Here is a 56300-nt window from a genome sequence, read left to right on the forward strand (position 1 = left end):
CGAGCAAGCCCGCTCCCACAGTGTTGGGTGTCGGACATGATTTCTGTGTACACCACCGCCCCCCTGTGGAAGCGAGCTTGCTCGCGAAAGCGGTGTGTCAGCCAATACAAATGGCGACTGACCCACCGAATTCGCGAGCAGGCTCGCTCCCACAGTTGTTGGGTGTCGGACATGATTTCTGTGTACACCACCGCCCCTCTGTGGGAGCGGGCTTGCTCGCGAAAGCGGTGGGTCAGTCACCTTGATGTTGGATGTGCCGTCGTCATCGCGAGCAAGCTCGCTCCTACACTGGATCTTCAGTGTTCTCGGGCTCAGCCAAAAAACGGCCGTATGCCGTGATCCCGGAAATACCGCTCGATCACCTTCGGATCGGCGCTGTTATCGGCAATCGCCACATAGGTATCCGGCCTTAACAGGTAAAACCCGTTACGCGCCAACCCCGCCGCGTCAAACGCCGGCCGCCAGTCGAACACGTGCAGCGGTAAATGATGCTCGATGCACCAGGCGATCATTTCGTCGCTGGTGTCGCCGTACACATGCACCTGCCACGTCGGGATTTTCAGTGATTCGTAATTGTCACCTTCGCCATCGTGAGCCCAGGGCAAGCGGTCGCCACCGTGGACGTGGCCGGTAACGCCTTCGCTTAACGGCATGCCGCGATAGTTGACGGTGATCTGCGACACCGTGCGGAACAGAAATTCCCGGCTCGCCCCGAATGACGTCAGTTTTGGGATCAGGAACGGTGCCAGCCGCGTGCGCAGCAGGTCGGCGACTTTGCCCTCGGCGGTGACGAAGCTGAACACCCGGTCGGTGGTAGACACCAGACGCCGGGCGAAGGCGATGCGTTCGGTTTCGTAGCTGTCGAGCAGTTTGGCGGTGGCGCCGCCGCTCAGGACCGCGGCCAGTTTCCAGGCCAGGTTGATTGCGTCGCCGATCCCGGTGTTCATGCCCTGGCCGCCGGCGGGGCTGTGGACATGGGCCGCGTCGCCGAGCAGAAACGCGCGATCGCGGCGAAAGAACTCCGCGACCCGGTGATGCACGCGGTAGGTCGAGAACCAGTTCACCTGTTCGATCTTGACCTTCAAATGCTCTATGGCCCGGCTGCTGACGTCTTCGAATTGCAAGGTTTCGGCATGCTCGGCGCGCTCATCGCGCACCGTACCGATCAACCGCGCGTGGCCTTCGCTGGCCAGTGGAAACACCGCAAGGAAGTCCGCTTCGTCGAGGTCCACGTGCAGTTCGCCGTTGAACGCCGGGCCGCTGGCCTGCACGTCGGCCACGTAGAAAATCTGCTGGTAGGTGCCGCCGGGAAATCCGCTGTCGAGGGTTTTGCGCACGATCGACCGGGCGCCGTCGCAACCGGCGATATAACAGGCCTGGCAGGTTTCCTCCTGACCATCGGGCAGACGCAGTTGTGCAGTGATGCCGTCGCCGGTTTCCGTGAAACTTTCCAGCTCGGTATGGCGTTCCACGCGGATGCCGAAGGTTTCAAGGCGTTCGATCAGCAGTTGTTCGTGCTCGTCCTGGGGGAAGATTTCCAGGAACGCGTAGGGCGTTAGCCCCTCGCCGATCCGGGTCAAAGGCAAACGTGCCACGGCTTCGCCCTTGACCCAGAAATTCGCCGCTGCCACCCGATGGCCGTTTTGCACGATGTCGTCGGCGAGGTCGAGTTGACGGTACAACTCAAGGGTTCGGGCTTGCACCGCCAAGGCCCGGGAGGTGGTGCCGGGACCTGAAGTCTTGTCGATGATGCGCACCTGGATGCCGAGCTTGCTCAGCCACAACGCCAGCACCAGGCCAGTCGGGCCGGCGCCGATGATCAGCACGTCACTTCGGTTCATGGGGGCACTCTCCGAGAGTTGTGTCGGACAAGTATGGTTCAGACCAGACAATCGAGCGTTGTGAATACAAACCCCAGTGGGAGCGAGCATGCTCGCGATGGCGTCGGTACAGTCATATAGATGCTGGATGTGCTGAAGCCATCGCGAGCAAGCTCGCTCCCACAAGGTTCTGTGTTGTTAAGAACAATGGGTGGAACAGCCGCCCATGACCACAGTCATAGCCTGCACCCGGCCATTGGTCGTATGGTTAACCCGGCTAAACGGACTTCTTGGAGCAACATGCACGCCCACCGATTGATCATGAGCCTCGCGGCCCTGCTGATCCTGGCCGGTTGCGGTACCCGGCAGGCGCAGGAAGCACCGGCCCGCAAGCCTGCCGAGGTCAAGGCGCAGATCGTGCGCCTATTGCCGGCGAAAACCGTCGACCGTGAGGGTTGGGCGACGGATATCTATGCGGCGTTTGCCGCCCAGGACATTTCCCCGACCACGCAAAACCTCTGTGCGGTACTGGCCGTCACCGAGCAGGAATCGACTTTTCAGGTCGATCCAACCGTGCCGGGCCTGGGCAAGATCGCCCGGGACGAGATTGACCGCCGCGCCGCCAAGGCGCATATCCCTAGCCTGTTGGTGAGCGGTGCGTTGCAGGTCAGTTCGCCCAACGGCAAAAGTTACAGCGACCGGCTCAACGCCGCCCGCAGCGAAAAAGAACTGAGCGCGATTTTCGATGACTTCATCGGCATGGTGCCCATGGGCCGGACGCTGTTTGGTGGATTCAATCCGGTGCATACCGCCGGGCCAATGCAGGTCAGCATCGAGTTCGCCGAGCAGGAAACACGCAATTATCCGTACCCGATTAAGGGCACGATTCGCCATGAGGTGTTCAGTCGTCGTGGCGGACTGTACTTCGGCATTGCCCATTTGCTCGGTTACCCGGTGAGCTACACCCAGCCGCTGTATCGCTTTGCCGATTTCAATGCCGGGTGGTACGCCAGTCGTAATGCGGCGTTTCAGAACGCCGTCAGCCGTGCGTCGGGCATCCCGCTGGCGCTGGACGGTGATTTGATCCGCTACGACTCGATCATGCCCGGCACCACGGAGCTGGCGGTACGCACCCTCGGCAAGCAACTGGGCATGCGTAATCCGACGATTCACGATCAATTGGAAACGGGTAAAAGCCTGGAATTCGAGGAGACGAGGCTCTATCAGAAGGTCTTCGCCATGGCGGAGAAGGCTGAAGGGCGGCAATTACCTCGGGCGATGTTGCCGGGGATTGTGCTGGAAAGCCCGAAGATCACCCGCAAACTCACCACGGCGTGGTTTGCCAAACGCGTTGATGAGCGGTATCAGCGGTGCATGGCGAAGGGGCGTTGAAGATCAAAAGATCGCAGCCTTCGGCAGCTCCTACACGGGCATTGCGTACACCCGTAGCTGCCGAAGGCTGCGATCTTGGCGATTGACCAGACACCCCATGGATAACGCCGAATCGCAGGCATAAAAAAACCCGGCTGATGAGGCCGGGTTTTTCGTTGAGTACCGCTGTAAACCCTTCATTCAGGCAACGCGGTTCTGGATCAGACGGTCGGAACCACCTTCAGCAACGCGGTTCTGGATCAGACGGTCGGAACCACCTTCGGCAACGCGGTTCTGGATCAGACGATCGGAGCCACCTTCGGCGACGCGGTTCTGGATCAGACGATCGGAGCCACCTTCGGCGACGCGGTTCTGGATCAGACGGTCGGAGCCACCTTCGGCGACGCGGTTCTGGATCAGACGGTCGGAGCCACCTTCAGCAACGCGGTTCTGGATCAGACGATCGGAACCACCTTCGGCAACGCGGTTCTGGATCAGGCGGTCGGAGCCACCTTCGGCGACGCGGTTCTGTTGCAGACGATCCGAACCACTCTCAGCCACACGGCTTTCAATCAGACGATCCGAGCCGCCTTCAGCGATCATTGTGCGAGAAGGCGCGGCAAAAGCGTTAACTGCGAAGACCGAGAAAGCGATGCTGAGAAGGATTTGGCGTTTCATGATCGTGTGCTCCGGGTGTTGTTAGTTGGGTATGGAGCGGATGTTACGCCGGGGATTTTTTATGAGAACTTCATTGACGTGATGGTGACCATCGACGGCAATGATGGTTGCAGCGATGCACCTCTCGCGGGGTTGATGATGCGGTCGTCGGCTGGGTTCGATGGGGTCAGTGGAGGCTTCTACACTGGATAGCTGGCGCATGCCTTTGTCCCTGAGGAGTCGATCATGAATGCCGGTTCTTACGTTCCCGCCCACACCGGTTTGTTGCTGGTGGATCCTTACAACGACTTCCTCAGCGAAGGCGGAAAACTCCACGGTCGAGCCAAACCGGTGGCCGACAGCATCGGCACCCTGGCCAACCTGAAAGCCGTAGTGGCGGCTGTGCGCAAGGCCGGCATTCAGGTTTTCTACGTACCGCATCACCGCGCCGAACCCAACGACATGGCGAGCTGGAAATACCCCGGCCCCTCTCAACTGCGCGCCAGTCACGCCCAAGTGTTTGCCGCCGGAGAATGGGGTGGAGAATGGCATCCGGACTTCCAGCCTGAGGCCGGTGATGTCATCGCCAAAGAACACTGGGCCAGCAGTGGTTTTGCCAACACCGATCTGGATTTCCTGCTCAAACAGCACGGTATCGACAAAGTGATCATCGTGGGAATGCTCGCCAACACCTGCATCGAAACCACCGGCAAGTTCGCCGCTGAACTGGGCTATCACGTCACCCTGGTACGTGATGCCACTGCTGCGTTCAGCGCCGAAGCCATGCACGCCGCCCATGAGATCAACGGGCCGACGTTCGCGCATTCGATTGTCACAACGCAGGAGTTGATTACACTGCTCGGCTGAGTGGTGTGGTCCCCTGTGGGAGCGGGCTTGCTCGCGAAGGCGGCGGCCCATTTAACATGGATGCTGGCTGACACACCGCTTTCGCGAGCGAGCCCGCTCCCACAGGGGTCAGGTGATGGACATTGCCGCCGGTCTCGTTGAGTCTGGCCGCTTGAGGCCCGAGGCGGCGAGCAACTCCTGGGTATATGGGTGCTGCGGCGCCGAAAAAATCTCCCGCGATGACCCTTGCTCCACCACCTTGCCATCCTTGATCACAATCAAGTCATGGGCCAGCGCGTGCACCACCGCTAGGTCATGGCTGATAAACAAATACGTCAACCCATGGAGTATCTGCAATTCCCTGAGCAATGCCACCACCTGCTTTTGCACGGTGCGATCAAGCGCCGAGGTCGGTTCATCCAGCAGGATCAGCGCCGGTTCCAGCACCAGCGCCCGGGCGATGGAGATGCGTTGGCGCTGGCCGCCAGAGAATTCATGGGGATAGCGATGACGGCTTTGCGGATCGAGGCCGACTTCTTTCAGTACTCGTATTACTGCTGCCTCACGCTCCGCCGGCGTGCCGATGCCGTGGGTCAGCAACCCTTCGGCGATGATCTGTTCCACTGACATCCTCGGGCTCAGGCTGCCAAATGGGTCCTGAAACACCACCTGCATTTGCCGTCGCAATGGCCGCATCAAGCGCTGATTGAGAATGCTCAATTCCTTGTTGCCAAAGCGGATGCCGCCCTCGGATTCCACGAGCCGCAAAATTGCCTGGCCGAGGGTCGATTTGCCCGAACCGGACTCCCCCACAATGCCCAACGTCTTGCCGCGATGCAGGCTCAAACTGACCCCGTCCACGGCTTTGATGTAGTCCTGCGTGCGACTGAACAGCGCTTTGGGTAACGCGAACCAGACCTTGAGGTTGTCCACTTCCAGCAGGTTATGGCTGTACTCGCTGGGCACTGGCGCCCCGGTCGGCTCGGCTTCGATCAGCAAGCGGCTGTAGGGATGCTGCGGGGCCTGAAACAACGTCTCGCAATCCGCCTGCTCGACGATTTCGCCTTCGCGCATCACGCACACCCGCTGGGCAATCCGCCGGACCAGATTCAAGTCATGGCTGATCAGCAACAACGACATGCCCAGGCGTTGCTGTAACTCGATCAGCAGCTCCAAAATCTTCTGCTGCACCGTCACGTCCAGTGCGGTGGTGGGTTCATCGGCGATCAACAGTTGCGGTTCGTTGGCCAGGGCCATGGCGATCATCACCCGTTGCCGTTGGCCACCGGACAACTGATGCGGATACGCCTTGAGCCGTTTGTGCGGCTCACGAATACCCACCAGTTCCAGCAGCTCCAAAGTCCGTGCTTTGGCGGCGCGACCCTTCAAACCTTTGTGGATTTCCAGCACTTCGCTGATTTGTTTCTCCACGGTGTGCAGCGGGTTCAGCGAGGTCATCGGCTCCTGGAAAATCATCGCGATCCGGTTGCCGCGCAAACCGCGCAATCGGGCTTCGCTGGCGTGCACCAAATCCACGCCGTTGTAACAAATACTGCCCGAGGTCGAGACGGATTTACCCGGCAGCAGCCGCAGGATCGAGTGCGCCGTTACCGACTTGCCCGAGCCCGACTCACCCACCAGTGCCAGGCACTCGCCGCGACGGATATCCAGGTCCAGCCCATGCACCACTTCCTGGCCACCGAAGGCGACGCGCAGGTTACGAATTTCAATCAGGTTGTCGTTCATGTCAGCTCCGGGTCAAGATCGTGGATCAAACGCATCGCGGCAGGCCTCGCCAATAAACACCAGCAACGAAAGAATCAGCGCCAGGGCAAAGAACGCCGTCAGCCCCAGCCAGGGTGCTTGCAGGTTGCGCTTGGCCTGGCCGATCAACTCGCCCAGCGACGCCGTGCCGGCGGGCATGCCGAAGCCGAGAAAATCCAGGGCGGTGAGGGTGGCGATGGCGCCGGTCAAAATGAACGGCAGGTAGGTCAGGGTCGAAGTCATCGCGTTCGGCAGGATATGCCGACACATCAGCTCGCTGTCGGTCAGGCCCAGGGCTCGCGCGGCTTTCACATACTCCAGGCTGCGGCCGCGCAGGAACTCGGCGCGCACCACGTCCACCAGCGCCAGCCACGAGAACAGCGCCATAATCCCCAATAGCCACCAGAAACTCGGCGAGACGAAGCCCGACAAAATGATCAGCAGGTACAACACCGGCAGCCCTGACCAGATCTCCAACAGGCGCTGACCGATCAGATCCACCCAGCCGCCGTAATACCCCTGCAAGGCTCCGGCGACGATGCCCACCACCGCGCTGATCGCGGTCAGGACCAAGGCGAACAGGATCGAGATTCGCGTGCCGAAAATCACCCGCGCCAACACATCCCGGGCCTGGTCATCGGTGCCCAGCCAATTGCTGGCTGACGGCGGACTGGGGGCCGGTTCTGTCAGGTCATAGTTGACCGTGTCGTAGCTGAACGGGATCGGTGGAAACAGCATCCAGCCACCCTGGCCTTCGATCAGGTTGTGCACGTAGGCGCTGGCATAATCCGGCTGGAACGGCAGTTCGCCGCCGAAGGTGATTTCGTCGTAGTCCTCGATGATCGGGAAGTACCAGGCGCCGTGGTAATGCACGATCAGCGGCTTGTCGTTGGCGATCAGTTCGCCGCCCAGGCACAACAGGCACAGGCCGATGAAGATCCATAATGACCAGCGTCCGCGACGGTTGGCCTTGAAGTGCGCGATGCGCCGTTTGCCCAATGGCGACAGTGTGAACATCAGGCAGTCCTCGCCGAGAAATCAATGCGCGGGTCGAGCAGGGTGTAGCAGAGGTCACCAATCAACTTGATCAACAGGCCGAACAGGGTGAACAGAAACAGCGCGCCGAACACCACGGGATAGTCGCGGGACACGGCGGCTTCGTAGCTCATGCGTCCGAGGCCATCAAGGTTGAAGATGGTTTCGATCAATAACGAACCGGCGAAAAACACCTCGATCAATGCCTGGGGAATTCCGGCCACCACCAACAGCATTGCGTTGCGAAACACGTGGCCGTACAGCACGCGACGCTCGGTCAAGCCCTTGGCCCGAGCGGTAATCACGTACTGACGGCTGATCTCGTTGAGGAAGCTGTTTTTGGTGAGGATCGTCAGTGTCGCGAAACCGCCGATCACCAGCGCCGTCACCGGCAATACCAGGTGCCAGAGGTAGTCGCCGACCTTGCCCAGGGGGCTGAGGCTGTCGAAGTTGTCCGACACCAACCCTTGCACCGGGAACCAGTTGACGTAGCTGCCGCCGGCGAACACCACGATCAGCAGGATCGCAAACAGGAACGCCGGCATCGCGTAACCGACAATGATCGCGGTGCTGGTCCAGACGTCGAACGCGCTGCCGTTGCTGATCGCTTTACGCACGCCCAATGGAATCGAGATCAGGTACGTGATCAAGGTTGCCCAGAGCCCGAGGGAGATCGACGTCGGCAGTTTTTGCAGGATCAGGTCGGTGACTTTGGCACCGCGAAAGAAGCTGTTGCCCAGGTCCAGTTGTGCATAGTTCTTGAGCATCAGCCACAGCCGTTCATGCATCGGTTTGTCGAAACCGTAGTGATGCTTGATCTCCTCGATCAGCGCCGGGTCGAGGCCACGACTGCTGCGCCCGGCACCGCCGACGGCGGACACCTCGCCACCGCTGCCACCCATGACGTTGCCGCCAAAACCTTGCAGGCGCGCGATGGCCTGTTCCACCGGACCGCCCGGGGCGGCCTGCACGATCAAGAAGTTGACCACCAGAATGCACAGCAATGTCGGGATGATCAGCAGCAAGCGACGACTCATATAACGCCACATGTCACTGCACCCCCGCGAGTTTGCGCAAGGCGCTCATCTGCTGGTTGTCCAGCGGCTTGGCGGCGACTTCCCACCAGGTGTTCAGGCCTTCGTCGTAGGCCGGTTGGGTCGCCGGCATGCCGAAGCGGTTCTGATACACCGTCGGCGTGCCTTTGGAGTAGTAGTTGGGAATCATGTAGTAACCCCATTGCAGCACCCGATCGAGGGCGCGGGCGTAATGCACCATGTCGTCGCGGGAGTTGGACTGGACCAGGCCATCGATCAGGCGATCCACCGCCGGATTGGCCAGCACCATCGAATTGGAGCTGCCGACCTGTGTGGCGCTTTGCGAGGCATAGAGGCTGTAAAGCTCGCGACCGGGGGAGACGATGGGGTCGCCGCTGCGTGGAAAACTGGTGACGATCATGTCGTAGTCCCGGGCGTTGAGACGGTTGACGTACTGCGCCGAATCGATCCGACGCAGATTGAGGGTGATGCCGATTTGCGCCAGGGTTCGCTTGAACGGCAGCAGCATGCGGTCGAAACCGCCCTGGCCGTCGAGGAACGTGAACGCCAGCGGCTCACCGGCGGCGTTCACCAGGTGATTGTTTTTCGGGGTCCAGCCGGCCTCGGCCAATAACTGAAGGGCCTGCAATTGCTTGTCGCGGATGTAGCCGCTGCCATCGGTTTTCGGCGCCTGGTACACCTGGGTGAAGACTTCGTCCGGGACCTGCCCGCGCAGGGGTTCGAGGATCTCCAACTCACGTGCATCCGGCAGTTCGGTGGCAGCCATTTCACTCTTCGGCCAGTAGCTGTTCTGGCGTACGTAGAAGCCGCGCATCATCTGCTTGTTGGTCCACTCGAAATCCCACAGCAGGGTCAAGGCCTGGCGCACGCGACGGTCCTGGAAGATCGGGTTTTGCAGGTTGAACACAAAGCCTTGGGCTGCGGTGGGTTTGGCCGGGGCGAGGATCGACTGCTGCAAGCGGCCGTCACGCAGCGCCGGGCTGTCGTAGCCGACCACATAACCCGACGAGGAAAACTCGCGGTTGTAATCGAACGCGCCAGCCTGCAATAGCTGACGTGCGACGTCGGTGTCGCCGTAGAAATTCACGGTCAGGCTGTCGAAGTTGTAGAGGCCACGGCTGACCGGCAAGTCCTTGCCCCACCAGTTCGGATCGCGGGCAAAACTGATGCTGCGCCCGGCATCGACCTTGCTGACGATGTAGGGGCCGCTGCCCAGCGGTGGCTCGAAACCGCCGCCGTTGGCGAAGTCGCGGGTTTTCCACCAGTGTTCAGGCACCACGCGCATCGTCGCCAGGTCCAGCGCCAAGGTGCGGTTAAGGTTGTTCTTGAAGTTGAAACGCACCTGGTTCGGCGCTTCGACCTCCACGTCCTGGACGTCAGCGTATTGCTGGCGATAACTCAGGCTGCCCTTGGTCATCAGCAGCTCGAAGGTGTAGCGCACGTCTTCGGCGGTGATCGGCGTGTCGTCGGCGAAACGCGCCTTGGGGTTGAGGGTGAAACGCACCCACAGGCCTTCAGGGTCGCGTTCCATTTGCTGGGCGATCAGGCCATAGACTGTGTAAGGCTCGTCCAGTGAGCGGAAGGCCAGGGGTGCATAGACCCAATCGTTGACCTGCACCACCGAGATGCCTTGGTCGGCATACGGCGTGATGTAGTTGTACTGGCCGATCTCCATGGACGCGCGGCTGAGCGATCCGCCCTTGGGCGCCTTGGGATCGACGAAGTCGAAATGCTGGAAATTGGCCGGGTACTTCGGCGCCTCGCCGTACACCGTCATCGCGTAGCTGCCGCCGGCCAGCGCGGACGCAGCGTTGCAGAGCAGGGCAGCACCGAGCAGCAGACCCGCCACGTTGCGCTTGAATGTCATGAAGTCTTTCCTCTAAATCCGAAAAGCCCACGGCGGCAGGCGGGCCACCGAGGGGTGCGAATTCGCAATGAGGTCGGTGAAATCACAATGCCGGTCAGTCGAGCGCGAACCCTGTGGGAGCGGGCTTGCTCGCGAATGCGCAGTGTCAGGCAACATCAATGTCGACTGACACTCCCTCTTCGCGAGCAAGCCCGCTCCCACAGGTTGCACACCTCGGCAGATCGGTATTGCGGGGAAGGCCGGAGCATTGCGCTTCCCCCCGACCGTGACTCAGAAGTGGTAGGTCATGCGCGCAAACAGCGTGCGGCCCATCGGGTCGGCGTAGCGCGGGTCATAACCGCTCTGGAAGGTGTAGGCCTGGTTGGTGAACGGCGGATCGCGGTCGAACACGTTCTTCACCCCGGCATCGAGGTCCAGCACTTTGTCGAAGGTGTAGCCGGCCGACAGGTCCCACAGCGAATACGAAGCGACGCGGTCGTAGGTGGTGCGGTCGTAATCGTTGTAGCCGGTGGTGAAGCGGTTGACCAACGACGCCCGCGCCGCGCCCAGGGTCCAGGTGCCGCTCAAGGCATGCTTCCAGCGTGCGATCACGCCGTCGCCTTCAAAGTCGCCGACCTTGTCGGTGTACGGGCCTTTGATGGTGCTCTGGAAGTCATAGCGATCAACATAGGTGCCTTGCAACCCGAGGCCGAACTGGCCGTAAGGCGTGTTCGGGAAGCGGTAGTCCAGGGACACGTCGACACCGCTGGTTTTGACGATGCCCAGGTTGGCGTTGCCGGTCACGATGTAGTTCAGCGAACCGTCGGCGTTGCGCACGAAACGGTCGGCGTAGGCGCCGGATTGATCGAACACGGTGGACTCAGGGAACGGCTGGATCTGGTTGGAGATGTGAATCCACCAGAAATCCAGACCCACCGACAAATCGCGCACGGGTTGATAGACAAAGCCCAGCGTCACGTTGCGAGCTTTCTCCGGGGCCAGCTCCTGGTTGCCGCCGCCCTTGGCGAGGAACTGCTGACCACAGTCGCGACCGGCATTGCCGCCCGCTTGCAACACACCGCCGGTGCACAGGACCGGGTCGTTGTAGTTGGCCTGGGTGAAGGTCAGGCTTTGTGGCGCATAAAGCTCATACAGCGACGGCGCACGGAACCCTTCGCTGTAGGCGCCACGTACCACCAGTTCTTTGAGTGGCTGATAACGGAACGAGTACTTCGGGTTGGTGGTGCTGCCAAAGTCGCTGTATTTGTCATGACGCACCGCAGCGGACAGTTCGAGGCTGTCGAGCACCGGCACATTGATTTCGGCATACGCCGCTTTCACGCTGCGATCACCTGAAACGCTGGCGGCCGAGTCGGCACCGAGGCTGGAAATATCGTCGACAAACGATTCGTAGTCCTGGTGAAATTTCTCTTTGCGATATTCACCGCCGAGCGCCAGGCCGGAAGGCCCCGCGCCGAACCAGTCACCGATTTCGCGGCTGACCCGTCCGTCGAAGCCGATCACCCGACCGACCGCCGAAGTGTAAGGGCCGTGATAAGCCGCTTGATCGATGTATTCCTGCCCGGCGCTGCTTTGCGGGCCGAACGGGTTGAGCAGGCCGCTGGCCAGGCCGGCGGTCATCGCCGAGTCGCTGACATAGCCGCTGGTGACGCTGGAAATTACTTTGTTCTGGTTGTACGAGGCGCCCGCGTTGTAATCCCAGCCGCCCACCAGCCCATCGAAGCTCAGGATAAAGCGCTGGGCGGTGTTCTGGTCCTTGGATTCCCGTGCGCCTGCCGCCGTTTCGCGCCAGTTCACGCCGACCGGTTGCGTTGGGTCGAGGGTGAAATCGGTCGGCCCGGGGGTGATGCCATTGCCCGGGTAGTAGGGCGACGATGAATCGAGGGACTGGCCGGTCAACGGCGCCGGGGCGACGGCGGTGGCGTTGTTGTTACGGGCCCAGAAGTATTCAAGGTTGACGTTGTGATCGTCCGCCAGTTTGCCGGTGGCCTTACCGAAGAATGAGGTCTTCTCGGTTTGCGGAATCAAGTCGATGTAGGAGGACGTCGCGAAGCGGCACACCCCTTGGCGCGACACCAGATTTGGGCCGTTGCAGTTGCTGCTGGCCAGCGGGTTGGAGGCGTTGTCGCCCTGGCTGTAGTTGCCGGGGAATGCGGTGCCGGAGGTTTGATCGAGGCCACGTTCAGGTCGGTAAGAGGTGGCGAAGCTGCGGTCCTTGGCTTGCAGGTTTTCCTGCTTGTTGTAGTTGAACACCCCGAGCACATTGAAGCGGTCCTGCTCAATGTCGCCAAAACCCCAACTGGCGCTCATGTCCTTGCTGTTACCGCCGCCGCTGTGGGTCGGGGTTTCGCCGCCCAGCGTCAACTGGCCGTCGGTCATGGCTTTTTTGGTGATGAAGTTGATCACGCCGCCAATGGCGTCCGTACCGTAAAGGGCCGAGGCGCCGTCACGCAGGACCTCCACCCGGTCAATGGCCGCGAAGGGGATCAGGTTCAGATCGACCCCGGCGCCATTGGATGTGTTGGTGCCGGACAGGGCGTTGTTCGCCAGGCGTCGGCCGTTGAGCAGGATCAGTGTCTTGTTCGCGCCGATGCCACGCATGTCGGCATAGGACGCGCCGCCACTGCCCGAACCGACTGAGCTGGAGCTGTTGATCACCGACTGGCTGCCCGTGACCCGTTGCAGCAACTCGGCGGTGGTGCTCACGCCCTGTTTGCGCAAGTCATCGGCGCGCAGCACGGTAATCGGCACCGCCGTTTCCGCATCGACCCGGCGAATCGCCGAGCCCGTCACTTCCACCCGTTGCAACTGCGTCGTGGCCGGTGCCACGACTGCCGCGCTGGCGGCCGGAGCGGCGCTGCCGTCCTCGGCCAGCGTTTCAGCGGCTTGCAAAGACCCGGCGCCCATCCCCATGGCCACCAGGTACAACGGAACAAAACGGTGACGTTGAATCGTCGCCACCAACGGCTTGAGCGTGAAACGTGGAGTGTTCATCAGCATGGTTACTTCCGACTTTATTAGACGTTTATCGAAATGGCCTTGTGAGCCCTCATTGCTCCGGCATCGGTGGTACCGCGCGCGGAAAACCACTTTCTTCAAGCAAGCCGATCCCCTCCGAAGACGCGGTGCGTTTTTCGGTCGGCTGATTGCGACGGGATACAACGAACGGTGCCGGGCGACTCCCTTACTGCACGCTCGGCACCGAACTCAGCGGGTGGTCATCACCGATATTTTGGTAATGCCCGAGCGCTCGATCGAGGCCATGGCTTTGGCCACCTGGCCGTAATTCACGGCGGAGTCGGCTTGCAGTTGCACGCGCACCTCGCTGTCCTTGGCCTTGACCTCCTTGAGGCTGGCCTCCAGGGATTCGGGCGCCAGTTCGGTCTTGGCCAGATAGAACTTGCCGTCCTGATCGACGCTGACCACCACCGGGTCTTTCTTCTCGGCGGGAGCCACGGCGTCGGTTTTCGGCAAGTTGACCTTGATCGCGTTGGTCATCAGCGGCGCGGTAACGATGAACACCACCAGCAGCACGAGCATCACGTCGACCAGCGGCGTCACGTTCATTTCGCTGAGCACTTCATCGCTGTCTTGAGTGGAAAAGGACATCAGCTGGCCTCCCGTACGGCGGCAGTGGTTTTGGCGATGGCCTGGCGGGTGATGGAAAACGCGCTGCGCGAGGCGAGGGCGTCAAAGTCGTGGGCAAAGTCATCCATGTCGGCGGAGGCGAGTTTCAAACGGCGCAGGAAGAAGTTGTAAATCAGCACCGCCGGCACCGCGACCGCGATGCCGACACCGGTGGCGATCAAGGCGTGGCCGATGGGGCCGGCCACGGTTTCCAGGCTGGCGGAGCCGCTGGCGCCAATGCTTTGCAGGGCCTCCATGATTCCCCACACGGTGCCGAACAGGCCAATGAATGGCGCGGTGCTGCCGATACTGGCGAGAATCGCCTGACCGTTTTCCAGGGAGCGACGCTCCTTCTGGATCTGCTGGCGCAGGTTGCGTTCCAGGCGATCCGAACGGTTGATGGTGTGGGCAAGTTGCTGTGTGGTGCGCGGTGATTCATCCACCAGCAAGGCTTCGAAACCGCTGCTGGCGATCCGTGCCAAAGAGCCCGGGTATTGGCTGGCGTGCTCAACGGCGGTGAGCAGATCCGGCGCCCCCCAGAAGGCTTTGCTGAACTGTTTGTTCTGGGATTTCTGCCGCAGATACTGCGCGGACTTGACCAGCAAAATCGCCCAACTGACCACGGAAAACAGCACCAGGCCCCAGAGCACGCCCGGGACAATCATCGAAGAGAGTGAATCGTTCATGGCTACACCTCGCTTGCATTAATCGGTTAGGAGTTCGGTTCGTTGCGCTGTTACTGGGGCAATTTGAAGTCGATGGTTTGGGTGGCGAAGCCGTCGATCGGGGTGTCGCCGCGTTTGGCCGGAATAAATTTCCAGGCTTTCACCGCCGCGACCGCCGCATCGTCCAATTGCGGCTTGCCGCTGGATTTGGTCACCGTCACTGCCCCGGCGCGACCGTTGGCCAGCACCTGAATCCGCAGCACCACAGTGCCTTCCCAACTGCGACGCAAGGCCAGGGACGGGTATTCCGGCGGCGGGTTGCCGAGGCTGGCCAGCCCGGAAACGGCCGCCGACTCTTTCACCGGGCCAGGCGCTGCGGCCGGCGCCGGTGGCGCACTTGGCGTCGATGGCGCGGTGGGCGCTGCCGGTTGCGCAGGGGCGGGCGGGGCTTTCGGCGTCTCGACCTTCTTCACCGGTTTGGGTTTTTCCAGCGGTTTGGGTTTTTCGATCGGTTTGGGTTTCTCCACCGGTTTGGGTGGTGGCTTGACCGCGTCCTCATCCTCCACTGGCTGCTCGGGTTCTGGCGGCGGAGGCGGGGGCGGCGGTGGTTCCAGGGTGGGAGGCGCAGGTGGCGTTGGGCTGGTCAGCTCGACGGTCATTTCCGGAATTTCTGGCGGAGTCGGCAGCGGTTCGGCCTTGGCCTGCTGGAAAAACCACCAGGCGCCACCGTGTATCAACGCTGACATCGCCACCAGCAACAGCACCTGTTGCTTGTTCAACCCACCGGGTTTCGACGTGTTGCCTTTATAAGGATGACCGCTCGACACCGGCAGGATCGGATCATCCCGTAACGGCCCCGGCAGAGTGTTGTGCTTTACCGCATCGTTCATTAAAGCTCCCTCGGCTAGATGAAGGGCAATAAGGTGCCGTCCGAACATGGGTGCAATGTTCGAGTGTTTTATTTCAACTTTTTCAAGGGTGTGCGCAAACCGATAGTTGAACTATCTATGAAAGTGGTTTGTGCAGGTTACTGGCTCAGTGCCATCGACTTCGTGTGTTCATTAGCCTATCCCTGGTTGGTCTCTTATTGGGTAAGACTGCTTGTGTATCTCAGCTGTCTCGTGAACGTTACATAGCAACCGCTGTGCCAAATATTGCTGTCTGGTTGGACGAGTATTTCAACAGTGTTACCCATGTCGCATTTATATAAGTTTTGCGAAGTGACAAGCTTATTACTGACAAAGCCTGGCCGTTCACCTCTAAAAGCAGTGCTTTTTCAGGGGCGAGTGATGCCGCTCGCTCTAGTCCGTCAATCAGCGGAACAGAGCGGTTGCAGGCCTGTGCGTCGATGCACCCAATGGTGCGTGACGGTTTGATTTGGTGCGTGTCAGTGTTTTAGCGGGTCACAGGGGGTGTTCCTTGTTTTTGTGTAAATGAAATCGGCGGCGGCGAACAAAGTTAGTTGAACGCCCAGGACCACTTTTGGTGCGTTTATTAAAACTAGCCGTCGCGCACAACAGAGGTATGTAAATGACTCGGGAAGTTATTGTCGGACAATGTCTGATTGTCGTCGGTTAACTTTCCGCGTATGTAATATTTAAAAAATAAATAGCACTGCCCTGTCGGTGAGTGCAGTCACCAACAAGGAGCGCTGTAACGCTATTCAGGTAATAAAGTAATCGCGAAAGGTGCTGACAGGGCGGTACACAGTTACTGGGCAACGATTGGCCAGAGCAGGCCTTGGGGATATTTGAAGATTCACGCTGTGATTTCCTTATTGCCAGCCAGGATGCCCAAACTTTTGATTCGGCATCGCACCTTACAAGAACGCGGATAGCGTCCGATGTTTGCTCTTGGTGCGGGGTGGGCACCGTAAGCGCTGTTTTGCGAGGTTAGAGTTTCGCAAGCTGCAGGTGCATGGAAAAGGCGTGCCAAAGCCGATACACAGGTAAGAAATTTTCTACACAGGTGCCCAACGCCCCAGTGCCCGCCTCACCGTAGCAGCTGCCTCGCGGTGCTCGACAGTTGCTACACAAGGAACGTGGCGCGTTAGAAATCGCTTTGTTTGGGGTGATTCTGTTCGATCAACGCCAAATACTGTTCAAGCGTGCCGCCATTCAACGGTTTGAACAGGATGTCCGCGGTATGGATCAGCCAGCCCACCTGTGCGCCTTCGTTCGTTCGAACGTGCGTGAATCCCTGTTCACGCCAGAAGCGCCCGGCTTGGGGGTTGTTATGCGTTACACCCAGGCGCAACCAGTCGGCGCCCTGTGAGCGGGCCCAGGTTTCAAAGTCGTGATAGAGCGCCTGCGCGATGCCGGAGTCGTGCCGATCTGTGGCCACGAGTAACCTGCCGATGTGCCACAACTTCGGCGCCACCAAGTCCGTTACGAATTGCAGCACTGCCACCAACGGCGCATCGGCGGGTTGATAGCCCAGCATCCAGTTTTCGCTGTAGTTCCAGCCTGGCGGCAGCTCGCCGAGCAATTCCTCTTCCGCCTGTTCGAGGGTGGCCGGTCCACCTTCCACGAGCATAAAGTAGTCTGGGTTAGCCTCGAAAAATGTGTACAGAAGCGGGGCATCTTCCAGGGTCAGTTTGCGGACGCCGAGACCGGCCACCGAACAGGTTGGAGTTGATAATTCGGACATTTTCGACTCCCGGCTCACACGCGACGACGCACAAACTTGCGCCACAACCAAACCCACAACATCAACAGCGGGAAGGCCAGGATCAGGAACGGCAGCGCGTAACTGCCTTTCTCCAGTGCATCGACGGCGCCATCGGCCAGATTGTCCAGCAAGTTGCTGAACGCCCGACTCAGGTGCGACGAGCGACTGCTGGCGCCGGTTGGCTGGAACGACAGGGTGACCCGGTTGGTGTCGAGTCGGCGCTGTTGCCCGGCGGCGACCTGGGCCAGGGCTTGCAGGTCGTTCTCGATGCCGGCCTGTTCTTTACTCAGGGCAATCAGGTCGGTGACGCTGATGTCCCGGCGGCTTGCGAGTTCATCCAGGCGCTTCTGCTGGGCCTTGAGCCGTTCCTGACGGCGACGGGTGTCGTCCACCGCATCGGCCAAATCTTCGGCTGAGGTGACGCGCTGGCCCATTTCACCGCCCTCGGCGGCCATGGCGACCAACGGTTCAACGCCGGCGGGAGCGATGCGCAAGGTGATTTCGGCGCGGCCAGCGCCTTGCTCGATGCGCAACACGTTACAGGCGCCGAAGCGCGCGGTTTCACAGGCTTCGCGGGTGGCCTGCAAGCGCGGCACGATTTGCGCTTGTGGCAGCAACAACTGCACATCATGCTCATAGGCGAGCATTGCGCCGCCGCGCCCTTGTTCTCCGGCTAGACTGGCCGATGACGACCGGTCGCTCGGCGAGCAACCGCTCAGGGCCAGGCAGGCCAGTACAAACCAATAGACGCGAGGCATTGAGGCAGGTTTGCCATCCGGTTGGCGCATGTTCTTTCCTTGAAGTGTGCAGCGGGGCGTCAGCAGTGCACCCCGGGATGGCGCATCTTACCTGCATCATTCGGCCAATGGCAGGGAACATGCTCCCGTGGCCAGCCGTCTACCGACAGACTGTTTGTTCGCCGGGAGGGCGCGACATGTATCAACTTTACGGACACCCGAATTCCGGCGCAGCAGCGATAGAAGCGGCCCTTGAACTCTGTGCGATTCCTTATCGCTTCATCGACGTTGCCGCCACTGCAGAGGCGGCTCACGCGCTGGAAAAACTCAACCCGCTCAAGCAGATCCCGGCACTGGAACTGCCCGACGGCAGCATCCTCACCGAGAGCGCGGCGATCCTGATTCATTTGGGGCTGACCTTTCCCTCGTCGGGCCTGCTGCCAGACAACCCGGTAGAACGTGATCAGGCCATTCGCGGCCTGGTGTACATCGTCAGCAACTGCTACTCGGCCATCGGCATTATCGACTACCCCGAGCGCTGGCTGGCCGAGGCGGACGAGTCGTCCAGGGAAAATCTCATGGCCGGCGCCCGCGCGCGACTGCATTGGAGTTGGGAAGTGTTTGCCGATCAATTTTCCGCTGAGTTGTACCTGGGCGATGAGACGCCGGGGGCGCTGGATGTGCTGGCGGCGGTGGTGTCGCGCTGGGCCGGCAGCCGCGAGCATCTGCGCCATGCACGGCCGGGGTTTTATGCCTGGTTGATGCGCATCGACCGACATCCGACGCTGGCGCCGGTCTTTGCCCGGCATTGGCCAACCTGAGCACACCACAAACCAAATGTGGGAGCGGGCTTGCTCGCGAAGGCGGTGTGTCAGTCGACAAAGATGTTGTCTGACACACCGCCTTCGCGAGCAAGCCCGCTCCCACAGGGGATCTACAGTCCTCTGAAGTTATTATTCCCCGCGAATGTACTGCTCCAGCTGCCGAATCAATTCCGCCTGCTCGGCAATCGCTTCCTTGACCAGGTCGCCGATCGACAGCAAACCGATCAACTGGCCGTTTTCCACCACTGGCAAATGGCGCAGGCGTTTTTCGGACATGATGCTCATGCAGGTTTCGACGGTTTGATGGGTGTCCACGGTGATCACCGGCGACACCATGATGTCCTGGACTGGTGTACCGACCGAGGAACGCCCCTTGAGCACGAGTTTGCGCGCATAGTCACGCTCGCTGATGATGCCCACGACTTCGCCATTCTTCAGGACCGGCAGCGCACCGACGTTTTTCGCAGCCATGACCATCAGCGCTTCCAGCACCATTTGATGGGGGGCAATGGTATGGACTTCGTGATTTTGCTGGGCCTTTAACTTAAGCAGTTGGGCGACGGTTTTCATGGCGGCTTCTCTGGTGTTGTCGTTGTTCTTGAAGAATCGTAGACGCAAGCGTTCAGGGCAAGAGAGAAAGCGGCAGATAACGCGCAAAAAACGTCATTCGGCGGTTTTTCTTCCGTAAACCTCGCGAACCAGGTCGATAAACGCGCGTAAACCGGCGGGAACGTGGCGGTTGGCGGGGTAATACAGGCACAAGCCGGGAAGGAGGGTGGAGGACTGCCTTGGTCCTGGTTCACCACAAACCCCTGTAGGAGCAAAGCTTGCTCGCGAAAGCGGCGTATCAGTCAACAGAGATGTTGAATGCCCCGGCCTGTTCGCGAGCAAGCTCCCACAGGGATCGCATGCACCTCGTAGGGAGCGCTATCCCCCACGATCACGCGTAGAATTGCGCCCTGAATCAGATTCGAGGTTGCAGTGGTGGATTTACAGCAGGGCTTCGTCCTGACCCGGCATTGGCGCGATACCCCGGCCGGCACGGAAGTCGAGTTCTGGCTGGCGACCGATGCCGGTCCCCGGCGTATCCGCCTGCCTTATCAGCCGTCGGTAGCCTTCATCCCGGCCGAGCAGCGCGAGCAGGCCGAAACCGTGCTGCGCGGTGAAAAGAACGTCGAACTGCGGCCCTTGGCTCTGCTGGACTTCGAACATCGCCCGGTGCTTGGTCTGTATTGCCAGCAGCACGGTCAATTGATGCGTCTGGAAACCGCACTGCGCAAGGTCGGCGTCGAGATGTTCGAGGCCGACGTGCGCCCGCCGGAACGCTACATGATGGAGCGCTTCATCACCGCACCCGTGCAATTTGGCGGGACGCCGAATGCCGACGGCCTGCTGCTCGACGCGCAAATGAAACCCGCTCCTGGCTACCGGCCGAATCTGCGGCTGGTGTCCCTGGACATCGAAACCACCGCTCAAGGCGAGTTGTATTCCATCGCGCTGGAAGGCTGCGGCGAGCGTCAGGTGTACATGCTCGGTCCACCTAACGGTGACGCCAGCGACGTGGACTTTCAGCTCGAATACTGCGACAGCCGAACCCTGCTGCTGAAAAAACTCAACGAGTGGTTCGCCCGCCACGATCCCGACGCGATCATCGGCTGGAACGTCGTGCAGTTCGACCTGCGGGTCCTCCACGAACACGCCCGACGCCTCGCCGTGCCGCTGAAACTGGGACGCGGCGGCGAAGAAATGCAGTGGCGCGAACACGGCAGCCGCAACCATTATTTCGCCGCAGCCGCCGGGCGCCTGATCATCGACGGCATTGAATCCCTGCGTTCGGCGACCTGGAGCTTCCCGTCGTTCAGCCTGGAAAACGTCGCGCAAACCCTGCTCGGCGAAGGCAAGGCGATCAGCACGCCGTACCAGCGCATGGACGAAATCAACCGCATGTTCGCCGAGGACAAACCGGCGCTGGCCACCTACAACCTCAAGGACTGTGAACTGGTGACGCGGATCTTCGCCAAGACCGAGTTGCTGACCTTCCTGCTGGAGCGGGCCAGCGTCACCGGATTGCCGGCGGATCGCAGCGGTGGCTCGGTGGCGGCGTTTACGCACTTGTATATGCCGCTGATGCACCGCCAGGGTTTCGTCGCGCCAAACCTCGGCGGCAAACCACCGGAGGCGAGCCCCGGTGGGTTCGTGATGGATTCACAACCGGGCCTGTACGAGTCAGTGCTGGTGCTCGACTACAAGAGCCTTTACCCATCGATCATCCGCACCTTTCTGATCGACCCGGTCGGGCTGATCGAAGGCCTCAAACACCCCGACGACAGCGAGTCGGTGCCCGGCTTTCGCGGCGCACGGTTTTCCCGCACAAAGCATTGCCTGCCGGCCATCGTCGCCCGGGTCGCCGACGGCCGCGAAACCGCCAAGCGCGAACACAACGCGCCGCTGTCCCAGGCCTTGAAAATCATCATGAACGCTTTCTATGGCGTGCTCGGCTCCAGCGGTTGCCGATTTTTCGATACGCGGCTGGCGTCATCGATCACCCTGCGCGGCCACGAGATCATGCTGCGCACCCGCCAGTTGATCGAAGCCCAGGGCCACGCGGTGATTTACGGCGACACCGATTCGACCTTCGTCTGGCTGCATCGCGCCCACGGTCAGGAAGAGGCGGCGCAGATCGGCCGTGCCCTGGTGGACCACGTCAACCAATGGTGGCGCGAACATGTGCAGCAGCAATACGGTCTGGAAAGTGCGTTGGAGTTGCAGTTCGAAACCCACTACAAACGCTTTCTGATGCCGACCATCCGCGGGGCCGAGGAGGGCAGCAAGAAGCGTTATGCCGGACTGGTCACTCGGGCCGATGGCACGGATGAAATGATCTACAAGGGCTTGGAAACCGTGCGCACCGACTGGTCGCTGTTGGCCCGGCAATTTCAGCAGGAGCTGTATTCGCGGATCTTCCATCGCCGGCCGTATCAGGACTATGTGCGTGATTACGTGCGCAAGACCCTGGCCGGTGAGTTCGATGACCGTCTGGTCTATCGCAAGCGCCTGCGCCGCACCCTCGACGACTATGAGCGCAACGTGCCGCCTCATGTGCGGGCGGCGCGAATGGCCGATGCCTACAACGATCAGCAGGGCCGGCCCCGGCAATACCAGAACGGTGGCTGGATCAGCTACGTGATTACCGTCGCCGGGCCTGAACCCCTGGAAATCCGCAGTGCACCGATCGACTACGACCACTACGTCACCCGGCAACTGCAACCGGTGGCTGACGCGATTCTGCCCTTCGTCGATGACGATTTTTCAACTCTGATTGGTGGGCAGTTGGGCCTGTTTTAGGTCCAGCAACGACAGCGTCCAGTCATCCTGTATGCCATGGAAATAGTGCTCCAGTGCCTTATGGAACAGGCTGCCGTCGGGGGCGACCTGGGCGAACAGAGTCATGGAAGAGTGAAACTTGAGGTCATCGGGGTGGCCGAAAATATCGGCGATGGAGCGCTTTTTCAGGTTCAACACTAATTGGGTACAGGTGCGCAAACGTGGGCCCAATAGTGGGTGATTCAGGTACGCCGTCGCTTCTTCGGCGCAACTGATGGCGAAGTGGCGGGACATCTCGCTGCCGCCGAGCCCGGCGATCTGCGGAAAGATGAACCACATCCAGTGCCGGCGCTTCTGGCCGGCGCGCAATTCCTCCTGGACTCTGTCGAACACTGGGTCCTGTGCCTGGACAAAGCGTGGCAGATTGAACGCGTCGAGCGGATCGGTACTTCTCATTCCGAAGCCCTCTACAAGTCGCGATGGCTCAGACCATGGCCAACCGCTGCTTACGTTGTGGCGCGCGAAACGCTTGGTCCAGCGCCTCCAGATCCGTAGCTTCCAGCTGCAATTGCGCGGATTGCGCATTGAGCGTCACGTGCTCGGGTCGGACCGCTTTGGGAATGGCGATGACACTGTCCTGACGCAGTATCCATGCCAGTGCTACTTGGGCCGGTGTCGCCTCGTGACGGGCGGCCACCTGCTTGAGCGTCGAGTTGACCAGCATATGCCCACCCTGACCGATGGGACAGTAGGCCATGACCGGCATTTGCTGTTGCCGGCACCAGGGCAGCAGGTCAAATTCGATGCCGCGTTCTTCCAGGTTGTACAGCACCTGATTGGTGGCGCAGGCCGGTGCGGCCAATTCATGCAGGTCATCGACGTCGAAATTGGACACGCCCCAACGGCCGATCTTGCCCTCTGCGCGCAGGCGTTCGAAGGCCTCGACGGTTTCTTCCAGCGGATATTGGCCGCGCCAGTGCAGCAGGTACAAATCGATGTAATCGGTGTTCAAGCGCCGCAGGCTGCGCTCGCAGGCCTGGGGGATGCCTTTACGACTGGCGTTGTGCGGGTAGACCTTGCTGACCAGAAAGACCTGATCGCGCAGGCCGGCGATGGCTTCACCCACCACCTCTTCGGCACCGCCCTCGGCGTACATTTCGGCGCTGTCGATCAGGGTCATGCCCAGCTCGATGCCCTGGCGCAGGGCCGCGACTTCACTACGGTGCGCCGAGCGATCCTCGCCCATGCGCCAGGTGCCCTGGCCGATGATCGGTACCTGAACGCCGGCCAGTTCAAGGGTCCGCATAAAACCTCCTTTCTTCAACGCAATCGATACTACTGTGGGCAGCAGAATAGCGTTTGGGTTCCCCTGTGGGAGCGAGCCAGAAATTTGGATACGACTCGATCACTTGTGGGAGCGGGCTTGCTCGCGAAAGCGTTGGTTCAGTCACCTCATGCATTGACTGACACACCGCCTTCGCGAGCAAGCCCGCTCCCACAGGGGGATTGCGTTAGCCGGGTTACTTGGCGGAGAACTTGAACACGGTGTGCTGGGTGTATGTCTTGCCCGGGTCCAGCCGCGTCGAAGGGAAGTTCGGCTGGTTCGGCGAGTCTGGATAGTGCTGGGTTTCCAGGGTAAACGCGCCCCAATGCGGGTAAACCTTGCCGCCCTTGCCCTTGACCGTGCCATCGAGGAAGTTGCTGCTATAGAACTGCACGCCCGGTTCCGTGGTGTAGAGCTGCAAGCGCCGTCCGGACTGCGGATCACTGACATCGGCGGCCAGTTTGCTCACGTCACCCTTGGCATCTAGCGCCCAGTTGAAGTCGAAGCCACCCTGTTTCGGCTCGGCGAATTTCAGTTGCGGGTGATCGGCCTTGATGTTTTTGCCGATGGCAGTCGGTTGGCTGAAGTCCATCGGTGTGCCGGCCACTGGCGCCAGTTCACCGGTAGGAATCAGCGTGCCATTGATTGGCGTGTAATGGCTGGCGTGCAGGGTGGCGAGCTGTTTCAGCACGTCGCCATTGCCGGCACCGGCCAGGTTGAAATAGCTGTGGTTGGTCAGGTTCAGCACCGTGGGTTTGTCGGTGCTGGCCTTGTACTCGATGCGCAGTTCGTTGTTCTCGGTGAGGCTATAAGTCACCTCGGTTTTCATGTTGCCGGGGAAACCCATTTCACCGTCCTTCGACAGGTAGGTCAGGGTTACGCCCACTGAATCCTTGCCTTTGCTCTGTTCGGCCTTCCACACATGTTTGTCGAAACCCTGGGTGCCGCCGTGCAGCGAGTTGGGGCCGTCGTTTTTCGGCACTTGATAGTGTTTGCCGTCCAGTTCAAAGGCGCCGCCGGCCAGGCGATTGCCGAAGCGGCCGATGGTCGCGCCGAAGTACGCCGTGCCGGCCTGATAACCCTGGACGTCGTCGAAACCGAGGACGATGTCGTCGGCCTTGCCGTTTTTGTCCGGTACTTTCAGCGATTGCAGGGTGGCGCCGTAGGTAATGACCGTGGCTTGCAGGCCATGGCTGTTACGCAGGATGTATTGCTCGACCGGCGTGCCGTCATTGGTCTTGCCGAAGGCTTTGTGTTCGCTGGACAGGCCGGCGGCGTGGGCGGGAAGGGTGGCGATCATCAGGGACAGTCCGAGGCCGGAGAGCAGGTAGCGGGATTGAAGCATGGTTGATCTTCCTTTTTGTTGTTTTGATCAGTAGTCATACTAAATATCGACTGGAAGGAAATTTATAGCTGATTAATCGATTAATTCCAGAATAAAGTCGGACTAAATGGCTGAGCCGAGAAAGCCGGCGATCGGCCAGGCGCCGGCAGCACTGCACTTTTTCGGATTAACTGGCTCTATCCATGGCCAGGCTGCGGCGACTCCCGCCGCGCAGGAATGTGTCAGCCCAAGAACCCATGGCCCGAGTGTTACCCCACCTGAAAACCCGAATTCGCCTGTTCGTGTGCCTGTCGCTGCTCTTCGCCAGCGGTTGCAGCCAGCAGCAGGGCAGTGACGTCATCAGCCAGTTTCGCGAAGGCAAACCCCAGGAATTCCTCCAGACCAGCGTCGATCGCATGGCCACGTTGTCGATGCACGACAACCTCGAAAGCCTTTACCTGCTGATGAGCAAGCTCTACCTGCGCAACCCGCAGGAGCTGAAGAAGTCTGGCTTCCTCGACGCCCGCGCGGCGGAAAAGCAGGTGCGCGAGGCGATCGAAATGCAACAACCGCTGCCCACCCTGGGCGGCAAAAAAGACCTGGCGGCGTTGAGCTATGCGATGAGCCCGGAGTTTCTGGGGGATCGGGTCGGTGCCTTCATTTATGCCATCGGCAGCATGCTGGTCACCGCCCACGGCAATCGGCTGGAGTTTTACATGACCGATGCGATCAACCCGGTCTTCGTCAGCAACGCCGCGCGCAACATCGAAAAAGCCACCTGGATCCTCAGCCAGCGGCAAAACAAGAACGGCGAGCCGTTGCTGTTTTCCAACGAGATCTCGGAGGAGGGCAGTAACCTGAGTTTTGCCGTGGAGTTCGGCAAAATTGTTGCGCGCCTGGATTTGCTGACTCAGATGCTGGATGAGCGTTATCGGCGGATCGGTTTGAATTATGCGCAGAGCCTGTTGTTCCTGAATTTCTTGCCCGTCCAGTAACGCGCATCCAATGTGCACATCAATCCCTGTTGGAGCGGGCTTGCTCGCGAAAGCGGTGTGTCAGTCACCCCATGCACTGACTGACACGCCGCCTTCGCGAGCAAGCCCGCTCCCACAAGGGAAATGTGGTGTATCAGGGGGTGATCGAGGAATAACGATAGACCGTATCGATATAAGTGGTTATAAGAAAAATCGCTATGCTGCGGGCCAGTTTTTTCATGCGTTTTTTGTGGGCGTGTTAATGGATTTCGGTAATTTCGGGTTAGTCGTTGCAGGCTTGGTGGTGGGCTTTATCGTCGGGATGACCGGCGTGGGCGGCGGTTCGCTGATGACGCCGATCCTGTTGTGGTTCGGCGTCAACCCGGCAACCGCGGTGGGCACGGATTTGCTGTACGCGGCCATTACCAAATCCAGCGGCGTGCTGGTGCATCGCAAGAACAAAAACATTGATTGGGCGATCACCGGTTGGCTGACCCTCGGCAGCGTGCCGGCTGTGGCCATGACCCTGTGGTTCCTGAGCAGCCTGCACACTGCGCCCGAGGCGATGAACGCCATCATCAAACAGGCCCTGGGTTTTGTATTGTTTGCCACGGCCATGGCGATTTTCTTCAAGAAGCGCCTGCTCGACTTCGCCCATAAACGTGCGGGTGGCAATTACAATCCCAGCGGCACGCGCCTGAACGTGCTGACCGTGATCACCGGCCTGATCCTCGGTACCATGGTCGCCCTGACCTCCATCGGTGCCGGCGCACTGGGCACCGTGGCGCTGTTTATTCTTTATCCGCTGCTGCCGACCCGCCGCCTCGTCGGCACGGAAATCGCCCACGCCGTGCCGCTGACCCTGGTCGCCGGTCTTGGTCACGCGAGCATGGGCAACATGGATTGGCATGTGCTGGGTTTCCTGCTGATCGGTTCGCTGCCGGGGATTTGGCTGGGCAGCCACCTGACCGGGCGTATCTCCGACGAACTGCTGCGCCCGTGCCTGGCGACGATGCTGGTATTGATCGGCTATAAACTGGCGTTTTGATCCCACCTGATTTGCAGTGACATGCGGGCGCGGGCTTCTGTGGCGAGGGGGCTTGCCCCCGTTCGGCTGCGAAGCAGTCGCAAACACGGAGAATGCGGTTTGTCTGCAGGTTCTCTAAGGGGACTGCTTCGCAGTCCAACGGGGGCAAGCCCCCTCGCCACAAAAGTCCCGCCAGGCCACAAATTGCAGCCACCCACAAACAAACCACTCCTCGTACCCCATTGGTGCTACGGTGAAGAGCCACCCTTTCATTTGCCCGCGAATGACCTGTCGGCATCCCCCCGTGATCGACAAGGAACAGGTGACATGTGCACGCATTAATCGATGTCGCTGAGTGTCGACGCCACACCGCCGGGTATTGCCTCGACACCTTGTCATGACCGCCCCGCCCAAGAGCCTGCCGCTGATTCTCAGTGAGCTGCGCATCGCCACCACCCAGCAGCACCAGGTGTTGGAAAAACGCATTCCTTTCTATACCGCCGATCAAGCGCTCTACACTCGGTTGATCGAAGCGTATTACGGCTTCTATCGGCCACTGGAAGCGATGTTGTTCCAGATAGCGATGACCATTCCTGACCTTGACTGGCTGATCCGCAGCAAAACCCCGTCCCTGGAAGCCGACCTGTATGCGTTGGGCTTGGATGCGGACGCCATCAAGGCCATTCCACTGTGCCGGTTCTCCCTGCAAATTTGCTCTGCGGCGGATGTGCTGGGCGTGTTGTACGTGCTTGAGGGCGCGACACTGGGCGGGCAATCCATGCGCAACGGCTTGTACGCGCGCCTGGGTATCGATGAACACCAGGGTGGTCGCTTTTTCGCGGTGTACGGCACCTCGACCCTGGTGATGTGGCGCGGTTTTCTGGCGTGTCTGTATGAGGTGCGCGGCCCCGCTGAACGGGCGCACTCAGTGGTCGCCGCCGAGGCAACCTTCAAGGCTTTTGAACACTGGCTTGAGCATTGCGGAGTGTTGCAATGAGCCGCCTCAGCGCCGAGCAGCTCGATGCCGCGCTCGCGCAATGTGCCAGCGAGCCGATCCGCATTCCCGGATCGATCCAGCCCCATGGCGTGCTGCTGACCCTGAGCGAGCCCGGGTTGATCATCGGCCAGGTCAGCAGTAACTGCGCGGCGATGTTCGGGCATTCGGTGGAGGCATTGCTGCAGCAACCCTTGGCGACGCTGACGGGGGCCACGGCGCTGGCGCAAGTGAGTCAGGCGCTCCAGTCGGCGGTTCTGGAAGATGCCAATCCGCTGCTGCTGGAGATCGGTGGCCAACGCTTCAACGGTTCGCTCAGCCGCCATGACGGGGTGATCATTCTTGAGCTGGAGCCGTGGCGGGAACCCACCCAGGACAACACCGTCATTCTGCTGCGAGCCTTGCGGCGGATGCAGGCGGCCGTCACGTTGCAGGACCTGTACACCGTCAGTGTTGAAGAAATCCGGCACCTGACCGGTTTCGACCGCGTGATGATTTACCGCTTCGAACCGGCCGGTCACGGCCAAGTCATCGGCGAAGCGTTGGGGGGCCAGTTGCCGGGTTATCTCGGCCAGTGTTTTCCCGCCTCCGACATTCCGCCCCAGGCCCGAGAGTTGTATCGCCTGAACTGGATCCGGGTAATTCCCGATGCGCGTTATGTGCCGGTACCGATTCTCCCGGTGCTGCGTCCCGACACCGGCCAGCCGCTGGACCTTGGCTTTTCGATGTTGCGCAGCGTGTCGCCGGTGCATTGCCAGTACCTGGAGAACATGGGCGTGCGCGCCTCCATGAGTTTGTCACTGCTGGAGCAAGATCGGCTCTGGGGCCTGATCACCTGTGCCCATCACGAACCGCTGCTGGTCAGCCATCCGGTGCGCACGATGTGCGCCGCGATTGCCCAATTGCTCAGCGTGCAGATCACCGCGCTGCAAACCCGCGACCTGCAAACCGAGCGCGAGCAAAAGTCGCTGCTGATCAACGAACTGACCGCGGCGATGCGCCTGGCGAAACACGATGTGCTGGACGGTCTGGCCAATCATCCGCAGCAACTGCTGAGCCTGACCGGGGCCAGTGGCGTGGCGGTGTTGATCGAAGATCGCTTGCAGTTGATCGGCGCATGCCCGACAGAGGAACAAGTGCGGGCGCTGTATCTGTGGGTGCGCGAGCAGTGCCTGGACAGCGGCGAATTGCTGGTGAGCGATTATCTGCAAAGTCTGCATGGTGTCAGCGCCACTTACAGTGATGTCGCCAGCGGACTGTTGGCTTTCGTGCTGCCCAAACCCGTGGACAACGCGGTGATCTGGTTTGGTGCGCAACTGCGTTCGAGCATGAAATGGAGCGGCAATCCCGACGAGCATTTTGTTGCCGGCACTGATGCCAGCCAGCGGCTGCAACCCCGCAAGTCCTTTGAGGTGTGGGAGCAACAAGTAGAGGGCAGGGCACGGCCGTGGAGTGCCGCCGATGCCTACGCGGCGCTGCAATTGCGCCGCGCGGCCATTGAAGACGACCTGGCTCGCCAGGTGCGCCGCGAACATGAAGCGGTGCGGGTGCGCGATGAGTTGGTGGCGGTGGTGTCCCATGACCTGCGCAACCCGATGACGATCATCATCATGCAATGCGGAATGATGCAGCGCCTGGTGTCCCGGGACGAAGGCAAGCATGCCTTACGCATGAGTGCTGCGCTGGGCACCATGGAAGAAGCCACCGATCGCATGAACGCACTGATCGCCGATTTACTCGACAAGTCGAGGCTGGATGCGGGTCAGTATCCGCTGGACTGCAAACCGCTGGATGTCGTGGATTTGCTTGAGCAAGCGTGCGGGTTGCTGGTGACCCTGACTTCACACAAGGGGATTGAGCTCAACTGCACCAGCGCCGCGGGCATGAGCATCGACGCCGACCCGCAGCGGCTGTTTCAGGTGTTGTCCAACCTGCTGGGCAACGCCATCAAATTCACTCCGGCTGGTGGGCGTATCGACCTTAGCGCCTGGCAGGTGGATGACAAGGTGATGATCTCGGTGCGCGACAATGGCGGCGGTATTCACGCCGTGCAATTGCCGCATATCTTCGAACGCTACTGGTCGGTGCGCGAAGGCAACCCCAACGGCAGTGGCCTGGGGTTGTACATTTGCCGCAGCATCGTCCAGGCCCACGGCGGGGAGTTGTGGGCCGAAAGCGAACCCGGTGTGGGCAGCGTGTTTACCTTTTCTATCCCTGCGATGGCTTAAGCCCGGGTCAAAATCTCCAGCAGATGCCCGTCCGGGTCATCGAAATACACACGTCGGCCGCCGCCGTAGTCGTTGATCTCATTGGGCCGCTGCTTGCCCGGATCAGCCCACCACGGTTGCTCGCGCGCTTGCAGGCGGGCGAATGCCTGGTCGAAGTCGTCGTCACCGATCAGGAACGCGTAATGCTGAGAGGCAATTGGCGGGTCGTTGTCGTAGAAGTCCAGCGACACGCCGTTGTCGAGCTTGACGATCAGCATCGGTCCGAATGGCTCGGGGCTGGGCAGGCCGAGGATCTCGGCGAGGTAATTGGCCGAGATCCGTTTGTCGCGGCACCAGACGATGGTGTGGTTCAGCTGAGCGCCCATGGGCGAAACCTCATGACGGATCAGGTTGTTCGTGGTGAGCTAAAGACTAGCTCAACCTGTGCCTCGCTTTGATCAGGCAGCAGTACTGCGCTTCATCACCGTCACATCAAGCCCCTGATATTCCAGCTGCTCCAGCACTTCCCAGCCTTGGCGTGCATAGAGCGTCTGCGACGTGTCGGTGTACAAATACAGCTCAGGCACGCCCAGCGCCGCCGCTTCCTGGACGATGCGTGACACCAGTCGCGAGGCAATGCCTCGGCCACGGTGCTCGGCCTTCACATAGACCCCGGCCAGCCATGGTGTCAGTTCTGGGCGCAATGCCATGTCGCGGGTCAGCAGCATGGCGCCGCCGAGCAATTGTGAATTCTCGATGGCCACCATCACCGATGGCACCGAACCCTTGCCGGCGTTGGCCTGCAGGTGGTCGGTCCGCGCCTCAAGGCTATCGTCGGCCCGAAAGTGCCCCCACTCCTTGAAATTCAGTTCCGCCAATTCGTTGATCAGCTCGGGATGGTCGCAGAGGTAGTCGATTTCCATGGTGGGTTGAAGCTCCTTATTTGTCGCCGCTGACGATCTGCTCGCGGACATCACGCCCCACCATAAACGCTCATAAACACTAATCAAATAGCGCTCACAATCCTTCACAGTTTGTTGCGCAATGTCGGCCCTGACCTAAGCTTGGGGCAAGGCGAAACACATTTGCGGACCGTCACCCGGAACGATCGCCGCAATGCGCAATCATTAGAGCGTGGATATCAAAAGGAGATGCGCATGCTCATCAGGTCATTGACCCTGACAACCCTGCTGGCATTTGCCGGCCCCTTGTTCGCCGCCGACAGCGACTCACCCCTGGCTGCGGATATGGGCAGAGCCAGGCCGCTGATCGTGATTGCACCCAGCACCGTCGATCCCGTGTGGGTCAGCCTGAAAAAGTCGTTGGAGGACCCGGCCAACAAACAGGGCGTCGCCCAGCGCAATATCAAGGTGTACAGCGTGCTGAACATGTTCGGCCAACTCGACGGCAAGGACCTCGGCCAACAGGACACCATGGCGCTGATCCGCTCGCTGAAACTCGGTGCCGGGGCGTTGCCCAAGGTGATTCTGCTGGGCAAGGACGGCGAGATGAAGCTTGAGAGTTCGGGGGAAGAATCCAAATCGGTCGATCTGAAGAAAATCTTCGACACCATCGACGCCCTGCCGGCCTCCGAGAAGGAAGCCGCGGCTCCGACCCCGCCACCGGTGGCTGCCGAACCGGCCGCGACCAAAGGGGCGAAGGGCACAAAACCGGGGAAACCGGCCAAGCCTGCCAAACCGGCCGAGCAACCGGACGATTGATTAAAACTTGTGGGAGCGAGCCTGCTCGCGAAGACGGCGGCACATTCAGCCTCTATGTGACTGATACACCGCCTTCGCGAGCCTGCTCGCTCCCACAGGGGGTTGGCGTCAGTTACCAGTTATAGCGATAACCCACCGTCACCGCCCAAGGCTGCTCAATGTCGCGGCCCTTGGTGTATTCCCCTTCGACGTAGACGTTGTGCTTGTCCGCCGCCGTCACCAGAACCCCACCGCCGACCTCCGCCCGTGAACCCGGCAAACGGCTGTCCAGTCGTGCACCGCTAACCCTCACGTGGCTGTCGCCGGCGTGCTCTGCCACCCACGTAGCCTTGGCGTATGGCTTCACCGCGACACCGTTATCGAACGTCATGTTGCGTCCGAACATCCCGCCGACACGACTCTGCACCGAAAGCATCGAATCCTGTTCGACGCTCAAACCATTGCTGGCGGTGTAGCGCCCGCCGCTGATCCGTGACACCTGAACACCCGCCTGAGGTTCAACAAACCAGCCCTGGCCCAGATCGATGGAGCGGCCAATTTGAACATCAGCACTCACCGCGTAATTCTTGTACCGCGCCTTGACCTTGTCACCGACGTTGCTGGTGATGTTGATCTGGTTGTCGAGTCGGCTGTATTTCAACGCGCCATCGACGTACCACTCACTGTGGTCCAGGTAGCTGGCATAACCGCCGAGGGTGGCGCTGTCGATCTTGCCTTTACTGGCCTCACCGAATTGCTGGCGCCCCTGGCCCTTGCCGAGCAAGCCACCGACGAACAGCGTGCCGTTGGCAAAGGACAAGGCTTTGTCGGCGCCGATTTCCATGCCGTTGAGTTGCTGCTGCAAACCCCGGCTGGTGCCGGTGTCCAGGCGCTGCTCGGCGCCGTAGCCGCGAATCCACACACCTCCTTGATCCTTGCCCGAGCGCAGTTCGCTGAAATGCCCGGCGGTGGCGTTCATCTGCGCACTGATCAGCGCGGCGCTGGCGGCTTGCTGGCCGACGGCGGCGTTGGCGCCTTTGCTCAGGGTTTGTGCCTGCGAGGGGCGAGGTGGCTGTACGGGCCTGACAGGTTGGGTCGGTTTGACAGGATCAACAGGAGAAACGGGATCGACCGGGACAACAGGATCGACCGGCGGCTGTGGCACGTTCGGCCCATTGGGTTCGTTGATCGGATCGACTTCGTTCGAATTGGCCAGGTACCAGGCTTCGCCGATGTGCTTCAACTGATAACGGTATGCGCCGGCGTCCACTGTCTCGCCATGGAGCTTGAAGTCGCCGCTGCCACCGTTGCCGTCCACCAGTATCAATGCCCGCGCGTCGGTCGGCGCGTTGCCCGAGTCGGCGACCACCAGCGTATGGCTGCCGCTGATCGGGCTGAGCACCTTCAACAAGTCACCCTGTTGCGCCGCCAGGTCAGTGTTCATCGCAAACGTGCCGTTGCCGCTCAACGGACCTTTGATTAGCAGGGTATGGAAACCGTTGATAGACGGGTCGGCAAAGGCGACTTGACCGTCCATATGGCTCGCGCCACCGAGAATCGCATCACCTTTGAGCTGCACAAAACCACCCTGGTCGAGGGTTGTGTCACTGGCGTCAGCCCGGTCACCCATCACCAACGTCCCGCCCTGATTGATGGTGGTGTAATGCACGTGAGTGCCGGCTACGATTTGCATCATGCCGCCCTGATTGACCACTGTGTCGGTGGCCGTGGCCTCATCGTAGACCGACAGCACGCCACCATCATTGACGGTGGTGCGGTCGGCGTTGCCGCGCTGATAAACCGTCATCTGGCTGTTGTTGATCGTGGTGTTCTTGGCCAGGGCATCGCCGTACACGTACATCGCGCCACCGTTGAGCCGGGTGTCGCTGACGATTGCGTTTTGCGCAACATCCAGAGTGCCGTCATGAACGGTAGTATTCAGGGCGGTGGCCGAGCCGGAGAGCACCATATTGCCGTTGTCGAGCACAGTGTCGTAGGCCTGCCCGGCATCTTGAAGATGCAGCCAGCCGGTGTTCTCGATCGTAGTGCCGACCGTCACGCCTTGATCCCAGACCTGAATGAATCCGGCACTTACCGTGCTGTCGACCAAGGTACCGCCACTGCCGACATGGAACGTCGAGCCGTCGTCCACCTGAACGTTTTCCTGATGCGATGTCAGGCAATCTGCCGCACCACAACCGGCAGTGGCGAGGCCGGGTGTTGCGCCGAGCAACAACAAGGCACCAGAGACCGAAACCCGAGTTAACCGCACACCAAACGCAAACATAGCGACCCGCCGACTGCATGGAAATGAGCCGCGGATTCTCCGGGGAGCGCAGAGGCGGGTAACGCAGCAGGTTCCGATCTTTTTGTAGGAAGCGTCCTACACGGTCAGCTCTGGAGGCTGTTGCGAATGTGTTGTTGAAGTCGATCCATCTGCTTGATGAAGGCCTCCAGCAACCGGCTCAGCTCACTGGCCTCGGCGTGGGTCTGGCAGCCCTGTTCCAGTTGCTCGCAAGCGCTGATCAACGCCGCCGCATGAATGATCCGTGCACTGCCGAGGATCTTGTGACAGCGCCGGGCTACGCCGCTGTAGTCCCCTGCGATGAACAGGGTTTGCAGGGCATCGAAGTCTTCCTGATTGGTGCGCAGCACCGTGGCCAGCAACTGCCGGGTCATTGCCGCGTCGCCGGCGGTGATGGCATTGACCTTGGCAATGTCCAAGCAACACGCGGTGCTCAGGCGCGCTGATTCGGCTTCGCGCAGATAATGCTCCAGCACGTTGCGCGTCACCGGTTTGAACAGGCAGTCGTTCATGCCGGCCTCAAGACAACGCTGGATTTCCTGGGGCTGGGCGTTGGCGGTCAACCCCAGCACATGCACGGGCGAACGTCCTTCGCTGGCTTCCAGCGCCCGCAATTGCCGGGTCATCTGATCGCCATTCATCTGCGGCATGTTGCAGTCGGTCAGCACATAGTCGAAGTCTTCCCGACCCCACAAGCGCAAGCCTTCCAGCCCGTTTTCGGCGCAGGTGACGCGCATGCCCATCGACTCCAGTTGTCGCTGTAACACCACGCGATTGAACTCATGATCCTCGACGATCAGCACATTGCGCGTCGGCAGGGACGGCAGGTTTTGACTGTCGAATGACGGCACGGCCTCGTCGTCCGGCAGCGCGGCGACGTCCAGGGTCAGGGTGAAGCACGACCCTTGCCCCGGCTCGCTCACACAGTTCAATCGTCCGCCCATCAGCTCGGTCAGTTGCTGACAGATCGCCAGGCCCAGGCCGGTGCCGATCTGCAATTCGGTGTCACTGGCCTCGAACTGTGTGTAGGGCTGGAACAGGCGTTGGCGCTGCTGTTCGTCCATGCCGATGCCGGTGTCGAGAACGCTCAGGTTCAAATGAACCCGGTCGGCGTCAGGCACCAGCGTCAGTTCGACCGTCACCGCGCCCCGGGCCGTGAACTTGATGGCGTTGCTGACCAGGTTCGACAGGATCTGCCGAAACCGCAGGGCATCCAGCGCCACTGCGAGGTCCGCGCCGTGCTGGATGAAGGTCAGCGTCACCTGTTTTTGCCGGGCAAGGCTGGCGAAACCCTGGATCACCGTGCGCGCCAGGCGTTCAGGATGGCAACTGCCGGTGCGCAATTCGAACTTGCCGGACTCGATTTTCGACAGGTCGAGAATCTCGCCGATCAGCTCCATCATGCCGTTGGCCGACTGCTGCGCAATCTCGATCAATTCGCCATCGGGACGCCCGTTACCCATCAACTCCAGCACACCGATCAGCGCGCTCATGGGCGTGCGGATCTCGTGACTCATCACCGCCAGGAAGTGGCTTTTGCCGCGGTTGGCGGCTTCGGCCAGGTCCTTGGCCTGATGCAGGGCATGTTGCAGGTTGTGCTGCTCGGTCAGGTCGATCCAGCCGCCGATGACCCCGGTCATGGTCCCGTCGGAATCGCGGTAGGGCAGGGCCCAGTGGTAAATCTGCGAGGTCTTGCCATTGACGGTCATGGCAAAGTTGTCGAACGACGGCTCGCCGCTTTCGAGGGTGGCGCGGTGGATGCGTTTGTAGTGGTGGGCGTCGTCCAGAGGCAGGAAGTTCGCCTCAATCAAACCCTTGTTCAGCACACGCTCAAGTTCGACGTCCATCGCCTGCAAGTAGGCGCGGTTACAGGTCAGCAGCAGGCCCTTGCGATCACGCACGTAGATCGGATGGGGCGTGCCGTCGACCAGCACTTTCATGAACACCAGTTGGTCGTTCAAGGCTTTCTGCGCTTTCAGGCGTTCGGCGATTTGCCGGCGCAGGCCGAGGTTCCACGCCAGAATCCCCAGCAGCACCAGGAGCAGGCCGGCGACGGCGCGGTAGAACCAATCCTTGTAGGCATTCCAGCCGGCCGGGCTTTCCTGCGGGCTCTGCCAGCGATTGGCCAGATCGCTGAACTCATCGGGCGGGATGTCCAGTAAAGCCTTGTTGAGGATCGAGAGCAGCTCGGTGTTTTGGCGCCCGGTGGCAAAGCCGATCAGCGCGGGTTGGGAACCGATCACCGAATCGATTTGCAGCCGGCCGCGGAAAAACCGGTCGATGAGGTAGGCCGCGCCCAATTGCGGCTGGACGACCCCATCGACCTTGCCTTCGGCGAGCAATTCATAGGTTTCAATGGGCTTGTCGACTTCTACCTGGCGAATGTCCGGCCATTCGCGACTCAGCCAGTTGGCGGCGGCCGATCCCTTGATCAGGGCCACGGACTGCCCTTTTAGCCCGACCAGGCCCGGATGTTCGGTTTGGGTGCGCGTCACCAGCACAAACGGGTTAATCAGGTAGGGCCGGGTAAACGTCAGGTGTTGATCGCGCTCGGCACTGTAGGTCAGCGCCCCGATCATGCTGACCGGTTCCCGCTGTACGCGGCTGGTCATGGCGTCGACCGAGGTCATGTTGGTCGGGCGGAACACCAACCCGGTACGGTCGTTGATCATCTCCAGCAGATCGGCCGCCATGCCGCGCAGTTGACCGTCGGTATTGAAAAAACTGAACGGCGAATAGAGGTCGTTGGCCAGTACTTCGATCTCGGGGTGGTCCTTGATCCATTGCTGTTCGGTGGCGGTCAGTTGCAGGCGGTTGTAACCCAGTTTCGGGTTGGCACCGATGCCCCAGCGCCGGGCAATCACTGCGCGCTCCTGGGGCGAAATGTTCGTCAGCGCGCTGTTGAGTAACGTCAGCAACGGCTGGTCTTTGCGCTGCACGGCGAAGCTGAAGCCCAATCCCTCGGAATCCCGTTGAATGGTTTGTTTCAGGCTTTGTTGGTAGCTCTGTTCCAGCAGGTATTGCGCGGAAATCGCATCGGTCAGCAACACCTTGCCCTCACCGTAGGCCACCTGCCCAAGGCCTTGCCCGGTCGAGCGCACCGATTCCACGCTCAATTGCGCAAACAGCGCTGTCACGCGCTCCTGTTGAATCCAGTCGGGGTCGAACAGCACCGTGGTGCCGGGCGGTGGTTGATCGTTGGGCCAATGGCTGCCGAATCGACTGATCAACACCGCCTGGTCATAAGCGTACGGCGCGCTCAGCACCAGGTCGGCGTAGATCGGCTCCAAGTGATTGGTCCGCGGAATCACATCGACTTCATTGCGTTGCAACGCTGCCAGCGCTTGCGCCTGACTGTCATAACGATTGACCTGCAAGCCCACGCCCAAGCCCCGGGCCAACACATCGAGGTAATCGGCGGACAGGCCTTCGTAATCCTTTTGATTGGCGGTCATGTCCAGCGGAGGCCGGTCGGGCAGGTAGATGCCGACCTTGAGCACGCGTTTGTGGGCCAGCCATTGCCGTTGGGCGGCGCTGAGTGCCAGTGACACGCTGCTGTCAGCCGCACGACTGAGCAACGTCAGCGGTTCGGCAGACGCGAGCAGCGACGTCAGCATCAACACGGCCAACAGCATTCGACGGATCATGATTCAGACCAGATCGTTGCGTTTGGCGAATTCGATCAGTTCCAGCAACGTAGAGGCATTGAGCTTTTGCATCAGGCGGGTTTTGTAAGTGCTGACGGTTTTGTTGCTGAGCAGCATGTCGTCGGCAATCTGCTTGTTGCTTTTACCCAGGGCCAGACCGTGCAACACCTTGAGTTCGCGTCGGGTAATGCCGCTCAACAGTTGCGCATCGTTTTGCGCAAAGTCGCTTTTGCGCACCGAGGTCAATGTGCCGATGGGGAACCAGGTCTTGCCGCTGGCGACCGCTTTGAGGGCCATGGCGATCTCCACCGGGTCATCGACCTTCGACAGAAACGCCGCCGCGCCAGCGCGCAGGCATTGCGCCGCATAGGCCTGGCTCTTCAACCCGGTGTGCACCAACACATGGGCCGGGCTGCCGCCGATACGCAAGCGGTCGATCACCGCCATGCCGTCGAGTTGCGGGATGTCCAGGTCCAGCACAATGGCGTCCGGCTTGAGTTCGAACGCCTTGCTCAGGGCATCCACGCCGTTGTCGCATTCGCCGACAATCTCATGGCCTTCACGGGCCAGAATCATCCCGATCGCCATGCGCACCACTGCGTGATCATCGACCAGCAACACTTTCATCGATCAACCCTCATGCCCAGATTCAGCATAGTCCCGGAGTTGAACTACGGCTCAAAGGGGCAGATGCATGGCTCGGCGCGGAAAAAAAGGGGCGATCCTACGCGGTTTGCGGGGTTAAGTAATCCCTGTGGGAGCGGGCTTGCTCGCGAAGGCTGTGTGTCAGTTGTCGTCAATGTTGACTGACACACCGTCTTCGCGAGCAGGCTCGCTCCCACAAGGTTTGTGGTGATCAGGTCAGGCGATGGTGTCTACAACGCCGCCGTCGACCCGCAGCGCCGCACCGGTGGTGGCCGATGCCTGCGGCGACACCACGTACACCACCAGATTCGCCACTTCCTCCATGCTCGCTGCCCGCTGGATGATCGACGTCGGGCGGTTGGCCATGACAAAGTCCGCCGCCACTTTCTCTATCGGTTCGCCAGACTTCTGCTGCTCATCCTTGAGCATGTCTTGCAGACCTTCGGACAACGTCGGCCCCGGCAGAACCGCATTCACCGTCACGCCCGTGCCGGCCATGCGCTTGGCCAGCCCACGGGAGATCGACAGGTTGGAAGTCTTGGTAAAACCGTAATGAATCATGTCCGCCGGAATGTTCAGCGCTGATTCCGAGGAGATGAACACCACCCGGCCCCAACCGTTTTTGGCCATGCCTTCAAGATAGGCACGGGACAGCCGCACACCGGACATCACATTCACTTCAAAAAACCTTTCCCAGACATCGTCATCGGTTTCAAAGAAATCCTGTGGGCCGTAGATCCCGACGTTGTTCACCAGAATATCCACGCGGGGCAGGGCCGCGACCATCGCCTTGCAACCCTCGGCGGTGCCGGCATCGGCAGCGATGCCGCGTACGTTGGCCGAGGGGAGTAGATGCTTGAGTTGGGTGACGGCGGCGTCGACCGCGTCTTGCTTGCGGCCATTAATCACCACCTCGGCGCCGGACAGGGCCAGGCCTTTGGCGATGGCGAAACCGATGCCTTGGGTGGAGCCGGTGATGAGGGCGGTTTTGCCAGATAGATCGATGTTCATGGGAATCTCGCTCTTGAAGGGGAGTAAGAGGAATGACTGCGGGCCTCTTAGCCTAGTTCAAGCGGGAGATAGGAAATGACGGATTACGTTGGCCAGTACGGGGGCGAACGGTTGGAGCGGTTTCCCGGCTTCCGGTGTTTGCAAGTCATCCAGAAGCAGGCTCAAAATTCCTTCGTCTTCATGGAGTAATTCGGTGGGAGAGGAGCCCAGGCCATATATCAATGTATCTACCATCGTTTTGCGCGAACCGATAAGGCCTTTATTGCTCTTCTCGGTATGGCCCAGATTCAATGCTTCGATAGACACTTGGGCTCGTTCGGTCTTTCCCTTTACCAACCCGGACAAGTAGAACTTAAGCTCGGTTTCGCATTCAGCCATCAATGGCGTGAGGGGTAGTGGTCGTGTGCCTCGACCTTGCCCGCATTGATGAGGACGCTGGCAACTGGCGACGATATTGGAGTAGTCCAGCGTCCGGCTTGGTGCACGGGCCTGAGCTTCAACATGTTCGTTATGCGCATCATCAATCGAGATCGACTGGCAGCAATAGGCACACAAACCGTACTGTTCCGTGATGCACGAGGACCGAATGGCGCGGCTCTCTGCCGGCGGTAAATCCCGATAACGTAACGTGCTGTTCCGTCGCTTCCATTGAGTCAGGGCCTTGGGTTCAACTTCCTTGTAGATCTTACGCACGACGTAGCTCCAGCTTGCGGATCAGCAATGCGGCTTTGGCCAATTCCAGATGACCGTCGGACAGCTCCAGCGACAGTTCGGCAAACAGTGTCTTCGCTTCGTCCAAGTCACCGTCCTGCAAGCGTTCCATCAAACGATTCAAACGCTGCTGCACTTCGCTGTTGCGGATGTCGGTGTCCATGACTTCCAGCAGCACCTGATTGGCATCGAGGCCGTAAAGACCGTTGTGTTCGCGCAGCTCACCGTCATCCAGCACATAGCACAACACATCTTTTGCATCGCTGATGACCAGCGGAGAGTGGGTTGTCAGCACAAACTGGCAGTTGGGGAATGTCTCGCTCAACTGGCGAATCAAACTGCGCTGCCATTTGGGATGCAGGTGCAAATCGACCTCATCGATCAATACGATGCCGTCGCCTTCTAATGGATTGTCCAGCGACTGATTCATCATCGCCAAGCGGCGCGCGATGTCACCGACCAGCGCCATCATCGACTTTTCGCCCTGTGAGAGCTGGGAGACGTTGAGCGTGACGCCGTCCTTGTCGATGGCCATGTGCAGGCGCGGTTTGCGTTGTACACGCAGGTTGCTGAAACCGGGCATGAAGGCGGCGATGGCAGAGCGGACAGCGGTTAGCTGGCGGTCGCGGGAGGAGGCTTTTAACTGGGACAGGGTTTTCCAGATGTCACTGTCGTTGCCGAATTTTTCGGAGATTTCGGCCAAGGCAGTGTCGGACACGCCGGTTTCATTTTCGCTGTCCTCGCGCTCGCGGAACCATTCGAAGAAACGGCGGAAGTCGACGCCACGGTTTAGTGCGTTGTCGTAGCCGTCGAGTTGGTCGAAGGTGTGTTTGGTGCGGATTTTTAGCGGGATTTCCAGAACTGAACGCTCGACTGGGTAGTAGGCGATCAGGGGGAGGGAGGCTTTGTCGTTTGCGGTTAGTTGGTTGCGATAGCGATCTGCTAGACGAGTGGCATCGATTAGTTGGCTGTGTACAGACGTCTTTCGCCCTTGCCGGGTACGGGCAACACCCCAAGTGAACTCATCATCTTCGGGGTCAGTAATAGTTGGACTTGAACGTGCCAGCGACTCGTCTATTAAGGTGATCACCACGACTGCTGTGGTGGCCCCGTTTCGAATGTCTTCCTCTGCAAGGTGACTGCCACTGCCTTTCTCGTTACGAATTCTTGCGACGAGCCAACTCAGCGAGGTCGCCATCGATTTTAAAAGGGTAGTTTTCCCGGCGCCGTTGTTACCCACCAGCACCGTCACATTTGAGGGGTGGTCAGGGGTTGGGGCCAAGCGAACGCGCAAATCGGTAAACCGACCAACATCCGAGAGATTGAAACTGTAGATTTCCATTACAACGCCCTTTGGCGGTCAGTCGGTTTTAAGGCTTTGGCGCGCATTATGTCATTCCCGGCTACGGATTGATTCGCTGCCGTTTAGATACAACGGTTTCGGTCAGATCACAACGGTCAGCAGCAAAAAGGTCGTTGCAGCGTATTCCCGAAAAATGAGTCCGAGTAAAAGGACTTCAACAGCGTCGGAGATTTCCTTCAAGACGCGGCGCACTTCATGAACTGGTGTGGGGATGAGCGTGCCGATAACCTTGTTTGGCCGCTGCAAAATCAGCGGTCGGATGTGGAAGTCCGGATTTCAACCACAGACACCCAAGCCTATACAGCGCATGTCGCCATAATTTATGTCAACATTGCTGCGTTATGGCTGCTGTGCGCGGGGCACTTTCGAGTGCACCGGGTTTTGGGTGTTTCCTGGTCTTCCACACCTGCGTACAGCTGCCACCCTCATGTGGAAGTGAGATGGGTAGCTCCCAATTTATATGGAGCTTTTACAATGAAATACACACCTGATCTTCCTGAAACAGATACTGACCCACTCGATCCCGTCGAACTTTCCAAAGCCACCGAACGCACCCTCAACACCCGCTTACGCAACCCCAACCACGCCGACCCCATCAGTCACTTCTTCACTATCTTCCCCAACGTTGAAACCCCGGCCCTGCTGAGCCACGCTTGCGAAACCCTCGCGCAGTTGAATTTCCTGACCACGGAACTGGCCTGCAAACTCGAAGGCTCAATCCGCAGTCTGGCGCTGTCAATCCAGCAGTTGGCCGTCATCGGTGAGTTGCTGGTGAGTCGGGCGTTGGACAATCTCGATCCACCCGAAGAAACCCCCGACACTCAACCAACTACCCAACACTGAACAAGGAGGTTCAACCATGGCTCGATACATGCCAATCACCGGCATCGACTGCACCATACCGTCCTTGCTCATCGATACCGAAGCGCCGCTTGATGTGCTGCACGACACGGCGGCGTATCGACTTCGCAGCGTGACGCAATTGGTGGAAACACTTTCTCTGGGCGAGGGCACCGGCCGTGATGCGTTGCTGTTGCAGGACTTCGCGCGGGTGTTGGCGATTCCGTTGCGCGACAGTTGCGATTTGATGGATGTGGTGGGGCGACGACTCCAGGCGCAGGTTTCAGTGCCATAACGAAAATGGGCGACCTCAAGGGGTCGCCCATTTTGTTTGCCTGCACGTAACTCCTGTGGGAGCGGGCTTGCTCGCGAAAGCGGTGTGTCAGTCACATTGAAGCTGGATGTGCCGACGTCTTCGCGAGCAAGCTCGCTCCCACAGGTTGTGTGTTTCGGGTTACTCGGCCAGTGCGCTCAGGATCTGGTGAGCAGCCTTGACCCGGTCCGGAATCGGGTAGTTTTTGTTGGCCAGGATCACGATGCCGATGTTCTTGGCGGGCACGAATGCGACGTAGGTGCCGAAGCCACCGGTAGAACCGGTTTTGTTGATCAACACGCTTTGCGGTTCAGGCTGCGGCGGGGTCAGCCATTGGACTTTATGCGCCTCCATGGCCATCGGCGTCGAGTTGCCACCCAGCAATTTTTCGAGGCTGATGGGGTAGCTGTAGCGTTCCCAGCCCAAGCCCTGCGTCATGTTGCCCACCGTGTAGTAACCGGTGTGTGTCGTCGCGATGGCTTGCTGCAAAGGCTTTTCCAGGGACGCAGGTTTCAAGTTCGCCTGGACAAAGCGAATCATGTCCGCGGCGCTGGTTTTCACGCCGTAGGCTTCTGAATCCAGCGCTCCCGGTTCGACTCGCACAGGCTTGTCGTTTTTGTCGTAGCCGTGGGCGTAAAGGCTCATCTGGTCCTGCGGCACCTGGAGGAAGGTGTGTTTCAACCCGAGTTTGGGCAGCAGGGTTTTCGTCATCGCCTCATCAAACGGCAGGCCCAGGGTTTGGGCCGCCAGATAACCGAACAGCCCAATGCTGGGGTTCGAATATTGCCGATGGGTGCCGGCCGCATACACCGGTTTCCACTGCTTGAAGTAACCGAGCATCTTGTCTGCGTGATCCGCCGCATCCGGGAACTGCAACGGCAATCCACCGGCGGTGTAGGTGCCCAGTTGCAACACGCTGACGTTGTCGAACGCACTGCCGCGCAGGTCTGGCAAGACCTGGCTGGCCTTGTCGCTCAAGGACAATTTGCCCGTCGCGTTGGCATAGGCACCGAGGGTGGCGGTGAAGGTTTTACTCACCGAGCCGATTTCGAACAGGGTGTTTTCGGTGACCGCTTGCGCGTTTTCCTTGGAGGCGACGCCGTAGTTAAAGTAATGCGGCTTGCCGTCGACGGTGACGGCCACCGCCATGCCCGGCACACGTTGGGCTTGCATGACGGGACGGATGGCGGCGTCGACCGTGTTTTGAATCTGCTGGTCGGTTTGACCCTGCGCCAGGCACGGGCCTGCGCCGAGCAATGCCACGCAAGCCCCGAAAATAGTCAGTCTGGTCATGGTGTTTGTGTCCGTCATTGTGTCTATTCCATGCGAATTGATGCGGCTAAGCGGTAGACTGCCGCCACCGGCCGGTGAACGGCGAGGCAAATTTAGGCAGTCTGCCGCTGATCGACAACCGATGATATTTCGCACGAGCCATTAGAAAAATTTGGGAGTGGGCATGATCCGGCCGCAATTACCGTTAAACGCACTGCGCGCTTTCGAAGCCTCGGCGCGGCATCTGAGTTTTACCCGGGCAGCGGTGGAGTTGTGTGTCACGCAAGCGGCGGTGAGTCATCAGGTCAAAAGCCTTGAGGCCCAGCTTAACGTCACCCTGTTCAAACGCTTGCCCCGGGGCCTGATGCTGACCAGCGAGGGTGAAACCCTGTTGCCAGTGCTGCGCGAATCCTTCGACCGAATTGCCGAAACCCTGGAGCGACTCGAAGGCGGGCATTACCGGGAAGTGTTGACGGTGGGCGCCGTTGGAACGTTTGCGGTGGGGTGGCTGTTGCCGCGTCTGGCGGACTTCCAGGCGAAACATCCGTTCATAGATTTGCGCCTGTCGACCAATAACAATCGGGTGGACGTGGCGGCCGAAGGGCTGGATTACGCGATTCGCTTTGGTGCGGGAGCGTGGCATGGAATTGAGGCGCTGAGATTGATCGAGGCACCGCTGTCGGTGCTGTGCGTTCCCGAGATTGCCCGGCAACTGACGTCACCCGCCGATCTGTTGCAGCAGACGTTGTTGCGTTCTTATCGCACCGATGAATGGCCGGACTGGTTTCAAGCTTCCGGCCTTTCAACCCACGCCGCACCGCCCCAGAGCATCATCTTCGACTCGTCACTGGCGATGATGGAAGCGGCATTGCAAGGCGCTGGTGTGGCGTTGGCGCCGCCGCTGATGTTCGCCCGGCAACTGGCGGCGGGGGCGATCGAGCAACCGTTCGCTATCCACATCACCACCGGCAGTTACTGGTTGACGCGCTTGCAGTCTCGTCCTGAAACGGCAGCGATGATGGTATTCAAGCAATGGCTTCTGCACGCCGCACGGTGAACTGGAGGAGCTGCCGAAGGCTGCGATCTTTTGATCTTGATCTTTAGCGACAAACGTCAAGATCAAAAGATCGCAGCCTTCGGCAGCTCCTACAGAGGGAGGTGTGGCGTTCTGGGGGATTAACGCACCAGGCACGGCCGCTTGTTATCGAACTTCCAGCCCGGAATCAAAAACTGCATCGCCACGCTGTCATCCCGCGCACCCAATCCCATACCTTTGTACAACTCATGGGCCTTGGCCAACTGATCCATGTCCAGCTCAACCCCCAGCCCCGGCTTCTTCGGCACTTGCACGCAACCGCCGACAATTTGCAGCGGCGCCTTGGTCAGGCGCTGGCCGTCCTGCCAGATCCAGTGCGTATCGATGGCGGTGATTTCACCCGGCGCGGCGGCGGCGACGTGGGTGAACATGGCCAGGGAGATATCGAAGTGGTTGTTGGAATGCGAACCCCAGGTCAGGCCCCATTCATGGCACATCTGCGCCACCCGAACCGAGCCCTGCATGGTCCAGAAGTGCGGGTCAGCCAAGGGAATGTCGACCGATTGCAACTGGATCGCGTGGCCCATTTCCCGCCAGTCGGTGGCGATCATGTTGGTCGCGGTTTTCAGCCCCGTGGCGCGGCGGAATTCAGCCATCACTTCACGGCCCGAATAACCGTTTTCCGCACCGCACGGGTCTTCGGCGTAAGCCAGCACACGATGCTGATCGCGGCACAGGCGGATCGCCTCTTTGAGTGACCACGCACCATTCGGGTCGAGGGTGATGCGCGCATCAGGGAAGCGTTCGGCCAGCGCAGTGACCGCTTCGATTTCTTCGTCGCCGCTGAGCACGCCGCCCTTGAGCTTGAAGTCCTTGAAGCCGTAGCGGGCGTGGGCGGCCTCGGCCAGGCGCACTACGGCGTCGGCGGTCATGGCTTTTTCATGACGCACGCGGAACCAGTCGTTGTCGGCGTCCGGTTCGCTGCGATAGGCCAGGTCAGTTTCGTTGCGATCACCGACATAAAACAGATAACCGAGCATTTTCACTTCATCGCGCTGCTGGCCTTCGCCGAGCAGGGCCGCGACCGGCACGTCCAGATGCTGGCCGAGCAAATCGAGCAGGGCGGCTTCGAGGCCGGTGACGGCGTGGATGGTGATGCGCAGGTCGAAGGTCTGCAAACCACGGCCGCCCGCGTCTCGGTCGGCGAAGGTCTGGCGCACCTGATTGAGGATCTTCTGATAGGTGCCAATCGGGCTGCCGACTACCAGCGAGCGCGCATCTTCGAGGGTCTGGCGAATACGCTCGCCCCCCGGCACTTCACCGACGCCGGTGTGCCCGGCGTTGTCGGTGAGAATGACGATGTTACGGGTGAAAAACGGCCCGTGGGCGCCGCTCAGGTTGAGCAGCATGCCGTCATGGCCAGCCACCGGAACCACTTGCATGCTGGTGATGATCGGCGCTTTTGCAGTGTCGTGTGCGTTCATTGTCGTGTCCTTCAAAACAGAAATTCAGGCGTGGCTGGAAGCGGGTTTGCCGACGGCAGCGGCGGGCGCGGTTTTCGGTGTGTTGCGGGCCGCGAACACAATGATCGCGGCGATGATCGAGGTCGCGGCCAAACCATAGAGCCCGCCCTGAATGGAACCTGTGTGCTCTTCCAGCAGACCGAACGTGGTCGGCGCGACAAAGCCACCGAGGTTGCCCACCGAGTTGATCAACGCGATCACACCCGCAGCGATCCGCGCATCCAGGTACGCCTGGGGAATCGGCCAGAACAGTGATGACGCCGATTTGAAACCCAGCGCCGCGAAGCAGATCGCCACGAAGGCAAAGATCGGTCCGCCCGTGGTGGACATGAACATCCCGGCGGCCGCAATCAGCAGCGCAGCGGCGACCCAGGCTTGTTGATGCTTCCATTTGGCCGAGAACGCAGCGAAGGCGTACATGCCGACAATCGACAGCAACCACGGGATCGAGTTGAACAACCCGACCTGAATGTCGCTGAGATCGCCCATCTTCTTGATGATGCTCGGCAGCCAGAAGGTCGCGGCATAAATGGTCAGTTGGATAAAGAAGTAGATCAGGCAGAACAGGATGATCTGGCGATCCTTGAGCAGTTTGTCCAACGACGGTTTGATCGGTGTCGCGGCTTCGCGAGCGAGTTGTTCGTCGTCGATGGCCTTGACCAGTGCATCTTGCTCGTCGCGGCTCAGCCATTTGGCGTCGTGGGGTTTGGAGTCGAGCCAGAACCACACAAACACGCACAGCCCGACCGAGAACATGCCTTCAATGAAGTACATCCATTGCCAGCCGTGCAGGCCGAAACCATTGAGTTGCAGCAGCAAACCGGAGAGCGGGCCGGAGATCAGCGACGCAACTGCCGAGCCGCTGAGGAAGATCGCAATCGCCTTGCCGCGCTCGACCCCAGGCAACCACCGGGTGAAGTAGTAGATCACCCCGGGAAAGAATCCGGCTTCGGCCACGCCCAACAGAAAACGCAGGATGTAGAAGTGGGTTTCGTTCTGGATGAACGCCATGCCGGCGGCGACCAGGCCCCAGGTCAGCATGATGCGGGTCAGCCAGATACGCGCGCCGACTTTTTGCAAAAGCATGTTGGAGGGGACTTCGAACAGGGCGTAACCGATGAAGAACAGGCCGGCACCGAGGCCGTAGGCGGCAGCGCCTATTCCTAAGTCCTGCTCCATGTGGGCGCGGACGAAGCCGATGTTCACGCGGTCAATGTAATTGACGATGAACATGATCACGAACAGCGGCAGGACATGGCGTTTGACTTTCGAGATGGCGGATTTCAGGACTGAATCGGCGCCGTCGTTTATCGCGGATGCGGATGTACTCACTTGCTTTTCTCCCACTGATTATTTTTATGCGGGGTGTCGCTGGGTGTTTCGTGTTGATAGACATCATACAACTAGGTTTTTTCAATCTGCAAGTGCTGATATCCAACGAAATGGCGCTTTATTGGAGGTTTGTTATTCCTTGTTGGGCTGTATTTGATGTGCTTTTGGGGCGGCGAGGCGCCGATTGTTGAGTGTTGTCATACAAGTTGAGCGCTGTTTTCATGAGATTCCAGGCACACGCGGTGCTACGATCCGGATAGCCCTGTTTTCGGATGACCGCCATGCAAGAAGACCTCGACGCACCTGCCCGCAAGCGCAGCCATAACCTGGCCTATGATCTGGTGGCCAAACTGACCCAGAGCATCCTGCTCGGCCAGATGCTGCCCGGGGACAAGCTGCCGTCGGAAAACACGATTGTTCAGGAGCATGGGGTCAGCCGTACGGTGGTGCGCGAGGCGATCTCGAAGTTGCAGGCCTCGGGCCTGGTGGAAACCCGTCACGGCATCGGCACCTTTGTCATTGAACGCGCGGCGGAGCAGGGGTTGCGGCTGAACGTCGATACCGCGCTGGGGGTGCGCAGCATTCTTGAATTGCGCATGGGCCTGGAAACCCAGGCGGCGGCATTGGCGGCGGTGCGCCGTACCGATCAGCAACTAGGGCAGATGCGCGAAGCGCTGGATGATTATCAACGTCTGCTGGCCAACAACGACAGTTGCGTGGAGGCCGACAAGCGCTTCCACCTGCTGATCGCCGAAGCCACCGGCAATGTGTGCTTCACCGAAATCATGCAGCACCTGGGCAGCGCGATGATCCCCCGGACCCGCGTCAACGCCGCCGAGCGCGGCGCCACGGATTTGAGCAAGCTCGGGCAACTGGCCAATCAGGAACACGAGGCGATCCTCAACGCCATCAAACGCCAGGACCCGGACGCAGCGCGGGCGGCGATGTGGCTGCACCTGACCAACAGTCGCGACCGGTTTCTGGCCCAGGGCTGACAACCGTTGGTCTACTCGATAGCACGCCCGTCATGCGTCCTCTTCCAACGTGTACGGCCCAGATTAACTGGACCTCATCAGTGAGGTGCATCATGGCTAACGATTCAACGTTTCAGGGCGGAACACCCAATACCGACCCGACCAGACCCATGCCCGGCACAGACGAGCCAACGCTGGATCAGGATGCACCGTCCGGCGTAGACCCTTCCCGGGACCCGGCCTTGAGTGACGCTGATCGCCCTGAAGACTGGAAAGACCCGACCGCCGACGAAGACGTGCCGACGGCGGATGAAGTGACCCCGTTGTCCGATGACATGCGGTAAAACAAACCCGGCCATTGCGCCGGGTTTTTTTGTATTCGCAGGCCCTTGTGGGAGCGGGCTTGCTCGCGAAGGCGTCCTGTCAGCCAGCATCTATATCAACTGACACACCGCTTTGGCGAGCAAGCCCGCTCCCACAGGATATCTTCAATGTTATTGCGATCAATGTGGAAGCGAGCCTGCTCGCGAAAGCGTCAGTAGCCCCAGCACCCGCCGCTCCAGATTCAACGCCAACACACTGGTCAACACCACCAGCGCACCGACGATCACCATCAACGCTGGCCGCTCGCCCAGCGCAACTGACGCAATCGCCATGGCCGTCGGCGGCACCAGATACAACGTCATCGCCGCCCGGCTCAAATCCACATGCGCCAGCACAAACGCCCAGGCCAGGTATGCCAGGGCACTCGGTAAAACCCCCAGCCCGATCACCGCCATTTGCACTGCAACCGGTGCCCGCATCACCTGATCCGCCAACCCCGGCAGGTAAACCAGCAACAACAGCGTCCCGGACCAGACCGTGTAGCAGGTCAGGGTCAAACCGTCATAACGCCCGGTGTGATGCTTCTGCAGGGCGAAGTAAAAACTCCAGGACACCGCCGCCAGCAAGATCAGCAAGCCGTGCGCATCGATACTGCCCAGGCCTTTATCGCCGGCCACCACAATCACCACGCCGATCAACCCCAAAAACACACAGCCCCAACGCCAGACGCTCACCCGATCCTTGAACACAAAACGCGCCAGCAACGTGCTGAACAACGGCGTCGACTGCGCCAGCACGCTGGACGCCCCGGCGCTGACGCCTTGCTGGCCGAAATTCAGCAGCACGTGATGCAGGCTCACGGCAAAGAAACCGAGGGCAATCAGGAACGGCAGGTCACGCAGTTTCGGCAGGCTGATGCCTTTGAACACGGCGATCACGGCCATAAACACTGACGCCACCAGAAACCGCAGCAACGCCAGATGGCCAGGGTCGTAGGCTTGCAAACCGATATGGATGCCGGTCGGTGAATAACCCCAGCACGCCACGACAAACGCCATGGCCAGGAGGATTTTGAGCGCGGGGGACAGTGGCAGCATGGTCGGGCACCTGTGGGTTGATGCCCTCAGTATCAGAAGCCCGATCGTTCGCCACAACTGACTTATACTGCGCCAACTCTTCACTTTTGGTGATGTATGGAATTGGCCCAGATTCGCATGTTCAAAACCGTTGCCGACGTCGGCAGCATCGCCCGGGCGGCCGAGCTGTTGCACTGCGTACCGTCGAATATCACCGCGCGGATCAAGGCGCTGGAAGCCGAGTTGGGCGTGGCGCTGTTCCTGCGCGAGGGCCGAGGGCTGCGGATCAGTCCGTCGGGGCAAACCTTTCTGGCCTACGCCTCGAAAATCCTCGCGCTGACGGCGGAGGCCAAGCGCGCCCTGGACCCGTCCGCCGATCCCTCCGGGCCGTTGCGCATCGGTGCCATCGAATCCTCGGCCACCGGTCGCTTGCCGCGCTTGCTGGCCAAGTTCCACAAGCGTTATCCCGGTGTGGCTTTGGAACTGACTACCGGCACCTGGAGCCAATTGCTCGACGACACCGCCAATCACCGCCTCGATGGCGCGATCGTTGCGGTGGATGTCGAGCGTTCGCAGCTCAAGCGCACACCGATGTACCGCGAAGAGTTGCTGCTGATTGCATCCACATCGTTGGGGCCGGTGCGCGATATCGCCGACTTGCAGGACAAAACCGTATTCATGTGGCCCCAAGGTTGTCCGTATCGCGCGGCGCTGGAGCACTGGTTGCTGCGCCAGGGCCAGGCACTGCCGATTGTCAGCCTGGCCAGTTATGGCGCGATTGTCGGTTGCGTCAGTGCCGGGGCCGGGGTGGCGCTGGTGCCCAAAGGGATATTCGATCAGTACGCCAAGGGCGCGGGTTGCGCCGGGTATGAGTTCCCGGAGCTCACGGCGGTGGAGAATTTGTTCTACTGGCATGAAAACGCCGGGGTGCACCCGGCGCGGGAGGCGTTTGTGGGGATGTTGCGGGAGGAATTCGCCTAGCAGCGCCTACCCCTGTAGGAGCAAAGCTTGCTCGCGAAAGCGGTGAGTCAGTCAAAATTGATGTCGACTGACCCACCGCTTTCGCGAGCAAGCTTTGCTCCTACAGGATTTAGTGTTGTTTGGAAGATCTCAGCGTTCGCCGACATCGCGCATCAACAACCCAAACCGCAAATCCACCGCATCCGGAATCGGCACATACACCGTGTGCCCATCCCCCGGCGCCACTTCAATCGGCTCGCCTTTGACGTTCTGCAACTCATGTAAATCAAAGTGAAAGTTACCCTTGGGCGTCATCAACTCCATGTGATCGCCCAGGCCAAAGCGGTTCTTCACCTTCACTTCCGCCAGGCGATCCCGCCGTTCGCCGGTCAGCTCGCCGACAAACTGCTGGCGCTCCGACACCGAGCTGCCGTTCTGGTAGTTCTGGTATTCGTCATGCACATGCCGCCGCAGGAAACCTTCGGTGTAGCCGCGCTGGGCCAGCGACTCCAGATCGGTCATCAAACTACGGTCGAAATCTCGGCCGGCTACGGCATCGTCGATGGCCCGGCGATACACCTGGGTGGTGCGGGCGCAATAGAAGTGGGATTTGGTCCGGCCTTCGATTTTCAGTGAGTGCACGCCCATTTGCGTCAGGCGTTCGACGTGCTGCACGGCGCGCAGGTCCTTGGCGTTCATGATGTAGGTGCCGTGCTCATCCTCGAACGCCGGCATCAACTCGTCCGGGCGATTGGCTTCCTGCAACAGGAATACTTGATCGGTCGGCGTGCCAATCCCGAGGGTCGGTTGAAACTGTTGAACGATCTCGCCGAGCTGATTTTCCGTGGCTTCCGTAGCCGAGTACTTCCAGCGGCAAGCGTTGGTGCAACTGCCCTGATTGGCATCGCGCTTGTTCATGTAGCCCGACAGCAGGCAGCGCCCGGAGTAAGCCATGCACAACGCGCCATGGACAAACACCTCCAGCTCCATCGCCGGCACGTGTTGACGTATTTCCGCGATTTCTTCCAGGGACAGCTCGCGCGACAGGATGATCCGGCTCAAACCCTGTTGCTGCCAGAACTCGACACTCGCCCAGTTCACCGTGTTGGCCTGCACCGACAGGTGAATCGGCATCTGCGGGTAATGGCGGCGCACCAGCATGATCAGGCCGGGGTCGGACATGATCAGCGCATCCGGCGCCATGGCGATCACCGGTTCCAGGTCTTTCAGGAAGGTTTTGAGCTTGGCGTTGTGCGGCGCGATGTTCACCACCACGTAGAAACGCTTGCCCTGTTCCTGGGCCTCGCGAATGCCGAGGGCCAGGTTGGCGTGGTCGAATTCGTTGTTGCGCACTCGCAGGCTGTAGCGCGGCTGCCCGGCGTACACCGCATCGGCGCCGTAGGCGAAGGCATAACGCATGTTTTTCAAGGTGCCGGCGGGGGCGAGCAGTTCGGGAGCGATGAGGGGCATGAGGATGTCGACCACAAAAGCCCGGCAGGGTAAGTGGCTTGCCCAAGGGGTTTATTGATCTGGATCTATGCTTGATGAACAAACGGATGGCACTCGCGCGAACCGTGGCGGACTAAACATCAGGAGACGAATTTCGCGCTCCTTTTTGCGCACTGACATGGATCGGACATGAAAGAAACCACGCTACAAAAAAGATCGCTGCTCGTCTTGCTGGTCGCGGTCACCCTCGCGTTTATCGGGATCCTGCTGCCGTTTTACGGCGCGGTGTTCTGGGCCGTTATCCTCGGCATCGTTTTCGCACCACTGCAACGGCGATTGCAGATGAAATTCGGCTGGCCGCGCAACCTGACATCGCTGTGTACCTTGGGCATCTGCCTGGTGATCGCGATTTTGCCGGTGATCATCATCAGCGTGTTGCTGGTTCAGGAGGGCGCGTCGCTGTACAGCCGCATTGAAAGCGGCGAGTTGGACATCGCGGCGTATGTGGCACAGTTCAAGCACGGCTTGCCGCCATATTTCCAGCATTTGCTCGATCGGTTTGGTGTCGGCGAGTTGAAAGGTTTGCAGGACAAAGTCGTCAAGGGCGCGATGCAGGGCAGTCAGTTTGTCGCGACGCAAGTCGTCACGTTTGGCCAGGGCACGTTCGAGTTCATCGTCAGCTTCTTCATCATGCTGTACCTGTTGTTTTTCTTTCTGCGGGACGGCGCCGAGCTGGCGCGCAAAGTCCGCACCGCCGTGCCGTTGCAGGAACACCAGAAACGTCGCTTGCAACTCAAGTTCAATCGCGTGGTGCGGGCCACCGTCAAAGGCAACCTGCTGGTGGCGATCACGCAGGGCGCGTTGGGCGGTTTGATTTTCTGGTTTCTGGATATTCCCAGCGCGTTGCTCTGGGCGGTGTTGATGGCGTTTCTGTCGCTGTTGCCAGCGGTAGGGGCGGGGATTGTCTGGGCGCCGGTGGCGGTGTACTTCCTGCTCAGCGGGGCGATCTGGCAGGGCGTGGTACTGGGGCTGTTCGGGGTGTTTGTGATTGGCCTGGTGGACAACGTGCTGCGCCCGATCCTGGTGGGCAAGGACACGAAAATGCCCGACTACATGATCCTGATCTCGACCTTGGGCGGCATGGCCGTCTTCGGTCTGAACGGGTTTGTGATCGGGCCGTTGATCGCCGCGCTGTTTATGTCGAGCTGGGCGATCTTCGTCGAAACCAAACCGCGGGTTCAGTTGCCTTAGGCGCTGAGCTGAACGGTGCCGATGCGTTGCGACAAAGCTTGGGCGGCGGGAAGCGAAGTCAGCGGCCCGCTGATCGGTTCGCCGTCGCGCATCACATACCAACAGGCGAGCAATCCTAGCTCTCTGAGCGATGCGGGAACGGCACTGCCGATAACGGACATGATCTGAGTCTGGGACATCATAAGTACCTCCATAAATCTATGGAGCTACCTTACGGACCGCGCGATTCAACGGACAATCAACATTCTCGATAGTGGTCATTGATGCCAGCGAGGTGTGGCGGTCAATCCACGACCAAATCGAGCATATGCACGACTTCCTGCTCGTTGAGCAGGCCTTTGCGCACCAGGTTTTCGGCCAGCAGCGAGAGAAACTTGGCGCTGCGATGACCTTCCAGGTGCTTGAGTTCGGTCAATGCGTTGTACACCTTGCTGGAAGTGCACAAGCCGACATTGCGGTGCGGGTTTTGCGTGGGCATGAGGTCGTCCTTGTTTTTATCAACCTGTTGTTTACGGACAGATCCAAGCTTGCGGACCTGACATGACATAAATATGACCGTTTCCCCCAAGGCGAGGGAAGGGCGGCCCAGTCAATCTTGCCTACTTTACCTGCCGACACTGTTCCGACAGCGACCTTGACGAGATTTATTCAGACCTCGCCCGACTGGCGGGCATAAAAAAGGCCCCGCTTGTAAGGCGGGGCCTGATGAACCTGTTACCAGCGTGGGCCACCATAGTAACCATGGGGAGGGCCGTAGTAACCGCGCGGTGGACCGTAGTAAACCGGCGCAGGGCGGTAGTAGACCGGTTGTTGTACGTACACCGGGGCCGGTTGGTAGTAAACCGGTGGCGGCGGTTGTTGCACGTAGACCGGTTGTGGCTGAACGTAGACCGGCGCCTGCTCTACATAAACCGGCCGATTGGCGTTAATGAGGGCCGAGCCGACGATGGCCGAGCCAACGATCGCACCAAACACCGCTGGACCTTGCCAACCGCCACCGCCATGGGCTTCTGCCTGCCCTGCGACAGCCAGTACACCGATCAACAAGGCTACTGTGGGGATTTTACGGATCATGATAATTCCTCGGTTCTTCGACCCGGCGCTTGAATCTGCAATAGACCCAAGGATTGTCGCGGGGATACATCTAAGACAGCGCTTTTTTGAAAAACTGCACAATCGTTAGGTAAATTTTGTGTAAGGTCTGTACCGGCTTCTTTACCGTCCTGCAAAGCCACGTGCAGACAGGCCGCTATGATCGAACAGAACAGGATGGAATGGCTAATCCCGTCTATCCGAAAGTGCAATCGAAGGAGATATTTCATGCAGATGAACCCCAACAAAGACACCCAGCTGTGCATGTCCCTGTCAGGACGCCCCGGGAACTTTGGCCTGCGATTTCACAATCATCTGTACGAACAACTGGGCCTGAATTTTTACTACAAGGCTTTCAGCAGCCAGGACCTGACGGGTGCGGTCGGTGGCATTCGCGCTTTGGGCATTCGCGGTTGTGGCGTGTCGATGCCGTTCAAGGAAGCCTGCATTGCGCTGGTCGATGAACTGGACGCGTCCGCTGCCGCCATTCAATCGATCAATACCATCGTCAATACCGACGGCCATCTCAAGGCCTACAACACTGATTACATCGCCATCGCCCAGTTGCTTGAAACCCATCAAGTACCGAAGGAATCGACCTTTGCCCTGCGCGGCAGCGGCGGCATGGCAAAGGCCGTGGCCAGTGCCTTGCGCGATGGCGGCTACGAAAATGGCCTGATCGTCGCCCGAAACGAGCGTGCCGGGCGAGCGCTGGCCGACTCCCTGGGTTATGAGTGGCAAGCGGAACTGGAGGCTCGGCGCCCGCAAATGCTGATCAACGTCACGCCTATCGGCATGACCGGTGGGCCGGAGGCAGAGCAACTGGCGTTTGAAGCTGAAGTGATCAAGTCGGCAGAGACTGTCTTCGATGTGGTAGCGATCCCCTCGGAAACGCCACTGATCGTGCGGGGAAGGGCAGAAGGCAAACGGGTGATTACCGGGCTGGAAGTGATCGCGATCCAGGCCTTGGAGCAGTTCGTGCTTTATACCGGCGTGCGGCCGACGGATGAGCAGTTTCAGGCCGCGGTGGCGTTTGCCCGGAGCTGATTCATTTCAATTGATGGTGGCTTGGTGGCCTCTTCGCGGGCAAGCCACGCTCCTACAGGGTCCGGTGATCACCAGTAGGGGCGAGGCTTGCCCGCGAATAACCGCAATGGTCCCTCAGATAAACCGCATCCCTGCCTATACTGCTCGCCAGCAAACGAAGATTTGCTTCTTACAACGAATACCGTGACCGAGGTTTCCATGCATCCGCGCATTCTCAATCTGGATCAGGCCGAACTCGAGCCGCTGCCCGAAGGGTTGGCTCCCACCGGTGAAACGGCCGGTCGCTATCAGCAACGCATGGCTCGCATCGGCCAGCA

Annotated in this window: 50 protein-coding genes (1 of these 50 running past the window's edge); 18 read left to right on the top strand and 32 right to left on the bottom strand. The window is 59.9% G+C overall.

Annotation, left to right across the window (positions count from 1 at the left end):
- Window positions 1-311: 311 nt before the first annotated feature.
- Entirely contained in the window at window positions 312-1841 is a 1530-nt protein-coding gene (locus ACWIKB_RS31300) for an FAD-dependent oxidoreductase (RefSeq protein WP_475271314.1), read from the bottom strand.
- A 279-nt stretch (window positions 1842-2120) separates the two neighbouring features.
- Here ACWIKB_RS31300 and ACWIKB_RS31305 point away from each other — a divergent pair, with 279 nt between their 5' ends.
- Window positions 2121-3212 (top strand): DUF1615 domain-containing protein, encoded by a 1092-nt coding sequence (locus ACWIKB_RS31305; RefSeq protein WP_475271315.1) that lies wholly within the window; start codon window positions 2121-2123, stop codon window positions 3210-3212.
- A 180-nt stretch (window positions 3213-3392) separates the two neighbouring features.
- Here the strand turns inward: ACWIKB_RS31305 and ACWIKB_RS31310 are convergent, their stop codons facing one another.
- Window positions 3393-3869, bottom strand: a complete 477-nt coding sequence (locus tag ACWIKB_RS31310; RefSeq protein ID WP_475271316.1) for a phage infection protein — start codon at window positions 3867-3869, stop codon at window positions 3393-3395.
- 225 nt (window positions 3870-4094) lie between these two features.
- On the opposite strand from ACWIKB_RS31310, the gene ACWIKB_RS31315 reads away from it, so the two are divergent.
- A complete protein-coding gene (locus tag ACWIKB_RS31315) occupies window positions 4095-4715 on the top strand; it encodes a cysteine hydrolase family protein (RefSeq protein WP_475271317.1) in 621 nt (206 codons plus the stop codon).
- Window positions 4716-4823: 108 nt separating this feature from the next.
- On the opposite strand, the gene ACWIKB_RS31320 is transcribed toward ACWIKB_RS31315, so the two are convergent.
- The 10 genes from ACWIKB_RS31320 to ACWIKB_RS31365 form a co-directional block, all read right to left on the bottom strand.
- Window positions 4824-6440, bottom strand: a complete 1617-nt coding sequence (locus ACWIKB_RS31320) for an ABC transporter ATP-binding protein (protein WP_475271318.1) — start codon at window positions 6438-6440, stop codon at window positions 4824-4826.
- A 12-nt stretch (window positions 6441-6452) separates the two neighbouring features.
- A complete protein-coding gene (locus ACWIKB_RS31325; RefSeq protein WP_054050652.1) occupies window positions 6453-7475 on the bottom strand; it encodes an ABC transporter permease in 1023 nt (340 codons plus the stop codon).
- Window positions 7475-8542, bottom strand: coding sequence for a microcin C ABC transporter permease YejB (locus ACWIKB_RS31330; RefSeq protein WP_475271319.1), 1068 nt, complete (start codon window positions 8540-8542; stop codon window positions 7475-7477). The genes ACWIKB_RS31325 and ACWIKB_RS31330 overlap by 1 nt, the downstream gene beginning before the upstream one ends.
- 1 nt (window position 8543) lies before the next feature.
- Window positions 8544-10415: an extracellular solute-binding protein gene (locus ACWIKB_RS31335; RefSeq protein ID WP_475271320.1), complete on the bottom strand. Its 1872-nt coding sequence runs from the start codon at window positions 10413-10415 to the stop codon at window positions 8544-8546.
- A gap of 270 nt (window positions 10416-10685) precedes the next feature.
- Window positions 10686-13415: a TonB-dependent receptor gene (locus ACWIKB_RS31340; protein ID WP_475271321.1), complete on the bottom strand. Its 2730-nt coding sequence runs from the start codon at window positions 13413-13415 to the stop codon at window positions 10686-10688.
- Between the two features lie 207 nt (window positions 13416-13622).
- A complete protein-coding gene (locus ACWIKB_RS31345; RefSeq protein WP_054050660.1) occupies window positions 13623-14024 on the bottom strand; it encodes an ExbD/TolR family protein in 402 nt (133 codons plus the stop codon).
- Window positions 14024-14728 carry a MotA/TolQ/ExbB proton channel family protein gene (locus ACWIKB_RS31350; protein ID WP_475271322.1) on the bottom strand — a complete coding sequence of 235 codons (705 nt, stop codon included), beginning with the start codon at window positions 14726-14728 and terminating at the stop codon, window positions 14024-14026. Before ACWIKB_RS31350 ends, ACWIKB_RS31345 begins: the two co-directional genes overlap by 1 nt.
- 50 nt (window positions 14729-14778) lie before the next feature.
- Window positions 14779-15597, bottom strand: coding sequence for an energy transducer TonB (locus ACWIKB_RS31355; protein WP_475271323.1), 819 nt, complete (start codon window positions 15595-15597; stop codon window positions 14779-14781).
- A 1159-nt stretch (window positions 15598-16756) separates the two neighbouring features.
- The gene (locus ACWIKB_RS31360; protein WP_475271324.1) at window positions 16757-17356 is read right to left on the bottom strand and encodes a GNAT family N-acetyltransferase; all 600 of its coding nucleotides are present in this window, start codon (window positions 17354-17356) and stop codon (window positions 16757-16759) included.
- Between the two features lie 14 nt (window positions 17357-17370).
- Complete coding sequence (locus ACWIKB_RS31365) at window positions 17371-18165, bottom strand: DUF4349 domain-containing protein (protein ID WP_475271325.1); 795 nt, start codon at window positions 18163-18165, stop codon at window positions 17371-17373.
- Between the two features lie 146 nt (window positions 18166-18311).
- Between ACWIKB_RS31365 and ACWIKB_RS31370 the strand changes: the two genes are divergently transcribed.
- Window positions 18312-18935, top strand: a complete 624-nt coding sequence (locus tag ACWIKB_RS31370) for a glutathione S-transferase N-terminal domain-containing protein (protein WP_475271326.1) — start codon at window positions 18312-18314, stop codon at window positions 18933-18935.
- A gap of 132 nt (window positions 18936-19067) precedes the next feature.
- Here the strand turns inward: ACWIKB_RS31370 and ACWIKB_RS31375 are convergent, their stop codons facing one another.
- Window positions 19068-19508: a CBS domain-containing protein gene (locus ACWIKB_RS31375; RefSeq protein ID WP_475271327.1), complete on the bottom strand. Its 441-nt coding sequence runs from the start codon at window positions 19506-19508 to the stop codon at window positions 19068-19070.
- Between the two features lie 414 nt (window positions 19509-19922).
- Here ACWIKB_RS31375 and ACWIKB_RS31380 point away from each other — a divergent pair, with 414 nt between their 5' ends.
- Window positions 19923-22283, top strand: a complete 2361-nt coding sequence (locus ACWIKB_RS31380) for a DNA polymerase II (protein WP_475271328.1) — start codon at window positions 19923-19925, stop codon at window positions 22281-22283.
- Here the strand turns inward: ACWIKB_RS31380 and ACWIKB_RS31385 are convergent.
- From ACWIKB_RS31385 to ACWIKB_RS31395, 3 genes are all read right to left on the bottom strand, one after another.
- A complete protein-coding gene (locus ACWIKB_RS31385; protein WP_475271329.1) occupies window positions 22248-22718 on the bottom strand; it encodes a DUF1810 domain-containing protein in 471 nt (156 codons plus the stop codon). The two genes, ACWIKB_RS31380 and ACWIKB_RS31385, sit on opposite strands and share 36 nt — an antisense overlap.
- 28 nt (window positions 22719-22746) lie before the next feature.
- The gene (locus tag ACWIKB_RS31390; protein WP_475271330.1) at window positions 22747-23568 is read right to left on the bottom strand and encodes an aldo/keto reductase; all 822 of its coding nucleotides are present in this window, start codon (window positions 23566-23568) and stop codon (window positions 22747-22749) included.
- Between the two features lie 214 nt (window positions 23569-23782).
- A complete protein-coding gene (locus tag ACWIKB_RS31395; RefSeq protein ID WP_475271331.1) occupies window positions 23783-24931 on the bottom strand; it encodes an aldose epimerase family protein in 1149 nt (382 codons plus the stop codon).
- A 236-nt stretch (window positions 24932-25167) separates the two neighbouring features.
- Here ACWIKB_RS31395 and ACWIKB_RS31400 point away from each other — a divergent pair, with 236 nt between their 5' ends.
- The 4 genes from ACWIKB_RS31400 (at window position 25168) to ACWIKB_RS31415 (ending at window position 30133) form a co-directional block, all read left to right on the top strand.
- A complete protein-coding gene (locus ACWIKB_RS31400) occupies window positions 25168-25905 on the top strand; it encodes a hypothetical protein (RefSeq protein WP_475271332.1) in 738 nt (245 codons plus the stop codon).
- A 241-nt stretch (window positions 25906-26146) separates the two neighbouring features.
- On the top strand, window positions 26147-26932 hold the full coding sequence (locus tag ACWIKB_RS31405) for a sulfite exporter TauE/SafE family protein (RefSeq protein WP_475271333.1): 786 nt from the start codon (window positions 26147-26149) through the stop codon (window positions 26930-26932).
- A 376-nt stretch (window positions 26933-27308) separates the two neighbouring features.
- Window positions 27309-27908, top strand: coding sequence for a biliverdin-producing heme oxygenase (locus ACWIKB_RS31410; RefSeq protein WP_475271334.1), 600 nt, complete (start codon window positions 27309-27311; stop codon window positions 27906-27908).
- On the top strand, window positions 27905-30133 hold the full coding sequence (locus ACWIKB_RS31415) for an ATP-binding protein (protein WP_475271335.1): 2229 nt from the start codon (window positions 27905-27907) through the stop codon (window positions 30131-30133). Before ACWIKB_RS31410 ends, ACWIKB_RS31415 begins: the two co-directional genes overlap by 4 nt.
- Here ACWIKB_RS31415 and ACWIKB_RS31420 read toward each other — a convergent pair.
- Both ACWIKB_RS31420 and ACWIKB_RS31425 read right to left on the bottom strand, forming a co-directional pair.
- Entirely contained in the window at window positions 30130-30498 is a 369-nt protein-coding gene (locus ACWIKB_RS31420; RefSeq protein ID WP_475271336.1) for a VOC family protein, read from the bottom strand. The two genes, ACWIKB_RS31415 and ACWIKB_RS31420, sit on opposite strands and share 4 nt — an antisense overlap.
- A 72-nt stretch (window positions 30499-30570) precedes the next feature.
- Window positions 30571-31035 (bottom strand): GNAT family N-acetyltransferase, encoded by a 465-nt coding sequence (locus ACWIKB_RS31425; protein WP_475271337.1) that lies wholly within the window; start codon window positions 31033-31035, stop codon window positions 30571-30573.
- 234 nt (window positions 31036-31269) lie between these two features.
- On the opposite strand from ACWIKB_RS31425, the gene ACWIKB_RS31430 reads away from it, so the two are divergent.
- A complete protein-coding gene (locus ACWIKB_RS31430; RefSeq protein ID WP_475271338.1) occupies window positions 31270-31833 on the top strand; it encodes a DUF4174 domain-containing protein in 564 nt (187 codons plus the stop codon).
- Between the two features lie 112 nt (window positions 31834-31945).
- Here ACWIKB_RS31430 and ACWIKB_RS31435 read toward each other — a convergent pair whose 3' ends face one another.
- From ACWIKB_RS31435 to ACWIKB_RS31460, 6 genes are all read right to left on the bottom strand, one after another.
- Window positions 31946-34099, bottom strand: a complete 2154-nt coding sequence (locus ACWIKB_RS31435) for an autotransporter outer membrane beta-barrel domain-containing protein (RefSeq protein WP_475271339.1) — start codon at window positions 34097-34099, stop codon at window positions 31946-31948.
- 104 nt (window positions 34100-34203) lie between these two features.
- Window positions 34204-37764, bottom strand: coding sequence for an ATP-binding protein (locus ACWIKB_RS31440; RefSeq protein ID WP_475271340.1), 3561 nt, complete (start codon window positions 37762-37764; stop codon window positions 34204-34206).
- Between the two features lie 3 nt (window positions 37765-37767).
- A complete protein-coding gene (locus ACWIKB_RS31445; RefSeq protein WP_475271341.1) occupies window positions 37768-38391 on the bottom strand; it encodes a response regulator in 624 nt (207 codons plus the stop codon).
- Between the two features lie 234 nt (window positions 38392-38625).
- Window positions 38626-39420: an SDR family NAD(P)-dependent oxidoreductase gene (locus tag ACWIKB_RS31450; protein ID WP_475271342.1), complete on the bottom strand. Its 795-nt coding sequence runs from the start codon at window positions 39418-39420 to the stop codon at window positions 38626-38628.
- Between the two features lie 57 nt (window positions 39421-39477).
- Window positions 39478-40113, bottom strand: coding sequence for an HNH endonuclease family protein (locus ACWIKB_RS31455; RefSeq protein WP_475271343.1), 636 nt, complete (start codon window positions 40111-40113; stop codon window positions 39478-39480).
- Window positions 40106-41473, bottom strand: coding sequence for an AAA family ATPase (locus ACWIKB_RS31460; protein WP_475271344.1), 1368 nt, complete (start codon window positions 41471-41473; stop codon window positions 40106-40108). Before ACWIKB_RS31460 ends, ACWIKB_RS31455 begins: the two co-directional genes overlap by 8 nt.
- A 495-nt stretch (window positions 41474-41968) precedes the next feature.
- On the opposite strand from ACWIKB_RS31460, the gene ACWIKB_RS31465 reads away from it, so the two are divergent.
- Both ACWIKB_RS31465 and ACWIKB_RS31470 read left to right on the top strand, forming a co-directional pair.
- Window positions 41969-42337: a DUF6124 family protein gene (locus ACWIKB_RS31465; protein WP_475271345.1), complete on the top strand. Its 369-nt coding sequence runs from the start codon at window positions 41969-41971 to the stop codon at window positions 42335-42337.
- A gap of 16 nt (window positions 42338-42353) precedes the next feature.
- On the top strand, window positions 42354-42629 hold the full coding sequence (locus tag ACWIKB_RS31470) for a hypothetical protein (RefSeq protein ID WP_475271346.1): 276 nt from the start codon (window positions 42354-42356) through the stop codon (window positions 42627-42629).
- A gap of 159 nt (window positions 42630-42788) precedes the next feature.
- On the opposite strand, the gene ampC is transcribed toward ACWIKB_RS31470, so the two are convergent.
- Window positions 42789-43940 (bottom strand): class C beta-lactamase, encoded by a 1152-nt coding sequence (gene ampC / locus ACWIKB_RS31475; protein WP_475271347.1) that lies wholly within the window; start codon window positions 43938-43940, stop codon window positions 42789-42791.
- 163 nt (window positions 43941-44103) lie between these two features.
- Between ampC and ACWIKB_RS31480 the strand changes: the two genes are divergently transcribed.
- A complete protein-coding gene (locus tag ACWIKB_RS31480) occupies window positions 44104-44976 on the top strand; it encodes a LysR family transcriptional regulator (RefSeq protein WP_475271348.1) in 873 nt (290 codons plus the stop codon).
- Window positions 44977-45095: 119 nt separating this feature from the next.
- On the opposite strand, the gene gudD is transcribed toward ACWIKB_RS31480, so the two are convergent.
- Both gudD and ACWIKB_RS31490 read right to left on the bottom strand, forming a co-directional pair.
- Entirely contained in the window at window positions 45096-46439 is a 1344-nt protein-coding gene (gene gudD / locus ACWIKB_RS31485) for a glucarate dehydratase (protein WP_401325047.1), read from the bottom strand.
- A gap of 24 nt (window positions 46440-46463) precedes the next feature.
- Window positions 46464-47789 carry an MFS transporter gene (locus ACWIKB_RS31490; RefSeq protein ID WP_475271369.1) on the bottom strand — a complete coding sequence of 442 codons (1326 nt, stop codon included), beginning with the start codon at window positions 47787-47789 and terminating at the stop codon, window positions 46464-46466.
- A gap of 302 nt (window positions 47790-48091) precedes the next feature.
- Between ACWIKB_RS31490 and ACWIKB_RS31495 the strand changes: the two genes are divergently transcribed.
- Together ACWIKB_RS31495 and ACWIKB_RS31500 are read left to right on the top strand one after the other, a co-directional pair.
- On the top strand, window positions 48092-48805 hold the full coding sequence (locus ACWIKB_RS31495) for a FadR/GntR family transcriptional regulator (RefSeq protein ID WP_475271349.1): 714 nt from the start codon (window positions 48092-48094) through the stop codon (window positions 48803-48805).
- Window positions 48806-48897: 92 nt separating this feature from the next.
- Window positions 48898-49128 carry a hypothetical protein gene (locus ACWIKB_RS31500; RefSeq protein ID WP_475271350.1) on the top strand — a complete coding sequence of 77 codons (231 nt, stop codon included), beginning with the start codon at window positions 48898-48900 and terminating at the stop codon, window positions 49126-49128.
- A gap of 159 nt (window positions 49129-49287) precedes the next feature.
- On the opposite strand, the gene ACWIKB_RS31505 is transcribed toward ACWIKB_RS31500, so the two are convergent.
- Window positions 49288-50205, bottom strand: a complete 918-nt coding sequence (locus ACWIKB_RS31505; RefSeq protein WP_475271351.1) for a DMT family transporter — start codon at window positions 50203-50205, stop codon at window positions 49288-49290.
- Between the two features lie 96 nt (window positions 50206-50301).
- On the opposite strand from ACWIKB_RS31505, the gene ACWIKB_RS31510 reads away from it, so the two are divergent.
- Complete coding sequence (locus ACWIKB_RS31510) at window positions 50302-51165, top strand: LysR family transcriptional regulator (protein WP_475271352.1); 864 nt, start codon at window positions 50302-50304, stop codon at window positions 51163-51165.
- A gap of 129 nt (window positions 51166-51294) precedes the next feature.
- Here ACWIKB_RS31510 and trhP read toward each other — a convergent pair whose 3' ends face one another.
- Window positions 51295-52614 (bottom strand): prephenate-dependent tRNA uridine(34) hydroxylase TrhP, encoded by a 1320-nt coding sequence (trhP, locus tag ACWIKB_RS31515; RefSeq protein WP_475271353.1) that lies wholly within the window; start codon window positions 52612-52614, stop codon window positions 51295-51297.
- Window positions 52615-52782: 168 nt separating this feature from the next.
- Here trhP and ACWIKB_RS31520 point away from each other — a divergent pair, with 168 nt between their 5' ends.
- Window positions 52783-53844 (top strand): AI-2E family transporter, encoded by a 1062-nt coding sequence (locus tag ACWIKB_RS31520; RefSeq protein ID WP_475271354.1) that lies wholly within the window; start codon window positions 52783-52785, stop codon window positions 53842-53844.
- Here ACWIKB_RS31520 and ACWIKB_RS31525 read toward each other — a convergent pair.
- The 3 genes from ACWIKB_RS31525 to ACWIKB_RS31535 form a co-directional block, all read right to left on the bottom strand.
- A complete protein-coding gene (locus tag ACWIKB_RS31525) occupies window positions 53841-54023 on the bottom strand; it encodes a hypothetical protein (protein ID WP_475271370.1) in 183 nt (60 codons plus the stop codon). The two genes, ACWIKB_RS31520 and ACWIKB_RS31525, sit on opposite strands and share 4 nt — an antisense overlap.
- A gap of 104 nt (window positions 54024-54127) precedes the next feature.
- Window positions 54128-54322: a hypothetical protein gene (locus ACWIKB_RS31530; RefSeq protein ID WP_123409983.1), complete on the bottom strand. Its 195-nt coding sequence runs from the start codon at window positions 54320-54322 to the stop codon at window positions 54128-54130.
- A gap of 236 nt (window positions 54323-54558) precedes the next feature.
- Window positions 54559-54918 (bottom strand): hypothetical protein, encoded by a 360-nt coding sequence (locus ACWIKB_RS31535; protein WP_054053873.1) that lies wholly within the window; start codon window positions 54916-54918, stop codon window positions 54559-54561.
- A 246-nt stretch (window positions 54919-55164) separates the two neighbouring features.
- Here ACWIKB_RS31535 and ACWIKB_RS31540 point away from each other — a divergent pair, with 246 nt between their 5' ends.
- Entirely contained in the window at window positions 55165-55983 is an 819-nt protein-coding gene (locus ACWIKB_RS31540) for a shikimate 5-dehydrogenase (protein ID WP_475271355.1), read from the top strand.
- Between the two features lie 198 nt (window positions 55984-56181).
- Window positions 56182-56300: the 5' portion of a cupin domain-containing protein gene (locus ACWIKB_RS31545; RefSeq protein ID WP_475271356.1), read on the top strand. It continues 400 nt past the right edge of the window; the window shows 119 of its 519 coding nt (coding positions 1-119); its start codon is at window positions 56182-56184; the stop codon falls past the right edge of the window.

It is taken from the genome of Pseudomonas sp. 5Vm1k (assembly GCF_056161485.1).

What these genes read in the sequence shown, in the direction of transcription:
- ACWIKB_RS31300 (WP_475271314.1), bottom strand. Translation starts at nt 1,841, where the DNA reads ATGAACCGAAGTGACGTGCTGATCATCGGCGCCGGCCCGACTGGCCTG.
- ACWIKB_RS31305 (WP_475271315.1), top strand. Translation starts at nt 2,121, where the DNA reads ATGCACGCCCACCGATTGATCATGAGCCTCGCGGCCCTGCTGATCCTG.
- ACWIKB_RS31310 (WP_475271316.1), bottom strand. Translation starts at nt 3,869, where the DNA reads ATGAAACGCCAAATCCTTCTCAGCATCGCTTTCTCGGTCTTCGCAGTT.
- ACWIKB_RS31315 (WP_475271317.1), top strand. Translation starts at nt 4,095, where the DNA reads ATGAATGCCGGTTCTTACGTTCCCGCCCACACCGGTTTGTTGCTGGTG.
- ACWIKB_RS31320 (WP_475271318.1), bottom strand. Translation starts at nt 6,440, where the DNA reads ATGAACGACAACCTGATTGAAATTCGTAACCTGCGCGTCGCCTTCGGT.
- ACWIKB_RS31325 (WP_054050652.1), bottom strand. Translation starts at nt 7,475, where the DNA reads ATGTTCACACTGTCGCCATTGGGCAAACGGCGCATCGCGCACTTCAAG.
- ACWIKB_RS31330 (WP_475271319.1), bottom strand. Translation starts at nt 8,542, where the DNA reads ATGTGGCGTTATATGAGTCGTCGCTTGCTGCTGATCATCCCGACATTG.
- ACWIKB_RS31335 (WP_475271320.1), bottom strand. Translation starts at nt 10,415, where the DNA reads ATGACATTCAAGCGCAACGTGGCGGGTCTGCTGCTCGGTGCTGCCCTG.
- ACWIKB_RS31340 (WP_475271321.1), bottom strand. Translation starts at nt 13,415, where the DNA reads ATGCTGATGAACACTCCACGTTTCACGCTCAAGCCGTTGGTGGCGACG.
- ACWIKB_RS31345 (WP_054050660.1), bottom strand. Translation starts at nt 14,024, where the DNA reads ATGTCCTTTTCCACTCAAGACAGCGATGAAGTGCTCAGCGAAATGAAC.
- ACWIKB_RS31350 (WP_475271322.1), bottom strand. Translation starts at nt 14,728, where the DNA reads ATGAACGATTCACTCTCTTCGATGATTGTCCCGGGCGTGCTCTGGGGC.
- ACWIKB_RS31355 (WP_475271323.1), bottom strand. Translation starts at nt 15,597, where the DNA reads ATGAACGATGCGGTAAAGCACAACACTCTGCCGGGGCCGTTACGGGAT.
- ACWIKB_RS31360 (WP_475271324.1), bottom strand. Translation starts at nt 17,356, where the DNA reads ATGTCCGAATTATCAACTCCAACCTGTTCGGTGGCCGGTCTCGGCGTC.
- ACWIKB_RS31365 (WP_475271325.1), bottom strand. Translation starts at nt 18,165, where the DNA reads ATGCGCCAACCGGATGGCAAACCTGCCTCAATGCCTCGCGTCTATTGG.
- ACWIKB_RS31370 (WP_475271326.1), top strand. Translation starts at nt 18,312, where the DNA reads ATGTATCAACTTTACGGACACCCGAATTCCGGCGCAGCAGCGATAGAA.
- ACWIKB_RS31375 (WP_475271327.1), bottom strand. Translation starts at nt 19,508, where the DNA reads ATGAAAACCGTCGCCCAACTGCTTAAGTTAAAGGCCCAGCAAAATCAC.
- ACWIKB_RS31385 (WP_475271329.1), bottom strand. Translation starts at nt 22,718, where the DNA reads ATGAGAAGTACCGATCCGCTCGACGCGTTCAATCTGCCACGCTTTGTC.
- ACWIKB_RS31390 (WP_475271330.1), bottom strand. Translation starts at nt 23,568, where the DNA reads ATGCGGACCCTTGAACTGGCCGGCGTTCAGGTACCGATCATCGGCCAG.
- ACWIKB_RS31395 (WP_475271331.1), bottom strand. Translation starts at nt 24,931, where the DNA reads ATGCTTCAATCCCGCTACCTGCTCTCCGGCCTCGGACTGTCCCTGATG.
- ACWIKB_RS31400 (WP_475271332.1), top strand. Translation starts at nt 25,168, where the DNA reads ATGGCCCGAGTGTTACCCCACCTGAAAACCCGAATTCGCCTGTTCGTG.
- ACWIKB_RS31405 (WP_475271333.1), top strand. Translation starts at nt 26,147, where the DNA reads ATGGATTTCGGTAATTTCGGGTTAGTCGTTGCAGGCTTGGTGGTGGGC.
- ACWIKB_RS31410 (WP_475271334.1), top strand. Translation starts at nt 27,309, where the DNA reads ATGACCGCCCCGCCCAAGAGCCTGCCGCTGATTCTCAGTGAGCTGCGC.
- ACWIKB_RS31415 (WP_475271335.1), top strand. Translation starts at nt 27,905, where the DNA reads ATGAGCCGCCTCAGCGCCGAGCAGCTCGATGCCGCGCTCGCGCAATGT.
- ACWIKB_RS31420 (WP_475271336.1), bottom strand. Translation starts at nt 30,498, where the DNA reads ATGGGCGCTCAGCTGAACCACACCATCGTCTGGTGCCGCGACAAACGG.
- ACWIKB_RS31425 (WP_475271337.1), bottom strand. Translation starts at nt 31,035, where the DNA reads ATGGAAATCGACTACCTCTGCGACCATCCCGAGCTGATCAACGAATTG.
- ACWIKB_RS31430 (WP_475271338.1), top strand. Translation starts at nt 31,270, where the DNA reads ATGCTCATCAGGTCATTGACCCTGACAACCCTGCTGGCATTTGCCGGC.
- ACWIKB_RS31435 (WP_475271339.1), bottom strand. Translation starts at nt 34,099, where the DNA reads ATGTTTGCGTTTGGTGTGCGGTTAACTCGGGTTTCGGTCTCTGGTGCC.
- ACWIKB_RS31440 (WP_475271340.1), bottom strand. Translation starts at nt 37,764, where the DNA reads ATGATCCGTCGAATGCTGTTGGCCGTGTTGATGCTGACGTCGCTGCTC.
- ACWIKB_RS31445 (WP_475271341.1), bottom strand. Translation starts at nt 38,391, where the DNA reads ATGAAAGTGTTGCTGGTCGATGATCACGCAGTGGTGCGCATGGCGATC.
- ACWIKB_RS31450 (WP_475271342.1), bottom strand. Translation starts at nt 39,420, where the DNA reads ATGAACATCGATCTATCTGGCAAAACCGCCCTCATCACCGGCTCCACC.
- ACWIKB_RS31460 (WP_475271344.1), bottom strand. Translation starts at nt 41,473, where the DNA reads ATGGAAATCTACAGTTTCAATCTCTCGGATGTTGGTCGGTTTACCGAT.
- ACWIKB_RS31465 (WP_475271345.1), top strand. Translation starts at nt 41,969, where the DNA reads ATGAAATACACACCTGATCTTCCTGAAACAGATACTGACCCACTCGAT.
- ACWIKB_RS31470 (WP_475271346.1), top strand. Translation starts at nt 42,354, where the DNA reads ATGGCTCGATACATGCCAATCACCGGCATCGACTGCACCATACCGTCC.
- ampC (WP_475271347.1), bottom strand. Translation starts at nt 43,940, where the DNA reads ATGACCAGACTGACTATTTTCGGGGCTTGCGTGGCATTGCTCGGCGCA.
- ACWIKB_RS31480 (WP_475271348.1), top strand. Translation starts at nt 44,104, where the DNA reads ATGATCCGGCCGCAATTACCGTTAAACGCACTGCGCGCTTTCGAAGCC.
- gudD (WP_401325047.1), bottom strand. Translation starts at nt 46,439, where the DNA reads ATGAACGCACACGACACTGCAAAAGCGCCGATCATCACCAGCATGCAA.
- ACWIKB_RS31495 (WP_475271349.1), top strand. Translation starts at nt 48,092, where the DNA reads ATGCAAGAAGACCTCGACGCACCTGCCCGCAAGCGCAGCCATAACCTG.
- ACWIKB_RS31500 (WP_475271350.1), top strand. Translation starts at nt 48,898, where the DNA reads ATGGCTAACGATTCAACGTTTCAGGGCGGAACACCCAATACCGACCCG.
- ACWIKB_RS31505 (WP_475271351.1), bottom strand. Translation starts at nt 50,205, where the DNA reads ATGCTGCCACTGTCCCCCGCGCTCAAAATCCTCCTGGCCATGGCGTTT.
- ACWIKB_RS31510 (WP_475271352.1), top strand. Translation starts at nt 50,302, where the DNA reads ATGGAATTGGCCCAGATTCGCATGTTCAAAACCGTTGCCGACGTCGGC.
- trhP (WP_475271353.1), bottom strand. Translation starts at nt 52,614, where the DNA reads ATGCCCCTCATCGCTCCCGAACTGCTCGCCCCCGCCGGCACCTTGAAA.
- ACWIKB_RS31520 (WP_475271354.1), top strand. Translation starts at nt 52,783, where the DNA reads ATGAAAGAAACCACGCTACAAAAAAGATCGCTGCTCGTCTTGCTGGTC.
- ACWIKB_RS31525 (WP_475271370.1), bottom strand. Translation starts at nt 54,023, where the DNA reads ATGTCCCAGACTCAGATCATGTCCGTTATCGGCAGTGCCGTTCCCGCA.
- ACWIKB_RS31530 (WP_123409983.1), bottom strand. Translation starts at nt 54,322, where the DNA reads ATGCCCACGCAAAACCCGCACCGCAATGTCGGCTTGTGCACTTCCAGC.
- ACWIKB_RS31535 (WP_054053873.1), bottom strand. Translation starts at nt 54,918, where the DNA reads ATGATCCGTAAAATCCCCACAGTAGCCTTGTTGATCGGTGTACTGGCT.
- ACWIKB_RS31540 (WP_475271355.1), top strand. Translation starts at nt 55,165, where the DNA reads ATGCAGATGAACCCCAACAAAGACACCCAGCTGTGCATGTCCCTGTCA.